Source organism: Dyadobacter sp. BE31 (assembly GCF_031457695.1).
GTDB lineage: Bacteria > Bacteroidota > Bacteroidia > Cytophagales > Spirosomataceae > Dyadobacter.
Genome location: NZ_JAVDXA010000008.1, coordinates 403,222 through 460,892 on the forward strand (window position 1 = coordinate 403,222; position 57,671 = coordinate 460,892).

Here is a 57,671-nt window from a genome sequence, read left to right on the forward strand (position 1 = left end):
ATTTAAGAATGCAACTGATATTTTTGCACTTTTTACTGTTCTTGCTCTAAATGAAATTTCAGTCTTATTCCTTAGGGAAGTCGTCGATAGTCTATAAGCTCCTGACCATAATTGGATTTGCGTTTTCGCTCACGGCCTGTGAGTGGGGGGATCAGATTGAATCCCTGGCCCAGCCTGATCCGGATGATTTTGCCGTGCTAAGTACCGATACAGTCACCATCAAGCTTTCGACGATCGGCACAGACTCGCTGATGACGGGCGGCGCGGCCCGTATGCTGCTGGGAAACTACAAAGATCCCTATTTCGGAAAGGTACGGACGATGAGCTTCTTTCAGCCAACGCTGGCAAGCAGCATGTCTGTGGCGCAGGAGGCTGAATATGACTCGCTGATCCTATGTCTGAGGTATGACAACTCTTATAGCTATGGTGATACGACCAAGCCGATGAACCTGACTGTTCACAAGTTACAGAAAGATATTCTCGATATACCTACGGGAAGTGCTTACTGGAACCACAATTCAACCCCCTACGAGCCGACTGCGATAGGAAAGATTACGATCGTGCCAAGGCCGACGACAACGAAACTGCTGAAAATCAGACTTTCGGATGCACTAGGGAAGCAGATTTTTGAGATGGCCAAAAACAACCAGATAACTTCTAATGCAGACTGGATAAACTTAGTGAAAGGCTTGGTTGTAGTGCCCGCCACGACTGACAACGGCCCGGTTGTCGGCTTCAAATGGGGCTCGCCCGTAGGTGATACCACATCGATCCAGCTTCATTATCATACACCTCTGGTGAGCGAGTACAAAAAGGATTCTTCCTTATTTAGGGTTACTGCCAACTACAATCAGACGTTGGCTGATCATGCAGGAACGCAGCTGGCGAAATTGCCCCAGAACACGCGCCTTTCCTTGCCATCTTCGCAATCGGGTAACCAAGCATTCATGCAGGCTGGAACAGGTGTGATGTTGCGGGTGGATTTGCCTTATCTGAACCAGTTCAAATACACCAAATACACCGCGATCAACAAAGCATACCTTCGCGTCAAACCATTGAAGGCTTCGGTAACCAATCAACTTAGGGCTCCCAAAGTCTTGTATTTGTACCGGCTCGATAAAAACAACCAGTTCTATACCGACGCCAATGGTGCACCTCTGGCCGTGACCTTACTGGGGACGGGCGGTGGTGTGAGCAGCGTGTATTTCAACGACCTAATCAAAAACGAGCAATATTACCGCTTTGACATCAGCTCATTCGCCACGGAAATAATGGTCTCAGAATCTCACGATGTTGGCGGGTTCGTGATCCGCACCAGCCCGTTTGGTTCAACCGGCACTTTCCGCGAAGATAATAGTCAGTTCTCTATGAGCGTCGACCGGCTGGTGGTGGGCGATCAGCTGAATGCTGACAAAGGCGTAGAACTTGAACTTTATTATACGACGGTAAAACCTAAGTAGTAAATAAATAGCGATAGCATTTTGGATTACCAAGCCGCGGCAAATTTTTGCTGCGGCTTTTTATGTTTTATAGATCACTGCATATCCCAGCATTTACAGTAGGTGGAGCGCATTTAACTGCTATTATTTCTTAAATAGAAGTATTTCTAATATGAATAGAAATTTTTGTAACCGATGATAATGTTAAAGTAAAAAAAAAGATTTTTCTTGCATAACCTCATTAAATAATACAGGGAGTATTAGGAGAATGAGGCAGCTAAAAATTTGCTTGCAACATGCAATTAAAGACTTCACAATTTAACAAACTAACTCTTGGTGCTGCCTTGTGTATTTTTTCATTAACTGGCTGTCAAGATAATTCATCCGTTGATCCGTCCGTTTCGGATTTGGTAAAGGGTGTTGAAAATTCTTACGACAACGGAGAAAAAGTCGAGACAAAGTGGGATGGAGTTTCTGAAAGGGTAGTGACACGTGCTTCTGATGAAGTCATTGCAGCCATTACAGAAAAGACCCTTGCTTCCTACGGAGATTTTAAAAAAAGGTTCAGAACAAGTGTGTACCTGTTTGATGGGTACGGAGTCGGAGTCGTGCCCGAAGCTAATGGATGCCCAAGTTGGTCAGAAAAGACAGAAATCCATATGGATAATGAAGACAGCAACACTTTTGTGGCTGCATCCGGCTGGTATGGTGCATTTGAGTATACAGGTGGTGCCTATAACTCTATTTTGCGACTTTGCCAGGTAGACGGTCGCGTTTTGGCAAATCCTTATCATCCACATTCTGTGGTTTGGCTTGGCTGGAATCTTTATCGAGAATATGAAGCCCTTACTACGTTGTTTATCGACAACGAAAATAATAATAATCACAATAGCTATTCGGGCTTTCTTCCTAGTCCGAATGCTGTTGACCAGAATACAACGCTTTGGATGGCGAGTAATGTTACACCCGACGTTATTGCTCACTGCAACTGTTATCCTACCTTTAGTGGATTTGCCTATGGAGTATTTTCAAATCAAAGCTATAACGGACTAGCGACAGGTACTTACAGGACTGACGATGAGAATGGGAGCAATACTAGTAACCTAACGCCCGTTCCCGGCTACCCAAATGTTGTAACTGTTAATGGTTATAATAAGCGGATTCCGGGAGTTTGGGTCACTTACGATACTAATAAAAAGTTTGACACCCTGTTTGAACTAGCTAAAGTAAATTAAGTGTAAAAGGATTTTAAAATGGTTGCTTGGGGTCGGCTCAGTACCGGCCCCATTTCACGTCCATATCGACTAGTTATGTATAAGTATTTGATTATGATTTTGGTATTCTGTTTTTCTTGTGAGTCAACTCAAAGGAAGCAGCCGGCGGCCAGCTATAAGGATGGGGAAATTAGCCTAGAAGAAGTTGATAATTTTATTAAAGATGAGGTATATGAGCAACTATATGCGATATACTATCTTCGGAATGTGTCGTTGGACGAAGTTATTGCGAATAGACTTTTTACTGTCGAGGCGGAGAAAAGGAAAATTAGTGTTGACGAGTTAATAAGAAGTGAAGTTGACGATAAGCTGTCCCCCAATGGTCTTGCCGAGTACAAAAAGAGAATGCATATAGACAGTACTATGCGAGATACAAAAAATTCATTTAGATCTGTTAGTGTTAAAACAGAGGATGGTAAGCGTGAGCTCTGGGATAGATATAAGAGATATGAACGAGGTGAATTTGGTAAACGCCTTATGGAAAAGTATGAGGTTAAAAAGCTACTGGTCCCACCAGTGCCTCCGAAGTCGAATCTTGACTCAATCCGGTACATTTCGACAGGAAATAAAACTTCTCCTACCAGTTTCTGGATCTTCTCAGATTTCGATTGTCCTTCTTGTAAAGCGGTAGAGCCTGTTTTGAAAACTGTTTACGAGAAGTATAAGGAGAAGTTGGAATTTAAGTATACAGCGCTGACAGACGATTTTCGTTTTGCAACGATTGCATGTGAGTGTGCGGATAAGCAGGGTCAATTCATGCAGCTTTACAATCATATTTTTGAGAGTGGCAAAAGTGACAGTACCTCTATTGCTGCTTTTATGAATGATAAGATGGCGAATTATAGTTTGTTTACTAAATGTACTACGAATGAGAAAATGAAAGCAGGCCTTGTCGATAATCTAAATATTCTAAAAGAGCGAAAGATTCTTTCGACACCTTCAATTTATATCGATAACCGACTTTACCACGGGCAGATTACCGAAGAACAATTGAGCATATATATTGACAACATACTTCAACGAAAGTCGGAAAACTAGTGCAGGCGCTGTTATAGAGGAAGTAATCTACTCTCTAGTTGATGGATTAAATCCATCTTACTGCAACTTTACTATATGTTTGATTAAGTTCCAGCAGATTGTTAATCTCCGAGTGCGAGTTTTTTCTAAGCTTTTTTGCAGCAGGCGGTTTATTAACTTCGTTGATAAATTATGAATCTTTCATCGATCCTAATTAATGTTAGGCGGAATAAGGCAATTTATTACGTCAAAAGTACCCTCCGCCAGATGGTTCCTAGGCGAATACTTACTCGGCAATTTGAGAGTTATATTGACTCTCTGAGCGAATTTTCGGAAAATGTAATATGGGATAGGGTGAATTACTATAACGGTTTGGACAGGATCAGGCCTATCGGCCCGACGGCAGTTATGCTAGACGAGATTCGGAGAATTGAAGCACCTAGTGCGTACATTTTCGATACTATGCAATACGCTCGGTATTTTCCTGGTCATTTAAAGGCTGTGTTTCGTTTTGGTGACATTGTCGACGTTTCCACAGTGCCGACGATACAGAAATCGAGGCCCGTTGCGGGGGACAAACGGAATGCGACGTTATTGAACTTGGACAAGAAGCGACATTTCTTCTTTATCAATGATCCCGTGCGCTTTGAGGAAAAGAAGGACAGTCTCATTGGTCGGGGTGCAGTTACTCAGCCCCATAGGATAGATTTCATGAATAAGTATTTCGGGAAATACGGTTTAAATCTAGGGCAAGTCAATACAGATGGTGGTAATGCGGCTTGGGTCGTCCCCAAAATTCCGATTTATGAACATTTAAAGTATAAGTTTATCCTAAGTCTTGAAGGAAATGATGTGGCTACAAATCTCAAATGGATTATGTCATCCAATTCGGTGGCGGTCATGACGAAGCCTAAATATGAAACTTGGTTTATGGAGGGACGTCTTGTACCCAATTATCATTACATCCAGATAAAGGACGACTACTCGGATCTAATGGAAGTTTTGGAGTACTATATTGACCGTCCCGCTGAAACAAAGCAGATCGTTGAAAATGCAAATAACTGGGTTATGCAGTTTGCGAATACCAAAAAGGAGGATTTGATTTCACTGTTAACGTTGGAAAGGTATTTTTACTACACGTCGCAGATTAGATCGATGCACTCATAATCAGTACGTATCAAACGATGGGGTAGGCGAGCGCTTACCCCTTTTTGTTTTACATCACCACACCATTTTTCGGCAGTATTTTCTCGGGAATCTTCTCGGCCCCGATCAGTTGCAGCAGGTTGATCTCGATATTGCGTGACATGGAAGTCATTGGAATATCATTGGGCCCGTTTTCAAACGGGTTTTGCATGATGTAGGCAATCCACTCCACATAGAAGAACAGGAACGAAATCGTAAACGTGATAGGGATGGCAATGCGGCCGATGCTCTCGACAAGGCCCATAGGCAGTACCAGGGTAAAAATGAATATTACCAGATGTACGAAAAAAGCATATTGCGTAGGGAAGACCGTGTTCTTAATCCGCTCACATTTGCCCATCGCGTCACAGAGCCTCCGGAGGGTATCGTCGATATTCTGGTAGAGTAATGTTTTGATTTTGCCGGAATCATGCAGCGTTGCAACTTTGAACTGGATCAGGTTCAGGATGCCGTTGGGAATATTGTCTTGCGCGCTTACATATTCGCGCTCTTCGGCCGTCAGGTGAAGGTCGGCGTACACCAGCACCTGTGTGCGGCGGAGCGAGTTGGCCAGAGCGTAGCACCAGGCAATCTGCAAGTGGGCAATATTGGAGACCAGCTCGTCTTTTTCTTTGGCCGGAGCTTCGGTAAATGTGACGGCCTGGCGCACAAGCGTCCGGCTGTCGTTGACGATCTCTCCCCAGGATTTGCGCGCTTCCCACCAGCGGTCATAGGCAGAATTGGTCCTGAAACCAAGCAGCAGCGAAAGCGCCGTGCCGAGAATGGTGGTGATCGAAATAGGAAAGGAGAGAAAATGCCAGTTTTGATAACTGAAAAGATAAAATACCAGCGTTGCGTAAGCCGTAACCGCAACGACGCCCACCCAAATGCCTTTGAGCAGGCGCCAGATCGAAAAGACCTCTTTGACGTACATATGTGATCATAATAAGTTCTTTGGCAAAATAGAAAAAAGCGGACCATAGTGACACCTATGATCCGCTTTTTGAAATAAAAACAATATCCTGTTAATGTGCAGCAGCGTCGGCTATGTTGCCGGGCTTGGCCGGCTGGTTGCCTTTTTTGCCGGCCGCCAGCTTTTCGATGGCCACAAACAATACCGGCACCACGAAAATCGCAAGGGAGGTAGCAGCGAGCATACCGCCGAATACGGTCCAGCCGATGGTTTTGCGGGACTCGGCCGCAGCGCCGCTCGCAAATGCGAGCGGAAGTACCCCCAGGATAAATGCCAGCGAGGTCATGATGATAGGCCGCAAACGCAGCTGCACCGCTTCGAGCGTCGCTTTCACCAGCTCCATTCCGTTATCTACCCGCTCTTTGGCGAATTCGACGATCAAAATCGCGTTCTTGGCCGCAAGACCGATCAGGGTAATCAAACCGATCTGCGCGTAGATGTTATTGGACAAGTTTGGCAGCAGCGTCAGCGTCAAAATTGAGCCGAATGCGCCGATCGGTACTGCGAAGAGTACAGAGAACGGAATCGACCAGCTCTCGTAAAGCGCAGCCAGGAACAGGAACACGAATACGATAGAGATCGCGAAAATGGTGGTAGTACTATCACCCGCTTTAATCTCCTCGCTACTCATACCCGAAAATTCATAGCTATAACCGGCAGGAAGCTTGGCGGCTTCTTCACGCAGTGCGGTAATCGCCTGACCACTACTGAAACCAGGTTTAGGCGTACCGTTAATCTCTACGGAGCGGTAAATGTTGTAGTGCGAAATCAATGCGGGGTTCTCTACGACTCTGGAAGTCACCAGCGCGCTCAGCGGCACCATATTACCGGCCTTATTGCGGACATAGAACTTTTGGATCTTGTCGAGCGAAGAACGGAAACTGCTGTCGGCCTGCACCATTACGCGGAAGTTCCGGCCGTAGAGGTTGAAGTCGTTGACGTAGGAACTACCCAGTAGGGTCGATAGTGAGTTGAACACATCATTCACCTGCACACCCAGCTTCTTGGTCTTTTCACGGTCGACGTCGATCTGGTAGCTTGGGGTTCTTGCGTTGAAGAAGGTATAAGCCATCGCTATTTCAGGACGTTTGTTGACCCGGCCCAAAAACTCGCGGGCCACGCCTTCAAACTGCTGGATGTTGTCAGTGCTGGTCGACTGTTGCAGCTGGAACGTGAAACCCGAGGTCGCGCCTAGACCCGGGATCGCAGGAGGGGCGATTGCCAGCACACGCGCTTCCTTGATATCGGCCGTGCGCTTCTGGATTTCCTTGATCACCGCCTGTACATGGTGCTCAGCGCCTTTACGGTCGGCCCACGGGTGCAAGCTGACAAACATAGTACCTACGTTGGATTTGTTTGAGAAGCTGATCACGTTCAATCCGGCAAGACCACCCACCACTTTCACTTCCGGAATGGAGGATACCCGCGCCATAATGTCTTTGATCATCGCCACGTTGCGGGTCGTTGAAGTGGCTTCCTGCATTTCATAGGTTACAAAAAGACGGCCTTCGTCTTCCACCGGGATAAAGCCGGATGGTTTGTTTTTAAACAGGAAGAACAATCCGACAAACAGACAGACCATCATTACCAGCACCAATGGCGTGGCTTTGATCCATTTGGAAACACCTCTTGTGTATGAGCGCGAAACTTTGTCAAACCAGCGGTTGAACCGGTCGAAGAACTGCTCCAAAAGGTTCTTTTTCTCGTCTGCACCTTTGGATGGACGCAGCATGATCGAGCAAAGCGCGGGGGTGAGCGAAAGGGCCACAAATGCCGAAAGCAATACGGAAACCGCGATCGTGATCGCAAATTGCTGGTAAAGCCGCCCTACGATACCCGGCACGAAACCTACCGGCACGAACACCGCCGCAAGGATCAATGCAATCGCAATTACAGGGCCGGAAATGTCCTTCATGGCCTGCTCGGTAGCAGCGCGGGGCGACATTTTCTTTTCATCAATATAATGCTGCACAGCTTCGACCACCACAATCGCGTCATCGACCACAATACCGATCGCGAGCACGAATGCAAAAAGCGTCAGTGTGTTGATCGTAAATCCGAAAGGAATAAAGAATATAAATGTACCGATCAACGAAACCGGGATCGCCAGGATCGGGATCAGCGTCGCGCGCCAGTTTTGAAGGAACAAGAACACGACGATCACTACAAGAATCATCGCCTCGCCGAACGTGTGAAGTACTTCCTCGATCGATACTTTCACAACCGATGCGGTTTCAACCGGGATCACGTAGTCAATGTCTTTGGGAAAGGTTTTCTTCATTTCCGTCAAAGCCTTCATTACACCTTCGTAAGTGTCGAGCGCGTTGGCACCCGGCGCCTGGTAAATAAGCACAAATGCCGCAGGCTTGCCGCCCACGAATGCATTCACGCCGTAATCGAACTTGCCCAGCTCTACGCGCGCGACGTCGCGCAGGTACACCACGCTACCCTGCTCGGGCGCTGAGCGCACGATGATGTTTTCAAACTGCTCCTTGGTATTCAGGCGGCTGTTGGTCAGCACGCTGTATTCGAATGCCTGCGCGCCTGGCTGCGGAGTGCCACCCACCGTACCTGCCGCAATCTGCAAGTTTTGCTCTGCCAATGCCGCCGAAATGTCCGAGGGCGTCATTCTCAGGTTGGCCAGTTTTTCCGGATTCAGCCAGATACGCATACCGAAGTCGTCGGCGCGGGAGACGATATCTCCCACACCTTTGACGCGTTGAAGGGCGTCTTTGATGTAAATGTTGGCGTAGTTACCAATGAACTGGGCATCGTGCGAGCCGTTGGGCGAATACAATGCCAGGGCGATCATAATACTTGGCTGGCGTTTACGAACCGTCAAACCCAGGCGTTTCACCGCATCGGGTAGGGTCGGTTCAGCCACGCTCACGCGGTTCTGCACGTCCAGGGCCGCGATATTGACATCCGTACCCACGTCAAATGTAACATTAATGCTGCTTTGCCCGCTGCTGGTACTGTTACTGGACATGTAGGTCATGCCCGGCACACCGTTGATCTGCGTTTCAATAGGGGTTGTGGTCGTCTGCTCGACCGTCTGGGCGTCGGCCCCGGTGAAGTTACCGCTAACGGTTACGGTAGGAGGGGTAACGTCGGGATATTGGGCCACCGGCAGGGTGGTAAGGGCAATAAGCCCCACCAACACGATCACCACCGAGGATACTATCGCGGTGACGGGCCTTTTTATAAAAACATCTGCAATCATTTCGTACTGGTTTATGAAATAGTAAAAGGGACCGGCTGCTTACTTCTTGGGAGCGGCACCCTGAGCCTGAGCTGGCGCGCCTTCCTGTACAACTGCTCCTTCGCGAAGATTCTGCACGCCTTCCACTGCGATTTTCTCGCCTTCTTTAAGTCCGTCTTTGACGATGATATTCGTGCCGATGGCAGTTCCAAGCACCACTTTGCGCTGGGTTACCTTGTTGCTGTCGCCTGCCACGTACACAAAGAACTCGCCCAACTGCTCGGTAACGGCTTTGTAAGGAATCACGATGGATTTGGCCGCCGCATTGTTGAGCACCATCACAGTGCCGCTCATACCTGCGCGGAGTTGGTTGTCCTTATTGGGGAATACCAGACGGGCCTTAATGCTACCGGTCTGTGGATCCACTGCGCGGTCAAGCAATGCGATCTTACCGTGTGCCGGGTATACGTCCGTTCCGAATTTGATCGAGAATGTCGAATCGCTCGCCTTTTGAGACTTCATCAATGTGGTGAAACGGTAAATTTCTTTCTGGTCCACGTTGAAATCGACCGCCAACTGATTGTCGGTCGAAACCTTGTTGAGCACCGTTTGGCCGGCTGAAACAGGCGCGCCTACTTTCACTGCCGATATCCCTATAAGACCGTCAAATGGCGCGACCACTTTTGTGTAGCGCACGCTGGTCTGGCTCGCCTTGATGCTAGCCTTGGCGGCGTCTACTTGTCTTTTGGCTACTTCGAGGGCGGCATCGGCATTATCGACGAGCTGCCTGGCTATCGCGTCGTTCTTTTCGAGCTCATGGTAGCGGTCGGCATCTTTCTGCGCGCGGGCAAGGTTGGCTTCCTGCACATTCAGGGTGGCTACGGCCTGATCGTAGTTGGCGTCGTAAAGCTGGGCATCGATCGTGTACAGCAGCTGGCCTTTGCGCACGCGGGCCCCGTCGGTGAAATGGATGCCGGTTACAAAGCCGGTAACCTGCGGGCGCAGTTCCACTTCGTTCAAAGGTACCACCGTTGCGGGGTACTCATCATAGTAGGAGGCCTCTGAGGAAGTTACTTCTGCCAGGGTTACCTGTACGGCCGGAGGAGCGGTGGGCGCCTGTTGCTGGTCTTTTTTGCCGCATGAGAAGATGGTCAATGCAAGCAGGGCAGCGGGGTAATATTTTGTGGTATTTAAATACATATCATTCAAGTATTTTCTAATGGAAGCTGGTGTTAAATGGGTTGGCAGCAGGGCCTGTTATTGAATGTTGATCTGTCCGAGCGCTTTCTGAACGTCGATCTTGCTAGCCAGCACCAGGTACAATGCATTGTAATAGTTGATGCGCGCCAGGCGAAGATCGGTTTCGGAAGTAACCACCTCGAGGTAGGTTTTAATGCCCGATTTGTATTGCAGCTGGATCACATCATACACCTCACGTGCGAGCTCTACATTCTCTTTCTGGGCCAAAAGGTTGGTCAGGTTGCCTTTGTAATTGGCCAATGCGCTGGCGTATTCAGAGTTCACATTGTTTTGAAGGCCTTTCAAATCCCAGTCCAGGCGTTTGAGCTGCCACTCGGCCTGTTTGGTGTTCGCCTTTCTTTTGCCGCCCTGGTAAATAGGCAACGAAAGGGTCAATAGGCCGAACGAGTTGGGATAGTTCTTGTTGTAAAGGTCCGAGAAATGGTTATTCTGAAAGTTGAGGTTATAGGCTCCGTTCAGCGACAGGTTAGGCAAATAGCTCCATTTGTTGTACTGCAAATTCGCTTCGGCCAGTTTCTTCTGCGTTGCCAGGATCTGGTACTCGATCCGGCCGTTCAGGTCTACATTCTGCAAGGTGTCCAGGGCAATTTCTCGCTCCATTTGCAAAGTATCATAGCTGATCTGCAACGCTTTGTTAAGCGGATAACCCATCAATGTTTTCAGGTATTCCACCTTTGCTTTCAAGACTTCCTCGTTGCTTTTCTTGTTGGCGCGGGTGTTGTTGAGGGAAATAGTCGCCCGTTTGTAGTCGATCTTGTCGGTAATGCCGGATTTGTACTGGTTCTGGGCATCTTTCAGGCTGCGTTCCAGGCGCAAGATATCCTCTTCGGCTACGCGGATCTGCTGGGTGGTGGCCAGCACATCGTAGAATGCCTTGGAAACACTCACTGCCAGGTCGGTCTTGTTGTTGACCGTATTCTGGCTTGCCGCGAAAAGTACATCGCCGCGGGTACGTTTGGCTAGTAGCACGTCGCGGTTGAAGATCTGCTGTGAAAGCGTGAACTGTGTAGCCGAGACGTTGTTAACCCCTAGTTTTACCGGGTTACCGGCGATAATGCTGGTCTGAACAATAAAATTGTGCTGCAAATTATAGTTAAAGCCGATTTGCGGGTACCAGTCGGCCAGTTTGGCGCGGACCTGATTGGCCGTAATCTGCTCGTCGATCAGCGATTGCTGGATCGCTGGCTGGTTTTTGATAGCGTACGCAACCACTTCCTGTAAAGTTGCCTGCTCCAAGACCGGCGCTTCCCGGCTGGTTTCCTGGATGCCCTGAGCCAGGGCGGTACTGAGCAAATTCAATAAGAGGAATGCCGAGCTAAGCGCCAAACGCGTCGTTTTTTGTGGCTTAGACCAATACTTCATGTAGGTTTTTAATTAGAATTTTGGATAGAAATTAAGTGGTACTGTCTGGTGATGAACAGGTTTGATAATTGGAAAAAAACGTGAAAAGGATCAGCTATCCGTGGCTAGGAACAGGATTTTGACCCCCGAAAAGAAAGGATGGATTGGCGTTAGCATGGCCAGCAGGTTTAGAGAACGTTTTTGTAAACAATCGGTGACATTAGTGGGCTGCGTATAAGCTTCCCCGTTGTCCGATTGTACTTATTAAGGATTAAAACGAGGGAATAGTTTCCTATCTCTTTGAAAAAAATGGGTAGCGCACCATGAATTCTTTAAAATGTGTAATTTTAAAGCAGAATTATGCCGCACTAGGACATTTTAAAGGCTTTTGTTATGCGTAAAAACTACGCATTAGGGTTTTCTTCCATGCGTGTTTCATGCTGCGGCCAGATCTTTTCGATCAGCGCTGCGAAGATGATCACCAGCACACAGCCAATCAAATTAAGCCACAGAAATGCCGTCAGATCGATCATGTAACTGACGATCACGAATATTTCACCGATAATAGCTCCCCAGAAAACCGCCCGGCTGCCGATTCGCTTGAAGTAGAATGCGACCAGGAATATGCCCAGGATAGTGCCGTAAAACAGTGAGCCCAGGATATTGACGGCCTCGATCATACTTCCCAGCCGAGAGGCATATTGCGCGACGGCAATACAGAACACGCCCCAGAAAAAGGTCGCCCAGCGCGAGGCGGCCACGTAATTACGGCCGTTCTCGTCTTTACGCACGATCCGTTTGTAAATATCGACAATCGTGCACGAAGCCAGCGAGTTATAGGCCGCAGCCACCGAGCCCATCGACGCCAGCAGTATCACCGCAATGAGCAGTCCCACCATCCCCGCAGGCAGATAATCGATCACAAAGCGTAGGAAAATGTAGTTCACATCGTTGGTATCGCCGCCGTTGGCTTTGGAGAGCACAGCTGCGGCTTCTTTACGGACGTCCTTCACCTTGCTTTCCAGGCTTGCCAGAACACTGCGGGAAGCGGCAATCGCCTGCTGATCGTCCTTGCGAATCGCCTCTGTAAGCGCCATTACTTGTGGGCGTTTCACCGACTGGATCTGATCATGTTGCTTTTCCAGGGACGCATATTCGGCCGCGTAAGGACTGGATTTGACACGGTCGACAGCCGTTTGGTTGAAGAAAAGCGGAGGCGTGGTGAACTGGTAGAATGCAAATACAAGCACACCCACCAAAAGGATCAGGAACTGCATCGGAATTTTCAGCAGGCCATTCATGGCTAGTCCCAACTTGCTTTGGCCCTGTGAGCTGCCGGTCAGAAAGCGGCCCACCTGTGACTGATCCGTGCCAAAATAGGAGAGCTGCAAAAAGAACCCGCCGATCAGCCCCGACCATACATTGTACCGGTTATTCAAATCGAAAGTAAAGTCGATCAGGTTCACCTTACCCATTTTGCCCGCTACGTGCAAAGCATCGGTAAACGAGACCTGCTCGGGCAGGAACTTTACCACCATCACGCCCGCCACGACCATGCCGATCGTGATAATGCCCATTTGCTGCAAATGCGTATGGGAAACGGCCCGCGAGCCTCCCAGCGTGGTGTAAAGGATTACGACCCCGCCCGAAATGATGTTGGTCCAGGTAATATCCCAGCCCAGAATGGCCGAAAGGATCAGCGACGGGGCATAAATGGAAAGTCCCGTGGACAAACCGCGTTGCAAAAGGAAGAGAAATGCGGTGAGCGCGCGCGTACGCAGGTCGAAACGGCCTTCGAGGAATTCGTAGGCGGTGAATATTTTGAGCTTGCCGAACTTGGGGACGAATGTCACGCAAAGTACCACCATCGCCAAAGGCAGCCCGAAGTAGAACTGCACAAAGCGCATACCGTCGGTATAGGCCTGGCCGGGAGCGGAGAGGAAGGTGATGGCGCTGGCCTGGGTGGCCATCAGCGATAGTGTCACATGGTACCACGGCATCGACTGGCCTGCAAGCAGGAACGAATCCATCGTGTGCTTTTCACGGCTGCGGTAGATCCCGTAAAGTACTACAAATAGGAGGGTAAGCGAAAGAACAATCCAGTCGAGTGTGCTCATTGAAAATGGGTCATAAATAAATAGAAGAGGACAATTTGCAATGCGAGCATGCCGATCAGCAGAATGTACAGCTGTTTGAAGCTATTGACAAATGGGGGCAGCCCGTCGCGGTCCTGCGAGCTATCTTCTTTTATGATCATCGTTCGACTGGAAAGGTTTAGTACTGAAAAATGGCCGGGTATCGTACCACAAGCAAAAGTAGAACGGTTTTGACAGACTTTTAGCATGTAAAAATGTTAACGAAGCGTTAACGGTAGCTATATCCGTCACTTTGCCAGACAGGACAGAACAGGCTAGTTGACTAGTTTATAATTATTTATTTTCCCGCAATATTACAATCCTGAACACCAAAACTATCTACTTGTGAAAAACTACCTGGCCTTCCTTTTACTTTTTCTATGCGTGCTCGCTGCCAGAGCTGTCGCGCAGGAGCTGTCAAGCTCCGGATTATCCGGCAGCGGGCTTCCACCCATTTTCGACAACAGCTATGACGCCCAGAGGGATTCCAGGGTCCGGCAGTACCTTTCTCCCAAACGTATTGTGTGGATGTCCGACCGCAGTGGAGCAAGTGTAGTAGATGCTTCTAACCTGCTCAGGAAAGGTACCGGGCAGGCCGATCTTGTTCACAGAAACTTCGCCAAGCTGATCAGCAAGGACGGGGAAACGCCGGGGATATTGTTTGATTTTGGAAAAGAGATACAAGGAGGCATTCAGATTGTGACCGACCAGCCCGCAAACCAGAAGCCCATCCGCATCCGCATTCGCCTGGGTGAATCTGTCAGCGAGGCGATGTCTGATATCGATACCATTCAGGGGGCGACCAACGATCACGCCATGCGCGATTTTACGATTCAGGTGCCTTGGCTGGGCGTCATGCAGGTAGGTAACTCGGGTTTCCGCTTCGCCCGGATCGATCTGGTGGATGCTGACCGTGAGCTGCAACTGAAAGAAGTACGGGCCATTTTCGAGTACCGCGACATTCCCTATCTGGGCTCGTTTAACAGTAGCGACGAGCGCCTGAACACCATTTGGAATACCGGCGCCTACACGGTGCATTTGAATATGCAGGAATACCTCTGGGACGGTATCAAGCGCGACCGTCTGGTGTGGGTGGGCGATATGCATCCCGAGGTGATGACGATCAACACTGTCTTTGGTAAAAATGAAGTCGTGGCCAAAAGCCTTGATCAGGCCCGTGATATCACGCCGCTGCCGGGCTGGATGAACGGGATTAGCGCCTATTCGATGTGGTGGGTGCTCATTCACCGGGATTTGTATAAAAACCAGGGTGATTTACAGTATCTGCGTAAACAGCAAAAATACCTTGTCGCGCTGCTCGATCAGCTCATGGAGAAAACCAAAGACAATAAGGAAAACCTGGATGGTACGCGTTTTCTGGACTGGCCATCGAGCGAAAACCCGAAAGGCATTCATGCCGGCCTGCACGCGATGATGATCATGACGCTGGAGGCTGGCGCCGAGCTTTGCCAGATCCTGGACGAGCCAGCGCAGGCCACGCGCTGCAAAACGATGGCAACGCAGATGAAAATGTACGTCCCCGACGCGAATGGCTCCAAACAAGCTGCCGCTCTGATGGCCCTGGCCGGGCTCATGCCGGCCGAAAAAGCCAATACAGACGTGATCGCGGTGGGGGATTGCGAGCGCTTTTCGACATTCTACGGCTACTACATGTTACAGGCCAAAGCCAAAGCAAAGGACTATACCGGCGCGTTGAACTGCATCCGTAGTTACTGGGGCGGCATGCTCGATATGGGCGCCACCACTTTTTGGGAGGATTTCGATCTGGCCTGGACCAAAAACGCCGCACCGATCGACGAGCTCGTGCCGGACGGAAAAGACGATATTCACGGGGATTTTGGCGCGTATTGCTACAAAAAGCTCCGCCACAGCCTTTGCCACGGCTGGGCTTCGGGGCCTACATCCTGGCTTTCCGAGCACGTGCTGGGTATGAGCATTGTCGAAGCGGGCTGCAAAACGATCCGCATTGAGCCAAACCTGGGCGATTTGCAATGGGTGGAAGGCACCTACCCTACACCGATGGGTGTGGTCAAGATCCGGCATGAAAAGCAGGCTGATGGCACTGTCAAGTCCAAAATCGATGCGCCTAAGGGTGTTAAAGTGTTGCGTTAGGATTTATTTCGTTTTTTTATGAAAAAAAGTGTGCTCTCGATTATGCTGGTATTAGATACCCTTATGGCAAGCGCAAAGGGGCTGGTGCCTGCTTACCTTCGCTGCGAATACAAAGAATCACCGGTGACCGACGCCCGTCACCCGCGCCTGAGCTGGGAGCTGTCGGCGGCTGAAAACAATCAGGTGCAAACTGCCTACCAGATCCTGGTCGCGTCTTCTGTTGAAAACCTCACCGAGACCAATGCGGATTTGTGGAACTCCGGAAAAACGGCTGGTAGGAGCACCGCGCAGATAGAATATGCAGGAAAACCGCTCACCTCGCGTAAGGTTTGCTACTGGATCGTCAGGAGCTGGGATAAGAATGGTATAGCTGGCCAGTGGAGCAGGCCCTCGCAGTGGGAGATGGGGTTACTGGATAAATCCGAATGGAAAGGGCAGTGGATCGGCCTGGACCTGGACCGACTGGGCAAGGGTAAAGTGTACCATCTGCCGCCAGCTCCTTATCTGCGTAAGGAGGTAACGATCCGTAACGGTCTCAAAAAAGCGCGCCTGTACGTGACAGCGTTGGGTTTATATGAGTTTAGTGTAAATGGAAAAAGGACGGGCGATGCATTTCTCACTCCTGGTTGGACAGATTACGATAAGCGCGTTTATTACCAGACCTACGATGTAACCGCTGATTTGAAAGCTGGTAATAACGCATTGGCCTCGCAGCTCTCCTACGGCTGGTATGCGGGTTATCTGGGTTATTCATTACTAGTCAAAAACCCGGTGGTGCGCGGGTTTTACGGGAAAGTGCCACTTCTGAAAGCACAGTTGGAAGTAGAGTATGCAGATGGGAAAACAGAAACGTTCGTGACTGACCAGACCTGGAAAGCAAGCCAGGGAGCCCTGCTGGAATCGGATTTGCTCAACGGAGAAACCTATGATGCACGTTTGGAGCAAGCCGGATGGAATGTGGCTGGTTTTGACGATAGCCGTTGGAAGAACCCACAGGTGTTTCCCGATAAAACGGAGCGTAAAATGCAAGTATACCCCGGTCCGCCAGTGAAAATCACCCAGATGTTAAAAGTAGTGAGCCGGAAGGACCGCGGTAATGGCACTTATATTTTTGATATGGGCCAAAACTATGCGGGCATTGTCAGGCTGCGCGTAAGGGGCCGGGTGGGTGATACGATTCGTCTTCGTTTTGGGGAAAAGCTGCATCCTGACGGCAGGTTGATGACCGAAAACCTGAGAATGGCCCGTGCTACGGATACCTACATATTAAAGGGTGATCCTGCGGGTGAAATCTGGGAGCCTAAATTCACATTTCATGGGTTTCAGTACGTGGAGGTGACAGGGCTGAGAAACGCGCCGACAGACGAGACGTTAACGGGACTAGCCATCGGCTCGGACACGCCAAAGGTCGGCGCATTTGAAACCGACAATGCGATGGTCAACCAGCTTTATAGCAATATCGACTGGACGCAGCGTGCCAATTACGTGGATATTCCCACAGATTGTCCGCAGCGCGATGAGCGCATCGGCTGGACGGGCGACGCACAGGTGTATGTAAAGTCGGCGACCTTCAACAGGGATGTGGCCTCATTTTTTACCAAATGGGTGGTTGATCTGAACGACGGTCAATACGAAAACGGCGCTTACCCGCTGTACGCACCGCGCCCGAACCTGCGCAAAACCGACACTTTTTCGCCGGGTTGGATGGAAGCCGGGATCATCTGTCCCTACCAGATTTACCGCTCTTATGGCGACACCCGCATGATTCGCGACGGCTGGGCAGATATGGTGCGGTTCATGAATTTTCTTGACGAGAGAAGCAAGGGGACCTATCTTTTCAAAGAGAATTCATTTGCCGACATCGATCCGAAAGGAGGCTTCGGGGACTGGCTTTCATTTGGCAAGAAAACCCCGCCGGATTTGCTCGCCTCCTTCTACTATGCCTATTGCGCCGATCTGATGGCTGAAATGGCGGCAGCGACCGGGAATGCAAAAGACCAGCAGCGGTTTTCAGAAACGGGCAGCAAAGTGCGGGAAGCAATCCGCGCGCATTATGTCGATCAGCAGGGCCGTTTCAAATGCGACGATAAGGCTTATGGCAATGGAGCAGGTTACGTGGACGGAGCCCTGGGTTTTACAGGGCATACTCAGACTGCCTACGCCAACGCTATTTACATGGATATTATCGACCCCGCCGACCGCGTAAAAGCAGGAGCCTATCTGGCCGAGCTCTTGAAGGAGAATGATGGTAAGCTCGGGACCGGCTTTCTGGGTGCTAAGCCGCTGCTTCCGGCGCTTTCAGCCACCGGCCATTCAGATCTTGCCTACAAACTGTTTTTGAGCAAAGAATTTCCTTCCTGGGGATTTGAGGTCGAAAACGGCTCTACGACAATCTGGGAGCGGTGGGATAGCTTCACCAAAGAGGACGGCTTTAAATACAATGCGGCTATGAACTCGTTCAGTCATTACGCATTCGGGGCTGTGTGCGAATGGATGTTTGGCAATGCAGCGGGGATTGTAATGACCAAACCTGGTTTCGAGACTTTCGACATCCGCCCTGAAATTGCGCCCGATGGAATGGGTAACAATGGGATTAATCACCTGAAAGCCTCGGTACGCACGATTAATGGTACTATTGCCTCGGAATGGAATAAATTTGACGGCAAACTAACAATGAAGGTAATCGTTCCTGTGAACACGCAGGCGCGTATACATGTGCCGGTGAGTGGGGGGGCGAAGGTTTTGTTGAACGGAGAAACGCTATCGCGCGAACTGTTTAGCCTAGCCGATAATAATAAAAATTACAAGGTCGTAGAAGTAGGTTCAGGAGTGCATGAATTTATTGTAACGCATTGATAATTAGGTATTTACTTTGCTACTTTGTGCAAAGTAAATCCTCTATCAACGTTATCGTAATTACTAATGAAACCTCTCGAGAAATGCTCGTATGCTTTCCCCTATGCCCTATGTAAAATTCTAAAAACCGTTACCTGGTCCATTACAATTTCCTCCGTCGCGCCGGCTATTGCTCAGGACCTAGATACTACTGCCAGCCATACCCGCGGCTGGGCTGAGACGGTAGCTTATGGATCGACAATCTCCCGCACACCCTTCTGGTTTCATGCCAATCAATGGGGTACTGTCCCCACGACCGGCCAGGTAGCAAGCCTGCGCGGCGGAGTTGTCGGAAGGCAGCCGTTCTCCAAGCAGCCCCTGTCAAAACCGAAATGGACCTATGTTTATGGGCTGGAACTAGTGGGCAATGCAAGCAAGAACAGTAAGCTTTTGCTGCCGCAGATTTATGGCGGAGTTGCCTACAAAGGAGTTCAACTTACGGTCGGCAGAATGAAACAGTACGCCGGGTTTAATGACCATGAGTTAGGCACAGGCTCTTACATGTGGTCGGGAAATGCGCTTCCCATTCCAAAAATCCAGATTGGCTTTGAAAACTACACCGCGCTGCTTAAAAATCTTCTGTATTTCAAAGGCTTTTATTCGGACGGGTACTTCGAAAATAACCGGCCGGTAACCAGTCATTTGAAACTACACAACAAGGCGCTTTACGTGCGTCTGGGAAGACCGTATGGAAAAGTAAAATTGCACGGTGGATTCAACCACGCCGTACAATGGGGCGGGAAATCACCGTATTTCACAGAAAATGGCCAAATGCCTACGGGGATCAATAGCTACTGGTATGTCGTCTCAGGCTTCAAACCAAAGGGGAAATCCAACTTATCCAACTTTGACGAAACAAACAGGATCGGCAACCACGTAGCAAGCCTGGATGCTGGCCTGGAACTGGATTTGGAGCATGTTAACATCTTGGTTTACCGCCAGAACGTGGTTGAGGATGGTTCGCTGTTTTATTTGAACAATATCAAAGACGGGCTGAATGGGGTGGTTTTTAAATTCAAAAAAGATACTTCGGCTGATTTCTCGATCAGCAAACTTACATTTGAACTGCTCTATACCAAAAGCCAGGGAGGAAGTGTGGTAACAAGCCAAAGTGGTATTCGCGGGAAGGACGATTACTTTAACAATGCCCAGGTACGGGACGGATGGTCGTACTATGGCAGGGGGATTGGAACGCCCTTTATTACGGCCGCATCAGAAAACAACTGGCCCAGATATGCCGACTTTTTTACAAATAATAATCGTGTCTGGGTTGTTCACACCGGAGCGAAAGGCGTATGGACAGGTATCAATTGGACGACAAAGCTCTCTTTATCGAGTAACCAGGGTACTTATGATCAGCCGTTTTCATCAAGAGCGTATCAATTTTCTGGTCTGCTTGCCGTGGCAAAGCAGACCAGTTTATTAGGCGGTTCGACGTTGCAGGCCGCCTTGTCTGTCGATCAGGGCAAGCTGCTGAGCAACGCGGCCGGTTTGATGCTTTCCGTCAGAAAGGACTTAAATTTCTAGGACACCTCCGCTAGTAGTCTTTCTACGCAAGTGGAAAGGCTATCACGCCAGTAAGGAATCGTGATGTCGAAGGTCGCTTTGATTTTCGACTTGTCCATTACCGAATAGGCCGGGCGAACCGCACGTGTCACATATTCCGAGGTTTTAACCGGATTGAGCTTCACAGTAGTTTCGCTGAGATCGAAAACGGCTTTGGCGAAATCATACCATGAAGTAACGCCTTCGTTGCTGTAATGATAAATACCATAGGACGTGCTGCCGGATTCGGTAATGTCCAGGATCACATTCGCCAGATCGATCGCGTAGGTAGGAGAGCCCACCTGATCGATGATCACACCCAGCTGCTCGCGTTCGCGGCCAAGGCGCAACATGGTTTTGACGAAGTTGTTGCCGAATTCAGAATACAGCCAGCTTGTGCGGATCGTGAAATGCTCAGGCAAGATCTCGCTAATAGCTGCCTCGCCTTCCAGCTTGGTCAGTCCGTAGATATTTTCAGGCTCGGCCGGATCGGTTTCCGAGAGCAGTTTGGGAATATCACCTTTGAAAACAAAGTCTGTTGAAATGTGGATCAGCGTTGCCTGGTGTTTTTTACACACTTCGGCAATATACGCCGCGCCGTCGCGATTAACTTTCCGGCAGGTGTCCACATCGTCTTCGGCTTTGTCTACGGCTGTATAGGCAGCGCAGTTAATGACGAACTGCGGTTTTTCAGTTGTCAAGAGCTTGTCGAGCAATTCTTTGTTGAGGATGTTGGCGTTCTCTTCCGAAGGGAAGGAGATGTCAGTAATGTTACGTTCCGTTGAGTTTTTTTTAAGGCAGCTTCCCAACTGACCTGAGGCTCCTAATACGACTATTCTCATTGAGTATTTGTTGAAATGCGTTCTCTGCAAATTTAAAGAATGCCTCAGGGAAGGAGCTATTATTTGTTGATTATTATTTTGCGGGAAGTGGTTTTTCCTTCATCGTCCTGCACATTTACCAGGTAAATGCCAGCGGGCAGACTATTCACGTCGATCCCATGCTCGTAATTCCGGTTGACTGATATTATGCTCCGACCGCTCATGTCAACTACCGATACTTGCTTAATGCTTTTACTGTTGCGGACAAAGATCCTGTCACGCGCCGGGTTGGGGTATACCGCCGCATTCACATCGTCCAGCGAACTGTTTTCAGGTTTCAGTATTTCCGTTCCGTCTGCTGCGACCAGCGCGCTATCGGCGCCGGGTGCCATTTCGCGGGCCGAGGAAAGGTCGGCTCCGAACGTGTAAGCCAGGTAGGTGTTGGGAACGATCGCCGTGTTGGTTGTCATCGAACCCGAACTGGTGTTACTGGTGCTTCCAAACAGTGACACCGCGTCGACTGTGGACGGGATTTTTACCCATTTTGAGCCATTCCAGCCGATGATGTAAACCTTAGCCAGGTTTCCGCCAGGAGCCAGGGAGGCCATAGCGCTTTCAAGGTGCCATGATAGTGTAATTTTCGTGGCAGTTGCGCCGTTGATATCCCAATATTCCTGGCCGGAAACTTTGCCGATGTTGGCGTCCTTGCTTGTAGCGGAAAACGGCGCGCCTGTGGGTAGGGGCGGATAATTACCGCCCTTGTGGCTTGATGTAACAGCTACGGCTGGATTAGCCGAAAAATAGGCCCCGGTCGTGCCATCTGCGGTGGCCGCAAACGGGCGGTATACTGAATTGTCGCTAGTAGGAAAAATAAAGCGATTGCTGCCGGTAACTTTCACGTAGCCGTCGACCATATTGAATGTGACGTTGGCAGTACTGGGATAGGTAACTTTCCCGAATGCCTTGCGGTCGGTGAATATCCGCCGCCTCTGCGCGTGCAGGCTGTCCATTCCGGTCAGAAGCACGCATAGGAGTGCTAAAATACGTAAAACCCTTCTCATCGTTCCCTTTATAAATTCTAAATGTAAATAACACTTATTGTGATATAAAAATAGAAGTTATACTACATATAAAAAAGCGTGCCTCGGGAAAAATGATGGAAGGGAAAGTGCAGAAAATACAAAAGGCGCCATCGGCGCCTTTTGTAATGAATTAAAGTTGCGGATACTGTAAGATAATTACTACTGCCCCCGTCCAAGAACCATTACTTGTACGGTTCTGAAAATCAGTTGGACGTCGTCAAAAACACTATAAGATTTGAGGTATTGAAGATCATATTTGAGGCGCTCGACGTTCTTGGCGACCGTATCGGCATAGCCTACGTTGATCTGTCCGATCGAGGTAATGCCTGGCTTAACAGTCAAAAGGCGCTGGAAGTCATGCGGAGCTGCTTCCATGAGCATGTCCACATCATACTTGTACAACGGGCGCGGACCAACTACCGACATTTCTCCTTTCAGAACATTGATGAACTGCGGCAACTCGTCGAGGCGCGATTTGCGCAGAATACGGCCTATTGGTGTAATGCGCGGATCGTTATCACCTTGGGAATGTTGCAGCCCCATTTTATCAGCATCAACACGCATACTGCGGAACTTGTAGATATAGAATGGTTCCCCCCAACGTCCTGAACGTTGCTGTTTGAAGAACACAGGGCCTGGCGAGGTGATCTTGATCGCTGCCCACACCAGGAAGAAAACTGGCGCGCCGAGGATCATCACGATAATTGAGAATATCAGGTCGAAGGCGCGCTTTACGGTCTGTTCGTTCAGGCTTGAAAACGGCTTGGTGTTGATCTCGATGATTGGGTACATATCATGGTACTCAATTGTGGCCATGTTGGTCATGAAGCCACGGAAGTCGGGCACGAGGCGAATGTGCGTCCGTTGGCGTTCACCCATGCGAATCACTTCCTTCACCTGCTCGTCGTTCATTTCCGAAAGGCAGCAGTACAGATAATCCAGCTGCTTTTCTTTGACCATTGCTTCCAGTTTTTCGATTGGATTTGTTTCCGAAGAAGGATCGATTGCCCCGGAGAAGCGGTAACCAAGCTCTTTACGTTCGGCATAAAACTCGCGGATCAGTGTCGCAAGGTCGCCCTTACCTACGATCCCGTACCGATTGTAGTTGTAACCAGCCTGGCGGTAAATTTTCAGAAAAAGTACAGCTCCTGCTCTTGAAGCGGTTGACAGCGAGATGAACATGATGTAGGTCATCAAAAACTGGTAACGCGAATATTCTTCTCCCTGCTTGCTGAGGTAAAGGAATGCCATCATCACCGCACCATGTACGGTCACCGCTTTCAAAAAGCTCGCGATCTGTGTATTAAAATGATAGGATAGCCGGGTGAAGCGGTAAGTTTTAAAAACGTAGATCGTGAAAATCCACACCAGGTTTGCAACCAGCAATAGGTTTACGTACTGATTCTCGAAAAGCGTGGTGATCCCGTTATCAAAACGAAAGATGTAAGCAAAGAAGAACGATAGATTTAGGAGCGCGACGTCCGTCCAGAGGTGAGCCTTAGGCAGTAGCCCAGGATAGTGATTTTTCATAAGTTCTATAACGTTGAGTATAAATGCTTGTCTGTGTACCAACTCCTTTTGGTTGTTCTGGCTATCGGTATAAGAAATATCTAGATCTCTGCTCCGCGCCGCCAGCTCCTTGCAAGAGGCATTCAATGGTACGTAACAAGTTTACGCTTTTTCCTTTTTAATTCAAAATCGCTGATCTATACTAATACTGCAATCTGCGGAAAATCAGTAGATTATGTTTGAAAATTCATAGAACTAGGTGGAATAGTACTGTTAATATTCAATTTCCTTTTGGCCCGTTTCGGCGGAAGAAATGATGCCTAAATACAGTAATATTCCAGCCAATCGTTCCATCATGCCTTAAATGGCCAGCTCGGCACCGATTGGTAATAACCGAAGCAGGTATTTGCCGTAGCCGCTTTTTACCAGCGGTTGCGCAATTTCTGTTAGTTGCTCGGCCGAGATGAAGCCCATTCGATAGGCAACCTCCTCAATACAACCTATTTTGAGACCCTGGCGATCTTCTATGACCTGTACAAACTGGCCGGCGTGCATCAGTGATTCGAATGTTCCCGTATCGAGCCATGCCGTACCGCGGTCGAGTACACCGACCTTCAATTTTCTGGACTCCAGATAGACTTTATTGACATCGGTAATTTCATATTCGCCCCTTGGAGATGGCTTAATCGACTTCGCGATTTCAATCACGTCGTTATCGTAGAAATACAAGCCCGGCACCGCGTAGTTCGATTTAGGGACTTCCGGTTTTTCTTCTATGGATAGCGCTTTGAAAGATGGATCGAATTCCACCACGCCGTACCGTTCCGGATCGTGTACCTGATAGGCAAAAATCACGCCACCTTCGGGATCGTTGTTGGCCTGCAACAATTTCGATAACCCCGAGCCATAAAAGATATTATCTCCTAATATCAAGGCAACCTTGTCATTTCCGATGAATTCTTCACCGATAATGAATGCCTGGGCCAGTCCATCCGGACTTGGTTGCACAGCATAACTAAATTTACAGCCGATACGACTTCCGTCTCCCAAGAGCTTCTCAAAGTGAGGCAGGTCGTGAGGAGTGGAAATGATCAGGATTTCGCTTATTCCGGCCAGCATAAGGATGGAGAGCGGATAGTAGATCATCGGTTTGTCATAAACCGGCATAAGCTGTTTGCTCACCGCGAGTGTCAGAGGGTGCAGGCGCGTGCCGGAGCCGCCTGCAAGAATAATTCCTTTCATTTGTAATCGTTGAGTTTAAAGTTATCGCGCATTGATAAATCAACGGCCGTCGTACATTTCTTCGTAATAGTGGCTGTACGCGCCGGATGTGATGTTATCGAGCCATTCCTGGTTGGCCAGATACCAATTCACTGTTTTTTCCAATCCTTCCGCAAACTGTAGGGAAGGTACCCAGCCTAGCTCGGTTTTTAGCTTCGTTGCGTCGATTGCGTAGCGCAAATCATGGCCAGCGCGGTCAGTAACATAATGGATAAGCCGCGCGGATGTGCCTTCGGGACGATTGAGTTTCTCATCCATGATCTGGCAAAGCAGCTTCACAAGATCAATGTTTTTCCACTCGTTATGTCCGCCAATGTTATAGGTCTCACCATTTTTCCCTTTGTGGAAAATAACGTCGATAGCCCGGGCGTGGTCTTCCACGAACAGCCAGTCGCGAATGTTTTCGCCCTTGCCGTAAACGGGTAGCGGCTTATTGTTGAGGATGTTGTTGATCATCAATGGAATAAGCTTTTCGGGGAAGTGATTAGGACCGTAATTGTTGGAACAGTTGGAAATCACTACCGGCATTTTGTAGGTGTTATGGTATGCCCTGACAAGGTGATCGGAAGAGGCTTTCGACGCGCTGTATGGTGATCTCGGGTCATATTTGGTCGTTTCCAGGAAGAACTCGTTCGGATCGTGCAGTTCACCGTAGACTTCGTCGGTAGAGACATGATAAAACAAATGCTCCGCCAGGTTATCTTTCCAGCTTTTTTTTGCCGCATTTAGCAAATTAGCAGTCCCGATTACATTGGTCATTACGAAAGCCATCGGATCGGTAATCGACCGGTCTACATGCGACTCTGCTGCCAGGTGGATGACTCCGTAAAAATCATGCTCTGAGAAAAGCTCGTCCAGGAAAACAGCATCCACGATATCGCCTTTTACGAAGGTGTAATTGGCGCTATTCTCAATGTCACGCAGGTTTTCCAGATTGCCCGCGTAAGTCAGGGCATCGAGGTTGAAGATATGGTATTCGGGGTAGGTTGTTACGAAGCGGCGAACTACATGCGAGCCGATGAACCCGGCCCCGCCGGTGATGAGTATTTTTTTCATAATGAATTGCTTTAAACGGAAGTAAAATGAGGCCCGGGATTATGCTTTCAGAGACGTTGGGAAAATCTCTTCGAATCCGGGTAATATCTGATCCTTGGGAGAGACGTTAGGGTTAGATATTCCCCATGGGATGCTCAGGAATGGATCGTCCCATCGCAAGCCACCTTCGGAAGCTTTGTGGTACAAGCCAGTGCATTTGTATTGAAAAACACTATCCTCTAGTGCCGCAAAGCCGTGGGCGAATCCTTCCGGAATGTAGACCATTGTTCCATTTTCGGCATCTAATTCAAATAGCTCAAATTTTCCAAACGTGGGAGATTCAGGTCTTAAGTCGACAGCAACGTCCAGTACTTTACCTGTAATAACTCTCACTAACTTGCCCTGGGCGTGGGGGGCATGCTGAAAATGCAGGCCGCGAATGACGCCCTTTTTGGAGAAAGACTGATTGTCCTGGACGAATTCAGATGTGAGTCCCTGGGCTTTCCAGACTTCCGCATTGAAAGATTCGAAGAAATGCCCCCGCTCATCGCCAAATATAGTTGGTTGGATGATCAGGACATCAGGAAGGGATGTTTTGCTGAATTTCATGTTGCGTTGAGTATATGGTCTTGAAATGATTCTCGTACTGATCAATGATCTTGTTCCATTCGTAGATATGCTTGATCTTATGCAGATTGTTGTCCACCCACGATTGATATTCCTGTTTTCGTATACTATCGAGGCATTTTGTTACTTCTTCGGCGTTGGAAAAGTACAAAGCGTCCTTTTCAAGAATTGTCGAATTGAACTCATTACGGTTCGCACATATCAATGTTTGCGAAGCCATAGCTTCCAGCAGGGACGGGTTGGTGCCGCCGACCGAATGACCATGGAAGTAGAGATTAGAGAAATACCTCAAATTGTTAAGCACATTAATATCGTAAATGCCGCCGACGAACCGTATATGCCCAAAGGAAGCAAATTTGTTCTTCAAATACTCGCCATACTTTGTATTGTGCTTCCCGACAACGAGAAACGGGGATTTATTTGACGCGCGGGATACGCCTTCCAGAATTGTATCAACATTGTTTTCAGGCTCTAACCGCGCGATAAGCATGTTGTAGTCGTACTCCTTTACGTCATAGCTTGCGAGGCAATTGCTCTCCGCTTCTTCAAATGGAAAAGCACCATATGGTATATACGTAGACGGAATGTTATATTTCTTAGTCAAATAATCCTGAATGCCCAGCGAATCGGCAATCCAGTGGTCGCTATATACAGTGCCGAGATATTCAGCCCATTTAAGGAAATTTCGTACAGGTTTCGAATACTTGGTCCTTTTCCATTCCAGGCCATCCATATTGGTGGTTATGATTGATTTTTTCCTCGGTAGAAGCCAACCCCACACCGTGCTACTGGTGTACCCGAGTTGCAGAATGATGTCGTAGTTCTGACTTCGGGAGTGACGAATGCAATTGAGATCATATATGAACTGGCCAACGGTACCCCATTTGTCTTCCGGATCATTGCAATGCACCAGTTTCACTCCATTCCATTCGGGTTGCTGATAAGGGTGGGAGTGGGAGTTGTAGACGGTGATGTCGTGACCGCGTTCTACGAGGCCTTTTGCGAGGTATTCGGCAAATTGCTCGAATCCTCCGTAATGGTTAGGAATTCCCCTCGTCCCAATAATAGCTATTTTCATATTTAATAACGTTGAACTCTGAGTGTTTCTGACTGCTTGCCGGTTACGGACTCGTATGCCTCCAATGTCTGTTGTGCAGCGATTTCCCACGTGTACGTTTCAAGCACGAAATCGCTGATGTCATTTGCCGCAGGCGCAGTATACGCTGCTAGTATGGCTTCTTTAATGGATGCGACGTCGTCCGGTTCGCAGTAATGCGCGAAGCCGCCAAAGTATTCTTCGGTATCGCCTTTTTTTGTGACAACAATATTGCAACCCATCACCGCTGCTTCCAAAGAACTTAACCCCGTGGTTTCGAACCAACTTGGAAGCACGTGCACTTTCGCGGCCTTATAAATCCTCACGAGTTGATCGTGCGAGATGTGTTCGATGAAGCGAACGTTCTTGCTTTGCGAAGCCAGAGCCTTACATTCTTCATAGTAACCGATGTGGTTTGGCGACGGCTTGCCGATAATCGTCAGGGGAATGTCTGTACCGCCCAACGCCTTTATCAGGCTAAGCTGATTTTTTCTACCCTCGATTCGCCCAACGCACAGCACGTGACCACTAAATTCGGGGTTTGGGATCGCATTTAAATTAAATACCTCTGGATCAATGGCATTAACTACCCTTCGAAAGGGTGCATTTATCCCGATGTATTTTGTAAACCTGTTATACTCACTCGTCGAATTGGGCAGAAGCATGGCGGCCTTCGAGGCAATGCGTCTGACTGAAGCATTGTGGCCGGTGAGAAGGTACGTCCGCGATTTGATCTTGTCGCCGTTGATCATCCATCGGGCAACGGCTTTTATGTACTCGATAGCCCCTGCATCAACGAGCCTGAACAAAAGCCCGGCTAGCCCTTTGCGGTTGGCCCTTTCATATTCTGAGTAATCTACGAAAATTGTTGAAACAACAAAAGGAGTTTGCTCCTGAATGTGCGGTAGGATATCGTCCGGACGGATGATATTGAAGAAGTGCATCAAGTCGTAATCGGCATATGGTGGCACGCTATCCGCCAACGCGATATCGACGGCTATCCCAAGTTTCCGCAGGTACTTGGCCGTCAAATCGATCTGAACTGTATCACCGCCCGGAGAGGTATAGCAGTTCGATCTGACTATCATTAATACTTTCATAGTTATTCCGTTGAGTTGCGCAGGATCAGGCCTGTCATTTGTTATGTCAATTTCTTTTCTGAGCTTTCAATGCTTTTTTTACTCCGTCGAGCATGTTCGTCCCGTTTTTGGAGGGAGTCAGGTACGCGCCTTCTCCGTTTTCGTTCCATGCGTACACAAGCGCGATCTTTTCGGCTACAATTTTGTTAGGATGCTGGCGTAGCCACTTTATGCATTCACGTATAGATCGATTGACGGTGGCGGGACTATAACCGGCGTAGTACGGCGCCTTATCATACCTGTTTGATTTGTTGGACCAGGGTCTCGGGTCCCAGTTCAATGTACAGGTTGGTATGTATTTAAGGTTGGTCCTGCTAGAGATATTTTGCCAAACGCCCTTTTCAGCCTGGATGAGCTGTTCGATGGGAATCTTTCTTTCTTTCCCGAATGCGGCTGAATGGAAATTATATCCAGTAATTACGTCGATCCCGGATTGTTCGGCCATAGCTATAAGGCTGTCGTTGGAGTTTTGGGGAATACATGCAGCCAGAGTTACGCCTTTTAAGCCCTGACTTACCGCTTTTTGGCGGAGATTAATGAAAGCTTTGGAAAGACTATCGACTGAACCAAATTTTCGAAGGAGCGTTTCGACACTAAAAAATATCAAAATCGGCTTTCCGTTCACCAATAGGTAGGAGCCATCCTTGAAATTCGAAATCCATTCGGAAGTGACAAAATCCCAATCGTCAGGGCCAATTTCAAAACCCTTGTGATTGGCAACCAGCAGGCAGTGTTCGAGCCTATCCTTGTATTTGGAGTTCCTGTAATAGGATAATGCCCGATTGAGTGGTTCATGTTTGTATGTTTCTTTTCCGGAATAATACCAGCAAAAGCTAAAAAAAGAGAGACCTGCGTTCGCAGCGGCGACAATCTGATCGTCTACAATTTTCTGGCTACTAGTCATCCAGCCCCATTTGGGTTCGCGTTCGGGAAAAGAATCGACCAATAAGGGGGTGATGTGGTAAGGAAATGTACCTGTCCAACCATCAAAATAGTATGCTCCCAGCTTCACGTAAGTTTGCGCGTGAGCCAACTGCACAGAGAGAATGACCAAGAAAAAAAATATCCGGATGTTCATTTCGCTAAACTTTTTCGTCACTGCTTTTCCAACGCCGCAGGTTGCGCCATAAGTAAGAGTGGCTTTAGAATTCTTTGCGCTATTTCTTTCATTCCTCTGTCGGAAGGGTGTTTGGCTACGCCCGCGTCGGCAAACAGTCCAACGGCGGTATTATGAGCGGTTTTGGATAAATCCGACAGCTCGACATACTCCCATTGATACTCCTTAGCACTTTTTTTTAAGCAGCTATTTACAGCAGGTTTATCCCAAAAAGCAGAGGTTACAATCACACGTTGTTTGCCATGTGGAAATACTTTGGAAGTCAGTTTTTTGATGTCACGTTGAAGCGAATGTTCCTTCAATGCGTCTTCACTGATGTTATCGCCCAATCGCAAAATTAATATGTCTGGCTCGGCATTAGTTAATTTGTTTATTTTCAAAGAATCGTAGTTCCAGAAGCGCTGTTCAAAGGCTAAGGCGATGTTCGCGAATTGAACGTCTGCATCAATCTTTGACTGTTTCAAGCTATCGATAATCAAATGGACGTAGTCTTTGGACTCTTCGCTGGCCGCCATACCCCAGTGACCATTCCACCCTAGAAGGGGGGCTGGATTGTGTTGTGTAATGCTGTTACCCAAAATCAAAATTTTCAACGGAGTTTGAGTCGCCGTTCCAATTCCGGAAGATTGGCCATAAGTATGCGCCGAAGTGTGGAGCAAGCCCGTACAAATGAGAAAAATAACAACAACGATTTTCATACCCCTCGCCTCTTTAACAGTTTAGCTGGAATCCCGCCGTAGATTCCAAGAGACTCATAATTTCCAGCTGTGACAACGGAACCGGCTGCGATAATGCAGCCGTCGCCAATATTGGCGCCGTCCAGAATGGTTACTTTTGCGCCTATCCAACAATCGTTCCCAATAACTATGCCTTTGTGGTTAACGCCTTGTAAACGGATAGGTACGGTGGTGTCACCAGCATTGTGGTTTTCGGAGTGAATACTTACATAATTGCCGATAATGGTATCGCTGCCGATTTGAATACCACCAGCACACCCGTAGAAGCAATCGCGGCCCAAACCCACGTTGTTCCCGACTTTTATTCCTTTTCCAAGAAACTTCAAACTGCCGGAACATTCAATGACGGTACGCTTGCCCATTGACACACCATCGCCAAACCGAATTCCCTCTGTGGATACGGCGTCTATGTAACAGGAGTCATCGACAGATATCCCCCGACCGAAATGAATGAGTTTTTTACCCTTAATTTTTACTCCGTTTCCAACAAACAGGATTCCTTTATGATTAACAAATGAGAGAAAGCCCCGGATCAACATAATAATCCTCTCCGCCATGATTCGTACCAGGTACGATATGGGGATATTTGGGTCAATTTTGTAGCCGTTGCCACGAATCTTGCCTAGTAGAAGATTGATTATTTTATGCAACATTGTCAACCGACATTAGCTTTTCTGAAATGATATTAACCGATGAATAGCTGAACAGCTCCCTCAGTTTTTTCCGTTGTTCGACATTGGTCTGACTCTCAGGATTTTTAATCGCCTGTACGACGAATTTTGCAAATTGTACCGGATCGTCGCTTACGGAGAACGCCTGGTCAAAATCTTGGACCAAACCCTTAATACCTGCAGAGGTGGAAACAACAGGATGCGAAACGAACAACATATCGATCGATTTGATATTTACGCCACTACCGAACCGTACCGGGTTGATCAGTACTTTGGTGTTTTTAAGGTAATTGGCGGGTACTTCAGGATTGGCAATCAATGTTACTGCGGGATTCGAGTTGCAAAGCCTCATAATGTCCGCGTTAGGCTTGGATCCCATTACGAGGAAAGTCACATCGGGAAGTGATTTTGTCACCTCTGGGAGGACGGCAGTTATAAACCATTCTACGCCTTTGACATTGTTTGGCGTATGGAGGTTTCCAAGAAAACCAACGTCATAGAGTTTTGCCTCGCTATCCAATAGAACTTGCTTAATCTCGTCTCTTTCAGGAAATACCGGAGGTAGCCAAAACACGTTTTTAAAGCCCCTGTTCTTCCAGAATTGCATGTCATTGATGGAGATATCAAATGCTGCGTTAACCGACGAAATAAGACTTTCTTCGAACGAGCGTAAATGTAAGAGAGAGAATCTGATAGATAGTCTGTCTTTCCATCCCTTGGCTAGTTTGTATTGCCCGTACATATATTCGTGTTCGACGTTGTGTAGTCGTACGCCTACGGGAATACCCAGTTCACGGGCTATTTTCATGCCGGTTGCACCTGGATAAATATGGTCGATCAAAAGCGTATCAGCGTCAAACGAACGGATTTTTTCAAGCAACTGAGCATATTCTTCATTTTCAATGAGTCGGGAAGCGACATGGCTTGGATATTTCCACATAGCTTGGAGCCTTCTTAGCTTGCCACGGAGGGAATAAATCGCCATGTGTGTCACATATTTCTCTATCTCACTGATATGTTCAGCGAGTATTTCATCCGAAGCATCCTGCCATGTCACTAAAAATATTTCAACACCAAGTGAATGCAAGGCTTTAATCCTGTTCCATATATCGACTTTCGCGCCATGATTGGGCGGATACGGCAATTCATGGGCAACGAGAACAAGTTTCATGGTGAAATTTTGGCTATTGGGTTCTATACTTTATTGAGAAGTACATGATGAAAATGAAAAAAGGGAGCACACTTAATGAAAAGGGTGCCCACCCGGTCAAGCCATAAAGGAAATAAGCGGTGATGGCTCCAACTTGCGTAATGAGCAACTGCGGAACATTCGTGCTTGTGATACTTTTCTTGGCAAGCCGGATGTTGTTGCTGAGAAAAAAGAGCCAAACCACCAATCCAATCATACCCAGTTCCACCAATACAACCAAATGGATATTGTGGATTGGATTCTCTAGAAAGAAAGGGGTAAGTTCCAGGCTTTTCAGTATACCGAGGTGCTTCGAAAAGTAAATCAAATGCGCATTTAGCCCGACTCCAACCAGCGGAGATTCCTGAAATATTTGGACCGCCATAAGCCAGTGAAGCGTTCTATTGTCGATCTGTGCACCTACTTCATTTTCAAGAAAAAGGTCACTAACAGGTGAGAATACTATAATCCATAAAAAAACTGCAGTTAACGGTATAAATATTCTTACAATATTTTGAACCGAAAAAATGGCCTTGTTAGGATTCTTGGCGATGTAATAGATCAGGGCAATGGTTAAGGCATAAACTACATACGTTGTTCTGGAGTATGTCAGAATAATCGTCAGGAAATTAAGTGCCAATAAAATTAAGCTGCTCTTCTTTTTGTAATCCAATATCACATTACTGAGGAAGAATACCGAAGATATTGTTGAGTACAGGGCCAAGTTTCCAGGATGGCTAAAAAGTCCGATGGCTCCCTCCCTGGCAGCAGTTCCCATACGCGTCGCTCCGACGTCGCCACCGAAATGGAAGATTGTCGTTGTGAATTTTAAGCCAAGCACAGGGAAGCAAATGGCGAGCAGGAAATTTAACAGCCCCAGAACTACAAAGCCATCCTGTATGCCATTGATCAATTGTGTCCGGGTACAATTGGAAAAAATCAAAATGCAAAACGCCAGGTTTGATATGATAAACATCAGGGCGATAAGCGTTCCCTCCGGATTCTCATTGTAAGGATTAACTAAGGACATAAGCCCTAATGCGATCGTGCCCCAAATCCACTGATTGGTTCTATCAGGCCAATCCAATCGTAATTTGAATCCGAAAATGGGTAGGAAGAGCACAAAAAGCAATAACGATATAAAAATATACATCTGACTTCCCAGCGTACCCGAAAGAATAGTATGTGTAGGCTTCCCAATCGGGAGGTTCATTTGAAGCGGAATTACTGTTAAGAAAAAACTAATTAACAGCACAATCGGGTGCTTTTTCTTCCCCACGAAGAAAAGCCTGACCACGTATATTAAGCTCCAAATAATGAAAAATTGTAATTTAAACATCTTGCTGGCACATCAAATGCTAAGGCGTGTTATTTGGGGATAAAAAATAGTATTCATTCTCAATTCAAACTAAAAAGCAGGCTTTGAGGCCTACCAATTGTTAGATTGCGTATTGAATTGCACCTCTGGTAGTTTTTTGTCGATCTGGGCAATCAGCTTGTCTTGTTCGTCCAGGAATGATTTAATGGTCGAGGAGCTGTTTTTCATGTCTGTGTAATCAACAAGGCATATCGATGGGTCGATATCGAAGAGTTTTAACATTCCTTCAAATTTGTTTGCATAGCAAATTCCGTACATCGGTTTTCGAGCGACTATTCCGGAGATACCCAAGTGCATTCTGCCTGTAACTGTAAAATCAATACTATTTAGATAGCCTTTCAGCGAAACCCCGTTTTTGATTTCATCGGGTAAGTAGCAGCTTACATTTTTGCTTTTGAAGTGTTTGAAAAGTCTTTCACTTATTGTCTTGTCAGTATCATTTCCACAAAGCGGGCGTGTGTCATGATAAAGAAATATAAGTGAAAAATCCTGAACTGAGAGAAAGTTATCAATTAACAAGGTCAGGTCAGCAACATAGCGATCCAGCCCGATTTTTTTTGCCTGAATCGAATTGGGACAAATTCCGATTATCTTTTTGTTTTTTTGCTTCTCGGAGTCACACCAGGATTGATAAGCTTCGAACTCCTTACCCTCGTAGGTAACGGGTATGGTGGGACAAATGAATGCAATATCATTCGTCAAAACCAATCTCGATTCAGGAAGGAATGAGGCTAAGCGTTGAAAGGAATCAATATCTCTTGCTTTGATTTTGGTGGTTTGGGACGCGAGCATGAACTCTTCCTTCACCCGGGGGAGAATGTTCTTGCTAACACTAAATCCGGATACTTTTGCCGTAAGTCCTAGAATGTTTGCCAACCTTAGCATTCTTAGCCTTAACAACGAAGCGAAGAGCCCATAGGTACCATCCATAATATCTGCACCGATAACAAGAACTTCCGAGTGCTCTCTCATCAGGCCAAAAAGTTTCAGATAATTGAGGTCCCGAAACCCACCGGCATAGCTTACATTACCAAACTTGTCCAGATAGTCTGGTCTATGTATAACATTATATGTTAACACGGTTACCGGGCGATCATTGGAAAAGTTTTTAATAAAACTTGTGATCATTATATCCTCACCAAACCCGCCATCTAGGTCTCCTGCGGGAATTAGAAGAATGGCATTGTTATCCGTTCTTTTTTTGAACTTCGCCAGGAACTTTGTACCGGACCAAAGTAGATTATCGGGAAGGATTTTAAGGAAAGTTTTGACCTGTTGCATGTTAGCAATAACGTTGTTTTAGAGACTGCGGTTGAGTAATAATTTTGAATAGTATTGGCGGATAAGGCCCTGATTCAGAAAAAGAAAGAAAGCAATGCATATCAGTGCGTTTATCAGCAGGAGAAGGGTTTCCTCAAAAATGGTTCCGAGTGAAGTACATAATACGAGTACGTTGCAGGCAACGAATCGTTTTCCTGATATTCCGATTGTGAAGTATTTTTTCGTTTGTTGCAGCCGTATGACAAATAAAGCGACGTAGCCGAGCATTATCGCAAGGCTTGCACCCGGAAGCCCTAGATTTGGAATAAGTAAAAAGCTGGATGCAACCGTTACTCCTGCGCCGAATATTGTTGTCGTAAGCGCCCCGATCGTGTCCTTTGAGCTCAGGTATGCTGTCCCCAGGAAGCTTGACAATGCCTGGTAGCCAATCGCCATGTACAGGATTGGAAGAAACTTCCATGTTTCGAAATAGGCGTCAGCAACGAGGAATTTCAGTGCCGGCTTGGTAACCGATATAATGACGGCGAGCGATGCAAAAAGCAATACAAAGTACTTGTTGAATACCTCAGTATAATATTCATCCCGTTGTGGGTGTAGGTATGTCTTGATCGCTTTCTCCTGCCATGCCATGTAAAATATGTTTGTCAGCATTAGCAAAATGGAAGGTAGTTTCATGGCAACGGCAAATGTCCCGTTTTCCGAGACTCCCAGATAAAGCAGGATAATGTATCGGTTCGCCATTGAAATAACCCACCACCCAAGTGAATTGGGGATCAGGGGGACCGAGAACGAAAGCATATTTCTCAAATACTGCATGTCAAACCACTTGAGTTTCCAGTATCCTCGAAGGTTTACACGGGTAGCGAGGTATATCGTCGCGATGAGTACCGCGGATATATTGGAAAGTAGCAGGCCGTTGATCTTAAATTCAAAGAAATAAAGGCTTAAGGATGCAAGGAGTGTGAAGGCAATGGAGTTAATTACCCCACTCACCACATAAGCCTGGTTGTTTCCCAGTCCTCTCGCTATGTACTGCAAAATAGGGTAAACCATATTTGCAATTGTCAACGCGATTGTCAGCTCGAGATACTTGATCTCTGTGAACAAGCTCACTATGAAAGTGATTGCGGCAGTCATGAAGGACACGCCAAACAAGAATGATAAAGACGTCGCCACCACCTTTGATCGATTGGTGATGTCCGGATTATCTATCAGCCACCTTAATATAGCGTCATATATTTGGAGATTGAACACCGGAGCCAACAGTGTTATTGCCGAAATGATAAGGTCAAAAGTTCCGATTTCCTCCTTCGATAGGAAGAAAGTGTAGAGAAAAAATAGACCAAATGTGATTACCTTAGATGCCAGATTACCAGCAGTATACAACAAGGTTAGTTTCGATAGGCTCGCTTCCTTAGACATATATTTCGCCGGAACAGGTTTTAGATAACAGTAACGATTTCGCTGAGATCTTTCCTTTGCGACTTCGCGACCTTGAACTCATCCTTGAGATTGCCGACAGCGATGTACATGATAGGGACACTGTCTCCGTCGAGATTCATGCGGCGGTTAAATTCGTCGGCACCTTGCGCGGTAACGCTCATGTTGAGACAGCATGTGCCAAGGCCTTTCGCATGCAGGGCAAGCAGCAGCGTCATCGCAAACATTCCCGCGTCTATATAAACCTGGTAGCGCTCATAGTCATAGAACGAGGATATTTTACCTGTGATCACAATAAGCGCATTGATATGCTCACGGAAGCCCGCATTTCCGTTCTGGATTTCAAGCATGTTTAATTTTGCAGCCTTATTGCGTGCTTCGATTACGGTAACCCGCCAAGCCTGACGGTTACAGGCAGATGGAGTGAACCTCGCGGTGTCTATTGCATCCAGAATTGTCTTTGTGTCAACCGGTTCATCGGTAAAATCGCGAACACTGTATCGCGACTTAACAAATTTCTCAAAATCGAAATCAAGGTGCAACGAGTCTTTCCTAATCGTTTTGGTGCCTCCGAAGTTGGAATAATCACCTGAAAAGCCATTCAGTTTCTTCTGAATGCGTTCTTTGAGTATATTGAAATCCGGTGAACTGTACTGACTGTTGAATGACAGATATTCATGCAGGGACGCTATCGTCGTTTTTACGGAATCATCTGTTCCGTATTTTTCCTGGTAAACATCCAGTGCATCGAGTAAAAAGGTAATCCTGAGCACACCAAAACCCGGGCGAGGGGTTCTGAGGGCAAGACCCTTTTCGATTGCATGGTATTCTTTAATAATATAGGACTCCAGACGCTCTTTCCCCTTTTTTGAAATGGAGGCGGAGTACTTTGAGAATTTTTTATAGTCAGCGTAAAAATCCTTTAATAGGTTCACGCGGGACCTAGTCTGACGAAAAGCAGTCTTTACCGATTGAGGAACATATCGTTTTATCGAAGTCATGTCGAATGAGTCATTTTGGACCGCCTGGACGGTTTAGTTGTCACTAAGAGTCATGGGGATGTGGCGAAGCACTAATATTGTCGCGACATTACTTGGAAGCGACCATTAGAGCCCAATGGGAGCTATTTAAGTGGCAAGCTCCCATTGGCTTTCGTAGGGATCAAAAATACCTCGCACGGCATTTCAGGAATACAGGCCGGTTCATTTCTTTATAACGTTGAGTTTTTTAATTAAAGCAACAGGGGGCGTGCGCGATTCGCGTGCGTTCGCTTACGAATTGCCAATCATGCCCTTGAATTTCGATCCAAGAGATTTCGCGGACGACTCGGTTTCTTCCGAATAGTATCCATATCCGTAACCTCCGTAACCATATCCATAACCATATCCGGCACCGTATTTTACGCCGTTGAAGATTACCGAAAGGTTGGAGAAACGGCGAGCGCGTTGAAGTTCACCAATACGTTTCAGGTGATCCATGATTGTGTAATTGAAACGGACAATGTAGAGTGTAGCGTCGACATGGTCCGCAATCAGAGCCGAGTCCGTCACCAGGCCGTACGGCGGCGAGTCAATCAGGATATAATCGTAATGCTGTTTTAAATCATCTATCAGCAAAGGCAGTCTGCCGTTTGCGAGAAGCTCCGACGGGTTCGGTGGAATCGGACCGCTGGTTAATACATCAAATTTGGGATGAACACCCGTCGATTGGATGTAGTCAAAATAGTTTCCTTGTCCGATAAGGCAGTTAGAAGCACCATACTTATTAGGTAGGCCCAATCGTTCGTGCAGTGTCGGCTTCCGCAAATCAAGCCCTATCAGAAGAACGCGTTTATCAGAAAAAGCTAAGCTGGCAGCCAAGTTGATGCTGATAAAGCTTTTACCTTCTCCACCTATGGAGGATGTGAACATGATTACACGACAAGTTCCATCCCCAAGATATTGCAAGTTGGTACGAAGGGCTCGGAATTGCTCAGCTACGGCGCTACGGCTTGTCATTTTGATGATCGCGTCAGTAGCTGGTACGCCCTTCTCTGTTTTCATCTGACCGATTTCTCCAAGGATTGAGGCATGGGTTGCTCTCTCAATTTCTTCCCGGCGCTGGACAGTGTTGTTAAACAGGAACAGAATGTTGATCAGCAATATCGGGATAGCAAATCCCATAAAGCCAGCTCCAAGCCAAATCAGGGCCTTTTTAGGCTTTACCGGGTAGAATGTCGAAATTGGTGCATCAATCAGACGGCTATCTGTAACCGTTGAGGCATATGCCAATGCCGTTTCCTCACGTTTTTGAAGCAGATACAGATACAACTCTTCCTTGATGGACTGCTGGCGTTTTATACCTACAAACTCACGTTCCTTTTTTGGAATGCTACGCAGGCCAGCAGAGAATCTCGTATTAATACCTTCCAGATTTTTCTTCGTTACCGCCATACCCCTTTTCAGGTTCTGTACGTTTTCGCGAATCGATTGTCTGGTTCCAGCTAGTTGCGTATTAATGGTTTGCAGCAAGGGGTTGTTGGGCGATGTAGTGCGCGCATAACGCTCGCGTTGCAGTTCGAGGTCGTTGAATTTCGTAAGAAGCGAAACAAGCACGGGGTCATCGATCATATATGTTGCTGGTGCAACCGCACCTTCACCCGCGTTCTGAATATAGTTGTCGACGCTTTCAAGGATACTGATCTTGGTATTTACCTCGTTCAGCTTCGCATCGTTTTCTTTGATGTTTTCAAGGAATAGTTGCGATTCTGCGCTGATATCTGTAATTCCCTGATTGGTTTTATAGGATTCTACGTCCTTCTCCACGTCACCAAGTTCTCCTGTGATGAGGCCGAGACGGTTTTCAATAAATTTGAGTGTATTGCTGGCCTCGCTGTTCTTATCTGCCAAGGAAGATTGTACATACACGTCCAAAAGTTTGTTCAAGACATCTTTTGAGCGCTGCACATTGGAATCCTGGTAAGTAAGTTCCAGTACTGTACTTTTGATATTAGGTTGCTCTACGGCGAGGCGTTTCAACATCGCTTCGGCCAATTCCTTAACCTCCATAAAATGTACCTTAACGGTGCTGAATTCAGAGGCAGTTCCTTTCGTGACCACGAATGCGCCCCAGGCATTGTTGAAGCGCTGGTTGAACGTAAAAACCTTGTCTTCATCATTAAACCTGAAATGCGTGCTGTCGACCACGTGAAGAATCATAGGCTCCTTGAACCCAAGTGGTGTAATAACCTCCGGTTTGATGATGATAGGGGAGCTTTTGTACAGGTTGATGGTCCGCAATCCATCTTTCGCGGTGTAGGCGACGTCAAGGGTAAGCTCCTTGATTACTTGCTCCATCAATGTTTGGGACTGAATGATCTCCTGCTCATTTTCAACCAGCTTGTTGCCGCCAAACTGGGAGCTGAGCTCTGTAAGAATGTCTCCCTGCGCCCCACCAAGACCTTTTTTCTCATCTTTGATCAGGATGGTTGTCTTGGTACTGTAGATCGGCGGGGTGATCTGCAAATAGAAGAATGCGCCAATTAGACAAAGAAATACAAATACCGGAAAGAGGTACCAGTATCTATAATATCGCTGTATGTACTCTGTTAGGCTAAATTGTTGATCCTCATTTGCGTGGGGGTCAAGCAGTTCTCCATTCAATTTTCCGTCCTTCATATCTTGTTGAGTAAAATGAGAATTTTAGAGTAGGTGTACCATTTACTTGGTAAAATTCAAAATAAGGATACCGAGTGTGCTTATCCCTCCAACTATGGTAGCAATAAGGGGTACAGTCCTGATACGGCTGTCAGTATCCAGCATACGTGCTTTCACGGGCTCTACGTACACTACGTCGTTCTTGTGAAGGTAATAGTATGGTGATTCGAAAATCTCTCTTGAAGTAAGGTCTATCCTGGTGTATTCTCGTTTGCCGTTTTCTTCACGGATCAGCATAACATTGCTCCTGTTTCCATAGATGGTGAGGTCACCCGCCAAGCTGAGTACTTCCGGTAGCGTGATTTTTTCGTCGGGAATGACATACACCGCAGGAAGCTTCACCTCTCCAAGCACGGATACTTTAAAGTTGAGGTTGCGCACGATTACGGAAGGCTCTTTCAGGTAACTCTGAAGGCGGGTGCGAATAGTGTCTGCCGCCTCGGATGTACGGAGGCCGCCAACCTTCAATCTTCCGATAAGCGGGATCTCGATGTGCCCGTCGGTGTCCACCAGATAGCCCAGCGGTTGAACCCTCGCGCCTCCAACCGAGGAATAGTTGGTGCTGGCAGTTGTAAAAGTGTTTGGGGTGTTAAAAACCTCATTTGCCTCTGAGTTCAAGCTTCCTACAATTACCGACAGGATGTCTCCGGATTGAATTTTAGGAACATACATGCCCTTTACGTCCTGTATGGAGGTTTTAATGCTGTCTCCTTGGAAATATACAATCGATTTTGGAGATACGCAGGAGGTTATTCCTCCGAATATCGCGAGGCATGAGAAAACCAGAATAATTGACAACTTTTTCAATTGTATGGTGCGCATGGTCATTAATAGCGTTGAGAAAAATTTTATTGTTGGTTTATGGTACTGTTTTTCAGTTGATTTTCATTTGGGAGACAAGTGCAAATCAACCGGCAGATATCTTTGTTGTTATCAGAAATTACTTTGTTTTTGCATTGTTTGAGCAAATCATAATAAGATAATTCTTGATATTGTACTACTTGTGGTGTCGAGCAAATTTAGTACAAATATAAAAAAAATTCAATTATTGCCATTGCTTTTCTATAAGATTTTCATTTTGGAAGGGATAAGTAGCTAACCAGCCGTTTTTGTTGCTTTTTAAAATCATATTTAGGTGTGCCATTTTGTGCGCATCGGTTCCAAGAAATGTCACCAGATTGTTTTCCAGCAGCCAGTTTGCCATTTTGCCGACGTTAGGTCCGTAATACCCGCCAAGGGACAAAATATTTACCTGCAGTTCACACCCCTGTGCAACGAGTTTGGAAAATATGCTCGGCTCGGAATGGAAGTAGACGTATCGCTCAGGATGAGCCAAAACCGGCTGGTATCCTTTTTCGATGATATCAAAAAGCGTTTCCGACGTATTCATTAGAGGGGTCGAATACGGAAGTTCCACTAACAGACGGTTGCCTGGCAATGTCAGGAGCTCCTGTCCTGTCGACAGCATTTCGACGAAATGTTCGTCGATGAAATACTCTGCAGCCGCTTGCACAGTAACATCTATATTTTCCGCTCTGCAAGCTTGCTGTACCACAGCCAGTCCTTGCCGAATGATTTGTGGTGTGTTTTTATAACAATCCCATATGACGTGGGGAGTGGTTATGATGTGAGAATAGCCCAGCGACTCCATTTTTCGAATCATTTCGATCGATTCCCCCAACGTCTCCACTCCATCATCGATGCCCGGAATTAAATGAGAGTGTATATCGATTCCTATTCTGTTTAAACTGACGGATTCGACGGCTTTACTCTTTCCGAATAACCAATTTAGCATATTACCTGATCAAAATGTTTTGGCGAGTCTTAACTGGAAGCCTACCGAGTTGTATAATAATTTACCAGCATCCAGTGCAGCAACTCCCCCCAATGTCAAACCTTTACTCAATTCACGACTAATGTCAACCATTCCCGAGAACTGGTTGGTAATAGGGAATATTCCATAAATAGGATCTGTATGAAGCTTGCCGGTGGTGTGTCCAATTGGACTTGTTCCGAAGGTGCCGTAATTTCTGGAATAACTTAACCTTGAAAGAACTTTGAAGGCACCTGCTGAGCCTGCAATCCCCACGTGAAATGCGATAACTCTATTGTTGACAAAATAATCCTTGGGATACGTAGGTAGTCCTCTGCGGATATTTTGCCTACTCGAGATGAAAGGCATTCCCAGGCCGACGTTCCTATATGACCATCCCGTCGTGTATAAATAGTTATTATAGTAGTCCTCGTCCCCCGAAGGGGTGATCTTAGACCATGCTTCACCTCCTTGATTCTTAGTATACAAAAATTCAAATAGCAGCTTCTCCCACTTTATTTTCTTTGTGCTCGTCTTCTTGTTGGTAAGGCTTATTCCGTGTAGACCGTCGCTGATATTCGACAAATGTGCTAGTCCACCTACTTCGTAAAAAGTCTGCCTGTAAGCCAGGAGCCTTACATTCTTGAAATCATATTCAAACCCGACGTCAATGGAGCCTATATGGTTTCCAACTTTGCTGGAATTCCATACCTTTCCAAAGATCACGTGTTCATAAGTTTCCCAGGAGCTAAGCTGAAACCGATTTTTGTTGAATCCCTTTTCCGACCAAACATACTTCTCGTCCCCAAAAAACACCTGATGATTGAATCCTCCGTACAATTTCAGCCTGGCTGTGGGCTTGCCCAGTCGTACGTAAAGTGACTTCTGGTGAAATTGCGTGGTGGTCATGTTCGTGTCTCCGTATTGCACGGGTGTTTTACCGACCCAGCCGTGAGCAAAGTTGCCCTTAAATGCCACAAAACGTCCCAAAAATGGGATCGGGTAATATTCGGGTATCGAAATCTGAATCTTCGGGATGCCCAGCGCATTGCCGGATATCGCATAGTTTCCTGACGTTAATAGCGTGTCGGACAGTCCCATTACTTCCTTAATACGGCCGCCTTGCAGCTGAAATATGCCGACGCGCAGCTTACCGTAGCCTTCGATGAGTGTCAGGTTGGAGCCTTTTCCGGCGTTCCCACGGACTTGTAGCGATGCTCCCCAGTCGACGAGTTTGGTTTTGGAGGTGTCGTAGTCCACCCGGGCACTGCCGATCAGACTTGCCGAAGGTCCTGATAGCGGGACACTTCCGAATTGATTGGAGCGCATCCAGAAAGGAACCTGATCATTGGAAGTAAAGCCGGCCTGACCTTCCAGACCAAAGCGAACGTATGGAAATTGAGCCTGGGCGTTAAGGAGGGGTGTAAAGCACAAAAGTGCCAGAAGTATTCTTTTCATGTTTTACGTTGAGTACAAGCAAAGTTACTGACTCCGATCAATTATCCAATCATTGAGAGAATGCAGTTTGAATTATTCCTTGAACAATTCGTTCGGCGTCAAAATGATTTTACCAGTTTTGTGATTACTCCCAAAGAGGATGGTAACACATCGCCGGCGTCAAGAGCCGCCGCCAATCCTAAACTAAAATCGTGCCTGAACACTTTGCGGGCTTCCAGGTAACCGGAAAATTGCGATCGTTTACCGAAGGCCTTCGCGGTTGAAAATGTGCCGTAATTCATTGAGTATGTTAGTTTAAGAAGGGTAGTCCATGATTTGGAATTCGCCGACGCGGCCCCATGAAATGCCACCAGCCGGTTATTGATGAAATATTCCCGCTCATTTCTGGGCAGATCGCTCTTTCCATCCAAAGTGGTGGTGATCAGGGGAGTTCCGAGTACGTTACCGTAGTAAGACCAGCCTTTGCCGTATATATAATTATTATAATAATCCTCGTAACCCAGCAGCCCCAGCCGCTTTACGGCATCTGCTGCTTGATTTTTGGTGTAAACCGTTTCAAATGTCACCTTTCTCAGCCGAAACCGCTCATCAACAGGTGCTTTGGTGTTGAAGCTGATCCCGTTTAGCCCGTCGGCGGCATTAGCGAGGTGTTTGAGGCCGTCTTTGTCGTAAAAGCTCTGACGGTAGAGCATAATGGTCAATGAGGGTGTGTCATAAGTTATGCCGAGATCTACGGAGCCCAGGTGGTTTCCGACCTGAGAATATTCAAAACGCTTGCTGAGCACGACATAGCTGTACTCTTGCCAAGGGGAAAGGGTAAACTCGTTTTTTGAGAATATGGACCTGTTGTTTCCCCACTGCACGTTGTCGTTTAGCCCCGCAAAAACTTTCAGCTTTGACGACGGGGTACCGAAACGCAGGTAAAATGATTTTTGATGCAGGTATGTTTTGGCTTCGTCTACCTGGCGGTAGGGAAACTGGATTGCCAGGGTGCCCATCCAACCATGTGCGTAGCTTCCCTTGACGGCGATAAACTTTTTAAGTATTGGGATAGCATAAAATTCCGGAACAGAGACCTCTATTTTGGGCACTCCCAAGGCATTGCCTGAGACTGAAAAGCTACCGGAAGTGAGCAGGGTGTCGGTAAGCCCGATGGTTTCGCGAAAACGTCCACCGCGGATCTGAAAGGCGCCAAGCCGGACTTTTCCGTAGCCCTGAATGAGTAGTGCTTTCACGCTACTGCCCGCATTCAGTCGCCCCTCCAATCCTGCGCCCCAGTCGAAAAACTTGTCCCGTGAAGGTGCAAACGATTTTTCCGACCTGACGATGAAGCTGGCCGAACCGCCCTCCAAGGGAATACTTCCGTATTGATTGCTCCGCATCCAGAACGGTACCACATCGCCTGTCGTAACCGATCCCTGCGCTTCAAGGTTCAATTTAAACAGTGATCCTTGCGCAAGGGCAAAATGGGAGAATAATACAAAAAGAAATGGCAATAGGCTTATTTTCATGCATATAACGTTGAGCTTAACCAAATATAGGGAACAACGCTACATTTCAATGGCCGATCAAACTAATTTTATAAAGGATTTTACTTAATGATAATATAGTTCACGACGGGTGACTTATCGCCCTGCGAGCGTCTCCTGATGCTGCCACAAGTCCTGAAATACGGTGCTGTTCCGGCGAAGATGATCAAAGGTGCCTTCGTCGATCAGGTAGCCGTCGCGAAGAATATATACGTAATCGAACTTAGTGAGCAAGTGCAGGCGGTGGAGCGTAGACACCACGGCTTTGCCGCTGAATTCCACAAACATTTTGTCATAAATCGCCGCCTCGGTCTTAGGATCAATGCTGCTGGTAGGCTCGTCGAGCAGCACAATGTCGCTCGCGCGGGCGGCGAGTATGCCGCGCGCGAGCGCGAGGCGTTGCTTCTGGCCACCCGACAGGTTCACACCTTTTTCCTGAATGCTGGATTCAAGGCGTTTGGGCAGTTTGCCGACAACTTCCGCGAAATGGGCGGTTTCGCAAACCTGCATAATGTCGTTTTCCTCAAATGGCAGGCCGAGGGTAATGTTGTAGGCAATGGTGTTTTCAAAAATCTCCGGATCCTGCGGAAAGAGCGTTACCTGGTCGGCAAGCATTTCAATCGCGGCTTCATGCTGGCCGTCGACGGTTACTTTCACATCCTTTTCGGGTTGGTACAAACCTCTCAGCAAAGCAAGGAGTGTGCTTTTACCGCTTCCGCTTTCGCCGATAAATGCAATGCGCTGGCCGCGGCGGATGCGGATATCGAGGCGGTGCAGGCTATGGGCCTGTTTCTCTGCATCGTACATTTCGCCGTGCGAGAAATTGAGGTTGCTGATATGGATTTCCTGCCAGTTTTCCGGAAGCTCGCCGGCTTCGTCGACCCGGTGGTGCTCGTGGTAAGCCTCACCAATAGCCCTGGCGGTTTGTACCTCCGTGTTGTAGCGGATGATCTCGGTGTATTGCCAGGCAATGTCCTGGAACACGCTGGTGAACTGGTTGACATAGCTCAACAGCGTAACCAGTCCGCCGACCAGGAATACTTCTCCTAGCACGTAATGCTGGTACACATAGCCGATCGTGACTACAATATAAATAATGGCAATAAACACGCTTGCCACAAACCACTTCCATTCATTAATAGAGACCGACCGCCGGAAAGGAGGGAATACGTCCGCCACCTTACCCATCAGGCTGATTTTCATTCGTTTTTCCAGCCTAAGTGTGATGACGGTGATGATGTTGGACAGGCTGTCAAACAAAGTGGAGGAAACAATGTGTTCCTTCTCGTTTGATTCGTCGAGCGCTTTAATGAAGGGTTTATCAAACTTAAAAATCACATACACATTGATCATGCCGATCAGCACTCCGATGGCTCCGAAAAGGGGTGAAAACCAGATAATCGCGACAAACGAGAAGATGAATTTGGCAAAAGCATGCAGGAACATGAAGCCGTTCTGAAAGAAGTCCTTCAATGCTTCGTAAGCTTTGCGGATGCGGTTGATCGTCGCGCCGCTGTGGTGGTCCTGGTGCCAGCGAATGGGTAAATGCAATGCCTGATGGTACAATTCGTCCAGGAAGTTGCGGCTGAGGTCGAAGGCTAGTTTCCGCTCCATCACCCGAGCAGGCCCGTGAAATGCCCATTCGAGCAGGATCAGGCCGAGGTAGGCGCCCCCGTACACCCACACGTTATGCAAAGTGCCTTCTGCATCCTTTTGAATGGATTGGATAAACCAGCCGTAAAGCAGCGGATGTACCGCCAGTACGAGGTTGGCCATCACAAACATGCCATATACGAGTAGGTAGCGGCCGCGTTGCTGCCGGGCATAGCGCCATGCCGTAGCCAGCAGGGACAAATAGGGATTCTTCATGCGAAATCGGTGGTTGAGGGAGCGATCGAGAGCCCCCAGCTCACTACCAACCACAAAATGCAATCGAAGGTTGCCTTCCGGTCGGTAAACTTTGTATGAAGGAGCAGTAGTTTTTAGGAGTTTGCGGTTTAGTTACACGTTGACCGATTTTGATAAACCAACCTTTTTGAACTACCAAACCGGAATTTTATGAAAAGACTAATGCATGTTTTTTGCAACGCCGTTTTGCTGAGCATTGCCCTTGGAATTTCTGCACACGCACAGGACGGCTGGATCAGCCTGTTCAATGGAAAGGACTTCACCGGTTGGAAAATCGGAGCGAACGCGAGCTCTTTTACGATCGAGGACGGTACCATTAAAGTGGCCGGGCCACGGGCACACCTCTTCTATGAAGGTCCTGTTAAAAACCATATGTTCAAAAACTTCGAATTTAGGGCGCAAGTGAAGACCACGCCGGGCTCGAACTCTGGTATTTTCATCCATACTACTTACCAGGAAGATGGCTGGCCGGCGATAGGCTACGAAGTGCAGGTCAACCAGTCGCATACCGATTACAAACGCACTGGTAGCCTTTACAATGTGATCGACGTGAAGGATACCTACGTGAAAGATAATGAATGGTACACCGAGTACATCAAAGTGGAGGGCAAGCACATTACCATTAAAATCAACGACAAGGTGGTGGTCGACTACGAAGAAACCGGCGTTGATAAACGCGAGGGTGAGATGAAAAACAGATTCCTGAAACAAGGTACATTTGCATTGCAGGCACATGATCCCAAGAGTGTGGTGTACTATAAAGACATTCAGGTAAGACCACTAACCGAATAACCGCATTGCTTCCGATGGAAGAAGAAGTTCATTTCGAATCGATATTGGAACGCCTCCCCAAAAAGGGAGGCGAATTTTATATGATGGTACCCGACGAGGTGGCCGTGCAGTTCGTCGAAGGGCGCAAGCCTGCCCGTGTGCGCTGCGTGATCAACGGCCAGGTGCATTTCCAGTGCGCGATCCGTCCAAAGGGTGGGGGAGGCTTTTATATTAATGTCGCCACACCCCTTCGCCAGCAAGGTAAGCTGGTGTTAAGTCAAAAACTATACGCCACCGTCCGCAAAGACGACAGTGAATATGGCCGGGATATGCCTGAGGAATTGCAGGAACTGCTGGCGCAGGATGAAGAAGCAAAGCGGCTGTTTGAAAACGCCAAACCCGTTAACCAGCGGGCTATTATCCACTATATCGCCAGCGCCAAATCGATCCAGGTAAGGATTGACCGCTCCATTATGATGACCGACCGCCTTAAAACTGGACGTATTGTGTAAAGAAGTGCCAGGTGTTGTCTGGAATGTCAAGCGTGGTCATTAGTAGTCAGGTATTGTCATGAATGGTCATTTGTGGTCAGGTATTGTTTTCCTCAATACATGACTATTCCTGACAATATTTGACAACACTTGACTACTAATGACGATAAATGACAGTACATGACTACACTTGACCGGAGCGTCATTCGTCGCGATTTGTGACATTCCGGTATTGACTCGGCGAAATGCCCTCTGATTTGCGGAACTGTCGTCCGAAGTAATTCAAATCGGAGAAACCGAGCTGGTAGCAGATGTCGGAAATGCTGTCCTTGGTATGCGACAGAAGCTGCTTGGCTTTTTTGATCTTTTCCCTTAATATGAAATCCAGCGGGCTGATGCTGAACTCGCGCTTGAATGCGCGGTAGAATGAAGCGCGGCTCATGCATGCCTTCTCGCTGAGGTCTTCTACCTGGATCTTTTCGTTGATATTGGCTTTGATATAATTCACGACAAAGGCCAGCGGGTTGTCCTCGTGCAGATAGGAGGCATCGTCAGTGGCGGCAAGGTGCTGCGTCTGGATAATATGTACAATGAGCTCCTGCAAAGTAAGATCTGCGAGAATGTCTTTACCCAATGCGGAACCCGAGCAGATTTTAATGAGCTTGTTTAGGGTCTGGGCGAGTTCAATGTTGTTCAGGAAATGGTACTGGCTGTGCTGCAACGACCAGAACTGCTGCCGGCCCTCGCGCGGATACATCTCGCTAAGGCGGTCGACGATCTGCTGAATTTTCATTTGATCGATCGCCAGGGCAATGCATTGGGTAGGGTTGTCACGCTGGGCTTCTGGAAAATCGATTTTCATCGTCACATTCGCAGGAACCAGCACCGTTTCGCCGGGTAGGTAGTCAAAGCCCGGCTGGTCGAACAGATGCATCACTTTTTTGCCCCGCAGCATGCTTGTCACTACGAAATCGGGGAACGTAAGCGGCACGAGTGCCGATGGCTGCAAAGTTTCGAACAAATTCAGTTCGCAGTTTTCGAGCGTGAATGCCCTGCGGTTCTCCACCAATGTCTTCAACGATTTCTCCCCGGAAACCGCCACCTGATCCAATCTGAAACCTGCCGCCATTGTTTTCCTTTGTTTTAAACCTCAATATCAACCCAAACTCGTAACGGTACCTGACTATCGATGGCTATCTGCGACTATGCCTGACTACAAGTGACAATCCATCCCACGCCGGCCGCCTTTCCTCCCTCCTCCCACTAATCCATTTAAATATAACTCTTTTTCGAAAAAATGAGATAATTATCCTAACACTTGACACGATCGTACCAATGAATAACGCCTGGTGAGGTTAGGTTTGTATTATCAATCATTTCTAAAAATAACCTTTAATCATGGATACGATCATCGAAAACAAGGCAGTTGAGGGCAAGACGTACAGCAGTGAAAATCTGGCTAAACGGCCTGATTTTAAAGATAAATATGATAACTATATCAACGGCCGGTTTGTAGCGCCGGCCAAAGGCGAGTACTTCGAAAATATTTCACCTATTGACGGGCAGGTGTTCACCAAAGCCGCCCGTTCGACCAAAGAGGACGTCGAGACGGCACTCGATGCGGCGCATGCTGCATTTCCCGCTTGGAGCAAAACTTCGGCTACCAACCGCAGTAACCTGTTGCTGAAAATTGCGCAGGTGATAGAAGACAACCTCGAATACCTAGCAATCGTTGAAACCATCGATAACGGAAAAGCCATCCGCGAAACCCGCGCCGCCGATCTCCCGCTTTGCGTTGACCATTTCCGCTACTTTGCCGGCGTGATCCGCGCCGAGGAAGGCAGTGTTTCCGAGCATGACGAAAATACGGTTTGCATTAACCTGCACGAGCCGCTGGGCGTGGTGGCGCAGATTATCCCGTGGAACTTCCCGCTTCTGATGGCTACCTGGAAAATCGCGCCTGCGCTGGCTGCGGGCAACTGTGTGGTGGTGAAGCCTGCCGAGCAGACGCCCACTTCTATTATGATACTCATGGAGCTGATCGGGGATATTTTGCCTGCGGGCGTGCTCAATATCGTTACTGGCTTTGGCGTCGAGGCCGGTAAACCGCTCGCATCGTCACCGCGCGTGGCCAAGGTTGCATTTACGGGTGAAACCACTACCGGGCGGCTTATTATGCAGTACGCTTCCGATAACCTCGTGCCGGTAACGATGGAGCTGGGCGGTAAATCACCGAATATTTTCTTTCCATCGGTGATGGATGAGGATGATGCCTTCCTGGACAAAGCCATCGAAGGTGCGGTGCTGTTTGCATTGAACCAGGGTGAGGTTTGTACCTGCCCGTCACGGATGCTGGTGCATGAGAGTATATATGACAAATTCATTGAAAGGGTCATCCAGCGAACGAAGGCGATCAAAATGGGCCACCCGCTAGACGGTACCACGATGATGGGTGCGCAGGCTTCGAACGATCAGTACGAGAAGATTTTGTCTTACCTGAAAATAGGCAAGGAAGAAGGCGCGGAAGTGCTCACAGGCGGCGATGCGCAGACATTTGAGAATGGCATTTCGGGCGGCTATTACATTCAGCCTACGATTTTTAAGGGCCATAATAAAATGCGGATTTTCCAGGAAGAGATATTTGGTCCGGTGGTGTGCGTAACCACGTTCAAAACCACCGAGGAGGCGATCGCCATAGCGAATGATACATTATATGGGTTGGGCGCGGGCGTATGGACGCGCGACGCGCACGAGCTTTACCAGGTACCACGGGCGATTCTGGCGGGTAGGGTGTGGGTGAACAACTACCACGCCTATCCCGCCCACGCTCCGTTCGGTGGTTACAAAAAATCGGGTTTCGGCCGGGAAAACCACAAGATGATGCTGGGCTATTACCGACAGACTAAGAACATGTTGATTTCGTACGACAAGAACAAGCTGGGATTTTTCTGAGGATGTTATGACCGAGCGCGTTCTGATTACTCCCGAAGCTGAGAAGGTTGCCGATCAGCTTCGGGAGTTACATGGAGAGCTGATGTTTCATCAGAGTGGGGGATGTTGTGATGGCTCGCAGCCGATGTGTTTTCAAAAAGGGGAGTTCCGCGTGTCGGAAAGTGATGTGCTGTTGGGGGAAATAGCGGGCTGTGAATTTTTTATGAGCCGCGACCAGTTCGAATACTGGCAGCATACACAGCTGACGATCGATGTTGTGCCTGGTAGGGGCGCGAGTTTCTCATTAGAGATACCGCTGGGTGTACGTTTTATCACCCGATCAAGACTTTACACGCCCGAAGAAGCCAGCAATCTAACGGCAGTCAACGTCTGAAAACCATATTATTTTTGGAAGGTGTGAGGCCGCCGTGTAGTGAATCTTTTACACGGTGGTTTCGCACCTTTCTTGTCGTTTTAGCACTTATTGGTTATATTTGTTCAAATCGAGCGGTTTGCTGACTGGGAAAATCAAGGTCAGCTATATGTATAACACATCTGGAAATCAACGAATTTACGGATATTAAAAGCTGAATTTTGAATTTCAACGAATTTGAACTCCACGAAGACGTTCTGAACGCCGTGGATTCCATGAACTACCAACAGGCGACGCCTATCCAGGAGCAGGCTATACCACACATTCTCAGCGGCAAGGATCTGCTTGCCTGCGCTCAAACGGGAACCGGCAAAACCGCCGCGTACCTAATTCCCATTCTCGACAAAGTCGCCCACGAGGCCAATGCGCATACCGGAGCACTGATTCTGGTTCCTACCCGTGAGCTTGCGGTACAAATCGACCAGCAAATCCAGGGTTTGGGATATTTTGTGGGTGCTACCAGTATTGCCGTGTATGGCGGCAACAAGGGCCCCGAATGGGACCAGCAGAAAAAAGCATTAACCCAGGGTGCAGATATTATTATTGCTACGCCCGGCCGGCTCATCGCGCATTTGCAGCTGGGCTACGTTCATTTCCGCGACCTGCGGCATCTGGTCCTCGACGAGGCCGACCGTATGCTAGATATGGGTTTTCTGGGTGATATCCTGAAAATCATGAGCTACCTGCCCAATGAGCGGCAAACATTGATGTTTTCGGCCACTATGCCGCCGAAGATCGGTGATCTGGCCAAACGCATTCTGAAAGATCCCGAGGAGATCAGGCTGGCGGTTTCCCGCCCGGCTGATCGGATTGACCAGCAGTTTTACCTGGCCAAAGACGAGCAGAAGCTGCCGTTGCTGAGGCATTTGCTGAAAGGCGTTGAAAATATCAGTATGGTACTTTTCACCTCCCGCAAATCCAACGTCGAGCCGATCGTACGCGCACTGCGTAAATTGGGACTGGGTGCCCATGGCATTTCGTCGGATTCGGAGCAGGGGGAGAGAGAAATCGTACTGCGTGATTTTAAAAACCGGCAGTTCCCTATCCTGGTTGCAACCGACGTATTATCCCGCGGCATAGATATTGATAATCTCAGCCATGTTGTGAACTACGACGTTCCCCGCGACCCCGAGGATTACGTGCACCGTATAGGGCGTACAGCACGCGCCGAATCAAAAGGCACAGCGATGACGTTTATCAATGAGCACGATCAGAAATATGTATTGAAGATCGAAAGGCTTTTTGAAAAGGAGTTGGAGAAAAAGTCCGTCACCGCAGAGCTGGGATTGGGAGAAGCTCCTGTATTCGAGCCGCCACGTTTTCGTACCGGAGGGCGTAACAGCAACAATAGGAAGAATAAGAAAAAAGCCGGCTCTGGAGCGCCAGCTGCGAGGAAACCACACCGCGAAGCGAAACCCGAGAATACCGCCAGCGCAGAACCCGCCACCTTGGCAGCTGATGGGGCAACGGCCGGTACACCGACCGCGGGCGGTAAGCCCAAGCGCAGGAACAAGCGGAGGAGACCTAAAAAGGATCAGCCGAAAATCGTAAACCCCACTGAGGCACAGGCCTCTTGATCAGAGTTGGTCAGACGTGAGCATTTGTTTGTCTTGCTTATTCGTCATGAAAGAACTTAAATTACGTACACTTGGACCGTTTGATAGATTGGATAAGGAATTATAAATTCAGCGTATCCGATCCTCCCATCATCACGATGGAAGGCTTGTTTTCGCTGCTGCTGCTTTTGCTTCTGAGCCTGCTTGCGGTATTTTTCCACCTTGTCCGCATCCTTTTCAACTCCCCGGTTGATTTTTCGCTCGATTGGAATCTGTTTCTGAGCTGGATACCGCTCATTATCGCCTTCATGGCAGATAACCTTACCAAACGTTTCGGACACATTCCGTTTGTTTTAGGGATTCTCAGCATTGCCTGGCTCTCTTTCTTCCCGAATGCGCCCTACATGATTACCGACCTGGCCCACCTGACCGTGGATTACCAGCGGGATTTGACCTGGCACGACATCATTATGTTGTTTTCCTACGCGGAAGTAAGCCTCTTTAATGGTCTGGTATCGCTTTATTGGATCCACCGCTCCTGGCGCAGGGTGTTCGACAGGAAGCCTGCCAACACGTTGTTGCTGTTAAGCCTTCCGCTGGCAGGCTTTGGCGTGTATCTCGGCCGCGTGCGCCGGATGAACAGCTGGGACATTATTCACGAGCCAGGGGCCATTATCAATAACCTTTTCGCAAGTCTGCTGGACCGCACCGCATGGGTGTTTGCGATGGAGATCGGTATGCTGCTCGGAATATTGTACCTGGTATTGTGGGGGGTGATACGTTTCCGCATCCGGCACTCCAGAAAGAACTCCGACTCCCATTAAGCCAATACTAAGCGGGAATACAAACCGCCGAACCGCTAATCTAGTCGTGGGCTACTTTCGACACATTGACCGCCTCGTTTGGGATAAAATTCCCCGCTTTTACATTTCAGAATGGATCCGTTAGAAATTTTATTTCAGTGCGAGCACCTGGTAGCTATCAACAAGCCCAACGGCCTGCTTGTGCACAGGTCGCCTATCGCCAGCGATGCCGATGTCTTCGCTGTACAACTCCTTCGTGATCAGTTAGGACAGAAAGTATACCCCGTCCACCGCCTGGACCGCAAAACCTCCGGCGTGCTGCTATTTGCCTTGGACGAAGTCACCAACAGTGAAATGCAGCGTAAATTCATGGACGGCGAGATAGGTAAGACCTATCATGCCATCGTAAGAGGCTATACCCCCGACGCCGGAACGATCGACTACCCTCTAAAACGAGACGACGGCGTGTCGCAGGATGCTGTGACCTATTTCGAAACTTTAATGCGCAGCGAAGTGCCGTTCGTCGTCGGAAAACACCCTACATCCCGCTACTCGCTTGTGAAACTAAATCCGGCTACTGGAAGAATGCACCAACTCCGCAAGCATATGGCGCACATCCTGCACCCGATCATCGGCGACCGCCCTCACGGCTGCAACAAGCAAAACCGGTATTTCAAGGAGCATCTGGGCATGATGCAAATGATGCTGCATGCGGTGGAGTTGGAATTTGTGCATCCCTATTCAAAAGAAAGGATAACTATCCAGGCTTCGTATCCTACCGAGTTTTTACGAATGCGCGAAGTCTTACGGTTGGATTAGCAGATGTTGGACGGTTAATGAAAATATCTCGAAAAAATTTGTCGAAATACTTTGATAAATATTCTGCAATTGGTTAATTTTGTGCTGTGTTAGGAAGTGATGTTGTACCAACTAGAGAGAAGATATGTAAAGACTATCCAATCCAGATCCGGGATAGTAATCCTCCCCAATTTTATATTCTAATTTCGGGCGCAATGGCGTCCAGTTGAGCGCTATCAGTTCAATAGACTATTTTAATCACGACGAAACAGGCAAGTATTTCCTTATGGCGATTGACCGTAATGGACAGACATCTTGTCCCCGTCAGAACCGCCTCCGCACCGGAACTTCAACAAGTCGGAGATATTTCCTTAAAGTTTTTCACGCTTTTGTAACCATTAAGCCACAATCATGGCATACCTGGATACTTATACCACGCCTTTGACGGCAGCGACAGCCGCGCATCTGCTGAGAAGGGCTACTTTTGGCCCCACCCAGCAGGAAATAGTCGACTTTACCGGCAAAACACCCACGCAAGCAGTTGATATCCTGATCAGCAATGCCGCCTACCGCGCAACCCCCCCGCCTCCGGTGGAGATGGACGCTACTCGCAGCGATGCGGGGCAGCCTTTTTTGGGGAAGCCGTTTGATGCGACTCTGGCGCTTTCGTATTTCAATTATATCAAATACTGGTGGATTGGTCTGATGGCCGAGCAAAATGGCCGCTCATCGATACTGGAAAAGCTTACAGCCTTTTGGCAAAATCATTTTGTCGTCACTTTTGCCGCGGTGGACGACTATCGGTTTATGTACCGCTACCTAACATTCCTCAGATCGAACGCCCTTGGTAGTTTCAAGGAAATGGCCATTGGTATGAGTAAAGATCCCGGTATGCTCATATTTCAGAATGGTAACGAAAACTCCAAGGAACTGCCCAACGAAAATTACGCAAGGGAATTACAGGAGCTTTTCACGGTGGGGCAGAAGGACGTTAATGGGGCCTACAACTATACGGAGCAGGATGTGAAAGCCGCCGCTCAGGTCCTCACAGGGTGGCAGGCGACAAACCTTCGAAAGGCCGGATCAACCGATTTCGGTACCATTTTTAATCCCACAAGACACGACATCACCAATAAGGTGTTTTCGGAGAAGTACAACAATACCATCATCACCGGAAGATCGGGTGCCGATGCAGGCGACCTGGAACTCCGTGATTTGATAACGATGCTGCTGAACCACCCAGAATCGCCTAAGTTTATCTGCCGGGAATTGTATCGCTGGTATATCAACCCTAATGTGACGGCTGAAATAGAGGATCAGGTAATCAAACCTCTGGCGACTTTTTTTGCGGGTAGTTCCAACAATTTTGCCATTGCTCCGGTGGTGAAGAAGTTGCTTACGTCCAACATCTTTTATGATAGCAGAAATATAGGCGCTATTGTCAAATCTCCGGCTGAGTTACTGATCGGAAGCGTCCGATTATTCAGCCAGCCTGTGCCCGATTACACGACCGACTATGTTGCATTTCAAAGAATGATGTCTTTCCTGAGCAGTGGCATGAACGCCTTGCAACTCAACTTGCTCAATCAACCCTCGGTTTTCGGGTCTCTACCTTACTATCAAACAGGCTTTTCGAAGAACTGGATCAATGAAACCACAATCGGGCAGCGTGGTGTCAGGACGGATTTCTTCGTGTATCCCTATCTGGAAATTAAACCGGGCTACATTTTGGGAGTCGATTTGCTGGCAAGGCTGAAACAAATACAACCTAATTTTTCGGATGTGTCCGGCACCCCGGGAATCACGTGCGAGCAGGTACTGGCTGAGCTTACCAAGAACCTGTTTGTATTTGAGCTACCGCAAGCTCAGAAGGACTTTCTGATAGATTCCATTATGATGATGAAAAGCGCTGCGAGGACCACATGGGTGCGGGAATGGGACGCATACAGGTCCTTGCCGACAGACGTAAACAGGCAGAATATCATCCTGTGGCGGTGCCGGACGCTTTTGAAATACCTGCTGAGAATGGCTGAATACCAATTATTTTAAAATTCTATGAAAAGGCGAGATTTTATTACCGCTGCGACTGCTCTGGTGGCGCCGGTTGTGCTGGACGGTTTTGGCATTAAGTCATTGGCGAAGGGCTCGGCTCTTGTCCGATCATTAAGGCAGACCGCCGCGCTTAATGGGGACCGGGTTCTTGTGATTATATATCTAGCCGGGGGCAACGACGGATTGAATACGGTGATTCCACTAGAATATTATTCGCAGTATAATGCACTGCGTACCAACATCGCTATCCCGGAAAGTAGCGTGCTGAAACTGTCGGGGAACCCGCAGACAGGCTTCCATCCGGCCATGACGGGCATGAGAGCGCTTTATGATGAGGGGAAGCTGGCCATTATCAATTCCGTATCCTATCCGAATCCCGATTTATCCCATTACCGGTCCACCGATATCTGGATGACGGCAGTGGAATCCACGCAATACGCGTCATCCGGGTGGGCCGGGAGGTATCTCAACGACCGATTTCCAGGGTATCCGGATAATTATCCCAATGCTGAGATGGAAGACCCGCTGGCTATCCAAATAGGCCAGATAAATACGACTACTCTCGTTGGAGGCGGCCAGGGAATGGGGGTGACGATCCAGGATCCTGCTTCGTTTTACCAATTGATTGGAG

At 47.9% G+C, this 57,671-nt stretch carries 45 protein-coding genes (1 of these 45 running past the window's edge); 16 read left to right on the top strand and 29 right to left on the bottom strand.

Features of this window, described 5'->3' with window-relative positions; translation table 11 throughout:
• The first annotated feature begins 50 nt into the window (after positions 1-50).
• The 4 genes from J2Y43_RS31675 to J2Y43_RS31690 all read left to right on the top strand — a co-directional run bounded on the left by J2Y43_RS31675 (position 51) and on the right by J2Y43_RS31690 (position 4,897).
• On the top strand, positions 51-1,460 hold the full coding sequence (locus tag J2Y43_RS31675; RefSeq protein ID WP_309992283.1) for a DUF4270 family protein: 1,410 nt from the start codon (positions 51-53) through the stop codon (positions 1,458-1,460).
• A 275-nt stretch (positions 1,461-1,735) separates the two neighbouring features.
• Positions 1,736-2,674 (top strand): hypothetical protein, encoded by a 939-nt coding sequence (locus J2Y43_RS31680; RefSeq protein ID WP_309992287.1) that lies wholly within the window; start codon positions 1,736-1,738, stop codon positions 2,672-2,674.
• Positions 2,675-2,749: 75 nt separating this feature from the next.
• Complete coding sequence (locus tag J2Y43_RS31685) at positions 2,750-3,751, top strand: thioredoxin domain-containing protein (protein WP_309992290.1); 1,002 nt, start codon at positions 2,750-2,752, stop codon at positions 3,749-3,751.
• A 441-nt stretch (positions 3,752-4,192) separates the two neighbouring features.
• A complete protein-coding gene (locus J2Y43_RS31690; protein WP_310226734.1) occupies positions 4,193-4,897 on the top strand; it encodes a glycosyl transferase family 90 in 705 nt (234 codons plus the stop codon).
• A gap of 49 nt (positions 4,898-4,946) precedes the next feature.
• Here J2Y43_RS31690 and J2Y43_RS31695 read toward each other — a convergent pair whose 3' ends face one another.
• The 6 genes from J2Y43_RS31695 to J2Y43_RS31720 all read right to left on the bottom strand — a co-directional run bounded on the left by J2Y43_RS31695 (position 4,947) and on the right by J2Y43_RS31720 (position 13,948).
• On the bottom strand, positions 4,947-5,849 hold the full coding sequence (locus J2Y43_RS31695) for a bestrophin family ion channel (RefSeq protein WP_309992297.1): 903 nt from the start codon (positions 5,847-5,849) through the stop codon (positions 4,947-4,949).
• 91 nt (positions 5,850-5,940) lie between these two features.
• On the bottom strand, positions 5,941-9,111 hold the full coding sequence (locus tag J2Y43_RS31700; protein ID WP_309992301.1) for a multidrug efflux RND transporter permease subunit: 3,171 nt from the start codon (positions 9,109-9,111) through the stop codon (positions 5,941-5,943).
• Positions 9,112-9,150: 39 nt separating this feature from the next.
• Positions 9,151-10,290 carry an efflux RND transporter periplasmic adaptor subunit gene (locus J2Y43_RS31705; RefSeq protein ID WP_309992304.1) on the bottom strand — a complete coding sequence of 380 codons (1,140 nt, stop codon included), beginning with the start codon at positions 10,288-10,290 and terminating at the stop codon, positions 9,151-9,153.
• A gap of 57 nt (positions 10,291-10,347) precedes the next feature.
• Positions 10,348-11,712 carry a TolC family protein gene (locus tag J2Y43_RS31710; protein ID WP_309992306.1) on the bottom strand — a complete coding sequence of 455 codons (1,365 nt, stop codon included), beginning with the start codon at positions 11,710-11,712 and terminating at the stop codon, positions 10,348-10,350.
• Between the two features lie 383 nt (positions 11,713-12,095).
• A complete protein-coding gene (locus tag J2Y43_RS31715; protein WP_309992309.1) occupies positions 12,096-13,808 on the bottom strand; it encodes a sodium:solute symporter in 1,713 nt (570 codons plus the stop codon).
• Positions 13,805-13,948 carry a hypothetical protein gene (locus J2Y43_RS31720; RefSeq protein ID WP_309992311.1) on the bottom strand — a complete coding sequence of 48 codons (144 nt, stop codon included), beginning with the start codon at positions 13,946-13,948 and terminating at the stop codon, positions 13,805-13,807. Before J2Y43_RS31720 ends, J2Y43_RS31715 begins: the two co-directional genes overlap by 4 nt.
• 223 nt (positions 13,949-14,171) lie before the next feature.
• On the opposite strand from J2Y43_RS31720, the gene J2Y43_RS31725 reads away from it, so the two are divergent.
• The 3 genes from J2Y43_RS31725 (at position 14,172) to J2Y43_RS31735 (ending at position 20,381) form a co-directional block, all read left to right on the top strand.
• Positions 14,172-15,959, top strand: coding sequence for an alpha-L-rhamnosidase C-terminal domain-containing protein (locus J2Y43_RS31725; RefSeq protein ID WP_309992314.1), 1,788 nt, complete (start codon positions 14,172-14,174; stop codon positions 15,957-15,959).
• An 18-nt stretch (positions 15,960-15,977) separates the two neighbouring features.
• Positions 15,978-18,815 (top strand): family 78 glycoside hydrolase catalytic domain, encoded by a 2,838-nt coding sequence (locus tag J2Y43_RS31730; protein ID WP_309992315.1) that lies wholly within the window; start codon positions 15,978-15,980, stop codon positions 18,813-18,815.
• A 66-nt stretch (positions 18,816-18,881) separates the two neighbouring features.
• Positions 18,882-20,381, top strand: coding sequence for a capsule assembly Wzi family protein (locus tag J2Y43_RS31735; RefSeq protein ID WP_309992318.1), 1,500 nt, complete (start codon positions 18,882-18,884; stop codon positions 20,379-20,381).
• On the opposite strand, the gene rfbD is transcribed toward J2Y43_RS31735, so the two are convergent.
• The 22 genes from rfbD to J2Y43_RS31845 all read right to left on the bottom strand — a co-directional run bounded on the left by rfbD (position 20,378) and on the right by J2Y43_RS31845 (position 47,166).
• On the bottom strand, positions 20,378-21,241 hold the full coding sequence (gene rfbD, locus J2Y43_RS31740) for a dTDP-4-dehydrorhamnose reductase (protein ID WP_309992322.1): 864 nt from the start codon (positions 21,239-21,241) through the stop codon (positions 20,378-20,380). The genes J2Y43_RS31735 and rfbD overlap by 4 nt on opposite strands.
• A 59-nt stretch (positions 21,242-21,300) precedes the next feature.
• Positions 21,301-22,281 carry a T9SS type A sorting domain-containing protein gene (locus tag J2Y43_RS31745; protein WP_309992326.1) on the bottom strand — a complete coding sequence of 327 codons (981 nt, stop codon included), beginning with the start codon at positions 22,279-22,281 and terminating at the stop codon, positions 21,301-21,303.
• Positions 22,282-22,461: 180 nt separating this feature from the next.
• A complete protein-coding gene (locus J2Y43_RS31750) occupies positions 22,462-23,832 on the bottom strand; it encodes a sugar transferase (protein WP_309992330.1) in 1,371 nt (456 codons plus the stop codon).
• 339 nt (positions 23,833-24,171) lie between these two features.
• Positions 24,172-25,053: a glucose-1-phosphate thymidylyltransferase RfbA gene (gene rfbA, locus J2Y43_RS31755; protein ID WP_309992331.1), complete on the bottom strand. Its 882-nt coding sequence runs from the start codon at positions 25,051-25,053 to the stop codon at positions 24,172-24,174.
• A gap of 39 nt (positions 25,054-25,092) precedes the next feature.
• Complete coding sequence (gene rfbB / locus J2Y43_RS31760; RefSeq protein ID WP_309992334.1) at positions 25,093-26,148, bottom strand: dTDP-glucose 4,6-dehydratase; 1,056 nt, start codon at positions 26,146-26,148, stop codon at positions 25,093-25,095.
• Between the two features lie 39 nt (positions 26,149-26,187).
• Entirely contained in the window at positions 26,188-26,736 is a 549-nt protein-coding gene (gene rfbC, locus J2Y43_RS31765; protein WP_309992337.1) for a dTDP-4-dehydrorhamnose 3,5-epimerase, read from the bottom strand.
• Positions 26,708-27,832, bottom strand: coding sequence for a DUF1972 domain-containing protein (locus tag J2Y43_RS31770; RefSeq protein WP_309992340.1), 1,125 nt, complete (start codon positions 27,830-27,832; stop codon positions 26,708-26,710). Before J2Y43_RS31770 ends, rfbC begins: the two co-directional genes overlap by 29 nt.
• Positions 27,833-27,834: 2 nt before the next feature.
• The gene (locus tag J2Y43_RS31775; protein WP_309992343.1) at positions 27,835-28,950 is read right to left on the bottom strand and encodes a glycosyltransferase family 4 protein; all 1,116 of its coding nucleotides are present in this window, start codon (positions 28,948-28,950) and stop codon (positions 27,835-27,837) included.
• Between the two features lie 46 nt (positions 28,951-28,996).
• Entirely contained in the window at positions 28,997-30,067 is a 1,071-nt protein-coding gene (locus J2Y43_RS31780) for a glycoside hydrolase family 99-like domain-containing protein (protein WP_309992346.1), read from the bottom strand.
• Between the two features lie 17 nt (positions 30,068-30,084).
• Positions 30,085-30,804 carry an SGNH/GDSL hydrolase family protein gene (locus J2Y43_RS31785; protein WP_309992348.1) on the bottom strand — a complete coding sequence of 240 codons (720 nt, stop codon included), beginning with the start codon at positions 30,802-30,804 and terminating at the stop codon, positions 30,085-30,087.
• Positions 30,801-31,400 carry an acyltransferase gene (locus J2Y43_RS31790; RefSeq protein ID WP_309992351.1) on the bottom strand — a complete coding sequence of 200 codons (600 nt, stop codon included), beginning with the start codon at positions 31,398-31,400 and terminating at the stop codon, positions 30,801-30,803. Before J2Y43_RS31790 ends, J2Y43_RS31785 begins: the two co-directional genes overlap by 4 nt.
• Positions 31,401-31,485: 85 nt before the next feature.
• Entirely contained in the window at positions 31,486-32,685 is a 1,200-nt protein-coding gene (locus tag J2Y43_RS31795; RefSeq protein WP_309992355.1) for a glycosyltransferase, read from the bottom strand.
• A 13-nt stretch (positions 32,686-32,698) separates the two neighbouring features.
• On the bottom strand, positions 32,699-33,916 hold the full coding sequence (locus tag J2Y43_RS31800) for an O-antigen ligase family protein (RefSeq protein WP_309992358.1): 1,218 nt from the start codon (positions 33,914-33,916) through the stop codon (positions 32,699-32,701).
• Positions 33,917-34,132: 216 nt separating this feature from the next.
• The gene (locus J2Y43_RS31805; RefSeq protein WP_309992361.1) at positions 34,133-35,362 is read right to left on the bottom strand and encodes a polysaccharide pyruvyl transferase family protein; all 1,230 of its coding nucleotides are present in this window, start codon (positions 35,360-35,362) and stop codon (positions 34,133-34,135) included.
• 18 nt (positions 35,363-35,380) lie between these two features.
• Positions 35,381-36,784, bottom strand: a complete 1,404-nt coding sequence (locus J2Y43_RS31810; protein ID WP_309992364.1) for an oligosaccharide flippase family protein — start codon at positions 36,782-36,784, stop codon at positions 35,381-35,383.
• A 20-nt stretch (positions 36,785-36,804) separates the two neighbouring features.
• Complete coding sequence (locus J2Y43_RS31815; RefSeq protein WP_309992367.1) at positions 36,805-37,803, bottom strand: nitroreductase family protein; 999 nt, start codon at positions 37,801-37,803, stop codon at positions 36,805-36,807.
• 270 nt (positions 37,804-38,073) lie between these two features.
• On the bottom strand, positions 38,074-40,458 hold the full coding sequence (locus J2Y43_RS31820) for a polysaccharide biosynthesis tyrosine autokinase (RefSeq protein WP_309992371.1): 2,385 nt from the start codon (positions 40,456-40,458) through the stop codon (positions 38,074-38,076).
• A gap of 42 nt (positions 40,459-40,500) precedes the next feature.
• Positions 40,501-41,319, bottom strand: a complete 819-nt coding sequence (locus J2Y43_RS31825) for a polysaccharide biosynthesis/export family protein (protein ID WP_309992374.1) — start codon at positions 41,317-41,319, stop codon at positions 40,501-40,503.
• Positions 41,320-41,542: 223 nt separating this feature from the next.
• Positions 41,543-42,292, bottom strand: a complete 750-nt coding sequence (locus J2Y43_RS31830) for a CpsB/CapC family capsule biosynthesis tyrosine phosphatase (RefSeq protein ID WP_309992380.1) — start codon at positions 42,290-42,292, stop codon at positions 41,543-41,545.
• Positions 42,293-42,301: 9 nt separating this feature from the next.
• Positions 42,302-43,768, bottom strand: a complete 1,467-nt coding sequence (locus tag J2Y43_RS31835) for a capsule assembly Wzi family protein (RefSeq protein ID WP_309992385.1) — start codon at positions 43,766-43,768, stop codon at positions 42,302-42,304.
• A gap of 98 nt (positions 43,769-43,866) precedes the next feature.
• Positions 43,867-45,279: a capsule assembly Wzi family protein gene (locus J2Y43_RS31840; protein WP_309992389.1), complete on the bottom strand. Its 1,413-nt coding sequence runs from the start codon at positions 45,277-45,279 to the stop codon at positions 43,867-43,869.
• Positions 45,280-45,393: 114 nt separating this feature from the next.
• The gene (locus J2Y43_RS31845) at positions 45,394-47,166 is read right to left on the bottom strand and encodes an ABC transporter ATP-binding protein (RefSeq protein WP_309992393.1); all 1,773 of its coding nucleotides are present in this window, start codon (positions 47,164-47,166) and stop codon (positions 45,394-45,396) included.
• 189 nt (positions 47,167-47,355) lie between these two features.
• On the opposite strand from J2Y43_RS31845, the gene J2Y43_RS31850 reads away from it, so the two are divergent.
• Together J2Y43_RS31850 and J2Y43_RS31855 are read left to right on the top strand one after the other, a co-directional pair.
• A complete protein-coding gene (locus J2Y43_RS31850) occupies positions 47,356-47,997 on the top strand; it encodes a DUF1080 domain-containing protein (RefSeq protein WP_309992396.1) in 642 nt (213 codons plus the stop codon).
• A gap of 14 nt (positions 47,998-48,011) precedes the next feature.
• On the top strand, positions 48,012-48,488 hold the full coding sequence (locus tag J2Y43_RS31855; protein ID WP_309992399.1) for a YdeI/OmpD-associated family protein: 477 nt from the start codon (positions 48,012-48,014) through the stop codon (positions 48,486-48,488).
• A gap of 181 nt (positions 48,489-48,669) precedes the next feature.
• Here J2Y43_RS31855 and J2Y43_RS31860 read toward each other — a convergent pair whose 3' ends face one another.
• Positions 48,670-49,596, bottom strand: coding sequence for an AraC family transcriptional regulator (locus tag J2Y43_RS31860; RefSeq protein ID WP_223400523.1), 927 nt, complete (start codon positions 49,594-49,596; stop codon positions 48,670-48,672).
• A gap of 269 nt (positions 49,597-49,865) precedes the next feature.
• On the opposite strand from J2Y43_RS31860, the gene J2Y43_RS31865 reads away from it, so the two are divergent.
• From J2Y43_RS31865 to J2Y43_RS31895, 7 genes are all read left to right on the top strand, one after another.
• Positions 49,866-51,419 carry an aldehyde dehydrogenase family protein gene (locus J2Y43_RS31865; protein ID WP_309992403.1) on the top strand — a complete coding sequence of 518 codons (1,554 nt, stop codon included), beginning with the start codon at positions 49,866-49,868 and terminating at the stop codon, positions 51,417-51,419.
• Positions 51,420-51,426: 7 nt separating this feature from the next.
• Positions 51,427-51,792, top strand: coding sequence for a DUF779 domain-containing protein (locus J2Y43_RS31870; RefSeq protein ID WP_309992406.1), 366 nt, complete (start codon positions 51,427-51,429; stop codon positions 51,790-51,792).
• Between the two features lie 200 nt (positions 51,793-51,992).
• Positions 51,993-53,408: a DEAD/DEAH box helicase gene (locus J2Y43_RS31875; RefSeq protein WP_309992410.1), complete on the top strand. Its 1,416-nt coding sequence runs from the start codon at positions 51,993-51,995 to the stop codon at positions 53,406-53,408.
• A gap of 71 nt (positions 53,409-53,479) precedes the next feature.
• Positions 53,480-54,211 (top strand): DUF1361 domain-containing protein, encoded by a 732-nt coding sequence (locus J2Y43_RS31880; protein ID WP_309992413.1) that lies wholly within the window; start codon positions 53,480-53,482, stop codon positions 54,209-54,211.
• A gap of 111 nt (positions 54,212-54,322) precedes the next feature.
• Positions 54,323-55,009, top strand: a complete 687-nt coding sequence (locus tag J2Y43_RS31885) for a pseudouridine synthase (RefSeq protein ID WP_309992415.1) — start codon at positions 54,323-54,325, stop codon at positions 55,007-55,009.
• Between the two features lie 390 nt (positions 55,010-55,399).
• Complete coding sequence (locus J2Y43_RS31890; protein WP_309992418.1) at positions 55,400-57,037, top strand: DUF1800 family protein; 1,638 nt, start codon at positions 55,400-55,402, stop codon at positions 57,035-57,037.
• Between the two features lie 6 nt (positions 57,038-57,043).
• On the top strand, positions 57,044-57,671 hold the beginning of the coding sequence (locus J2Y43_RS31895; RefSeq protein ID WP_309992423.1) for a DUF1501 domain-containing protein. The gene runs 902 nt beyond the window's last position; the window shows 628 of its 1,530 coding nt (coding positions 1-628); it begins with the start codon at positions 57,044-57,046; its stop codon lies beyond the right edge, outside the window.

Coding starts and splice junctions, on each gene's coding strand:
- J2Y43_RS31675 (WP_309992283.1), top strand. CDS start 51: ATGAAATTTCAGTCTTATTCCTTAGGGAAGTCGTCGATAGTCTATAAG.
- J2Y43_RS31680 (WP_309992287.1), top strand. CDS start 1,736: ATGCAATTAAAGACTTCACAATTTAACAAACTAACTCTTGGTGCTGCC.
- J2Y43_RS31685 (WP_309992290.1), top strand. CDS start 2,750: ATGTATAAGTATTTGATTATGATTTTGGTATTCTGTTTTTCTTGTGAG.
- J2Y43_RS31690 (WP_310226734.1), top strand. CDS start 4,193: ATGCAATACGCTCGGTATTTTCCTGGTCATTTAAAGGCTGTGTTTCGT.
- J2Y43_RS31695 (WP_309992297.1), bottom strand. CDS start 5,849: ATGTACGTCAAAGAGGTCTTTTCGATCTGGCGCCTGCTCAAAGGCATT.
- J2Y43_RS31700 (WP_309992301.1), bottom strand. CDS start 9,111: ATGATTGCAGATGTTTTTATAAAAAGGCCCGTCACCGCGATAGTATCC.
- J2Y43_RS31705 (WP_309992304.1), bottom strand. CDS start 10,290: ATGTATTTAAATACCACAAAATATTACCCCGCTGCCCTGCTTGCATTG.
- J2Y43_RS31710 (WP_309992306.1), bottom strand. CDS start 11,712: ATGAAGTATTGGTCTAAGCCACAAAAAACGACGCGTTTGGCGCTTAGC.
- J2Y43_RS31715 (WP_309992309.1), bottom strand. CDS start 13,808: ATGAGCACACTCGACTGGATTGTTCTTTCGCTTACCCTCCTATTTGTA.
- J2Y43_RS31720 (WP_309992311.1), bottom strand. CDS start 13,948: ATGATCATAAAAGAAGATAGCTCGCAGGACCGCGACGGGCTGCCCCCA.
- J2Y43_RS31730 (WP_309992315.1), top strand. CDS start 15,978: ATGAAAAAAAGTGTGCTCTCGATTATGCTGGTATTAGATACCCTTATG.
- J2Y43_RS31735 (WP_309992318.1), top strand. CDS start 18,882: ATGAAACCTCTCGAGAAATGCTCGTATGCTTTCCCCTATGCCCTATGT.
- rfbD (WP_309992322.1), bottom strand. CDS start 21,241: ATGAGAATAGTCGTATTAGGAGCCTCAGGTCAGTTGGGAAGCTGCCTT.
- J2Y43_RS31745 (WP_309992326.1), bottom strand. CDS start 22,281: ATGAGAAGGGTTTTACGTATTTTAGCACTCCTATGCGTGCTTCTGACC.
- J2Y43_RS31750 (WP_309992330.1), bottom strand. CDS start 23,832: ATGAAAAATCACTATCCTGGGCTACTGCCTAAGGCTCACCTCTGGACG.
- rfbA (WP_309992331.1), bottom strand. CDS start 25,053: ATGAAAGGAATTATTCTTGCAGGCGGCTCCGGCACGCGCCTGCACCCT.
- rfbB (WP_309992334.1), bottom strand. CDS start 26,148: ATGAAAAAAATACTCATCACCGGCGGGGCCGGGTTCATCGGCTCGCAT.
- rfbC (WP_309992337.1), bottom strand. CDS start 26,736: ATGAAATTCAGCAAAACATCCCTTCCTGATGTCCTGATCATCCAACCA.
- J2Y43_RS31770 (WP_309992340.1), bottom strand. CDS start 27,832: ATGAAAATAGCTATTATTGGGACGAGGGGAATTCCTAACCATTACGGA.
- J2Y43_RS31775 (WP_309992343.1), bottom strand. CDS start 28,950: ATGAAAGTATTAATGATAGTCAGATCGAACTGCTATACCTCTCCGGGC.
- J2Y43_RS31780 (WP_309992346.1), bottom strand. CDS start 30,067: ATGAACATCCGGATATTTTTTTTCTTGGTCATTCTCTCTGTGCAGTTG.
- J2Y43_RS31785 (WP_309992348.1), bottom strand. CDS start 30,804: ATGAAAATCGTTGTTGTTATTTTTCTCATTTGTACGGGCTTGCTCCAC.
- J2Y43_RS31790 (WP_309992351.1), bottom strand. CDS start 31,400: ATGGCGGAGAGGATTATTATGTTGATCCGGGGCTTTCTCTCATTTGTT.
- J2Y43_RS31795 (WP_309992355.1), bottom strand. CDS start 32,685: ATGAAACTTGTTCTCGTTGCCCATGAATTGCCGTATCCGCCCAATCAT.
- J2Y43_RS31800 (WP_309992358.1), bottom strand. CDS start 33,916: ATGAACCTCCCGATTGGGAAGCCTACACATACTATTCTTTCGGGTACG.
- J2Y43_RS31805 (WP_309992361.1), bottom strand. CDS start 35,362: ATGCAACAGGTCAAAACTTTCCTTAAAATCCTTCCCGATAATCTACTT.
- J2Y43_RS31810 (WP_309992364.1), bottom strand. CDS start 36,784: ATGTCTAAGGAAGCGAGCCTATCGAAACTAACCTTGTTGTATACTGCT.
- J2Y43_RS31815 (WP_309992367.1), bottom strand. CDS start 37,803: ATGACTTCGATAAAACGATATGTTCCTCAATCGGTAAAGACTGCTTTT.
- J2Y43_RS31820 (WP_309992371.1), bottom strand. CDS start 40,458: ATGAAGGACGGAAAATTGAATGGAGAACTGCTTGACCCCCACGCAAAT.
- J2Y43_RS31825 (WP_309992374.1), bottom strand. CDS start 41,319: ATGCGCACCATACAATTGAAAAAGTTGTCAATTATTCTGGTTTTCTCA.
- J2Y43_RS31830 (WP_309992380.1), bottom strand. CDS start 42,292: ATGCTAAATTGGTTATTCGGAAAGAGTAAAGCCGTCGAATCCGTCAGT.
- J2Y43_RS31835 (WP_309992385.1), bottom strand. CDS start 43,768: ATGAAAAGAATACTTCTGGCACTTTTGTGCTTTACACCCCTCCTTAAC.
- J2Y43_RS31840 (WP_309992389.1), bottom strand. CDS start 45,279: ATGAAAATAAGCCTATTGCCATTTCTTTTTGTATTATTCTCCCATTTT.
- J2Y43_RS31845 (WP_309992393.1), bottom strand. CDS start 47,166: ATGAAGAATCCCTATTTGTCCCTGCTGGCTACGGCATGGCGCTATGCC.
- J2Y43_RS31850 (WP_309992396.1), top strand. CDS start 47,356: ATGAAAAGACTAATGCATGTTTTTTGCAACGCCGTTTTGCTGAGCATT.
- J2Y43_RS31855 (WP_309992399.1), top strand. CDS start 48,012: ATGGAAGAAGAAGTTCATTTCGAATCGATATTGGAACGCCTCCCCAAA.
- J2Y43_RS31860 (WP_223400523.1), bottom strand. CDS start 49,596: ATGGCGGCAGGTTTCAGATTGGATCAGGTGGCGGTTTCCGGGGAGAAA.
- J2Y43_RS31865 (WP_309992403.1), top strand. CDS start 49,866: ATGGATACGATCATCGAAAACAAGGCAGTTGAGGGCAAGACGTACAGC.
- J2Y43_RS31870 (WP_309992406.1), top strand. CDS start 51,427: ATGACCGAGCGCGTTCTGATTACTCCCGAAGCTGAGAAGGTTGCCGAT.
- J2Y43_RS31885 (WP_309992415.1), top strand. CDS start 54,323: ATGGATCCGTTAGAAATTTTATTTCAGTGCGAGCACCTGGTAGCTATC.
- J2Y43_RS31890 (WP_309992418.1), top strand. CDS start 55,400: ATGGCATACCTGGATACTTATACCACGCCTTTGACGGCAGCGACAGCC.